The sequence below is a fragment of the Mycobacterium sp. IDUB_24 genome (genome assembly GCF_055419385.1).
Map to the genome: position 1 here is coordinate 393,098 of NZ_JBVAXO010000007.1, position 57,671 is coordinate 450,768.

At 65.5% G+C, this 57,671-nt stretch carries 50 protein-coding genes (2 of these 50 running past the window's edge); 21 read left to right on the forward strand and 29 right to left on the reverse strand.

The genetic code is table 11. From position 1 onward, the window contains the following. Positions 1–843, forward strand: the 3' end of a protein-coding gene (locus ACZYZF_RS24585) for a DUF459 domain-containing protein (RefSeq protein WP_463837063.1). Its footprint begins 1,212 nt before the window's first position; only the last 843 of its 2,055 coding nucleotides appear in the window; its start codon lies beyond the left edge, outside the window; its stop codon occupies positions 841–843. A gap of 3 nt (positions 844–846) precedes the next feature. Here ACZYZF_RS24585 and ACZYZF_RS24590 read toward each other — a convergent pair whose 3' ends face one another. Further along, the gene (locus tag ACZYZF_RS24590) at positions 847–1,119 is read right to left on the reverse strand and encodes a chorismate mutase (RefSeq protein ID WP_029110136.1); all 273 of its coding nucleotides are present in this window, start codon (positions 1,117–1,119) and stop codon (positions 847–849) included. A 40-nt stretch (positions 1,120–1,159) separates the two neighbouring features. On the opposite strand from ACZYZF_RS24590, the gene pcrA reads away from it, so the two are divergent. Continuing rightward, entirely contained in the window at positions 1,160–3,499 is a 2,340-nt protein-coding gene (pcrA, locus tag ACZYZF_RS24595) for a DNA helicase PcrA (protein ID WP_463837064.1), read from the forward strand. On the opposite strand, the gene ACZYZF_RS24600 is transcribed toward pcrA, so the two are convergent. From ACZYZF_RS24600 to ACZYZF_RS24635, 8 genes are all read right to left on the reverse strand, one after another. Then, positions 3,465–3,947, reverse strand: a complete 483-nt coding sequence (locus ACZYZF_RS24600; protein ID WP_463837066.1) for a hypothetical protein — start codon at positions 3,945–3,947, stop codon at positions 3,465–3,467. The two genes, pcrA and ACZYZF_RS24600, sit on opposite strands and share 35 nt — an antisense overlap. A gap of 74 nt (positions 3,948–4,021) precedes the next feature. After that, positions 4,022–4,459, reverse strand: coding sequence for a 4Fe-4S binding protein (locus ACZYZF_RS24605; RefSeq protein ID WP_463837067.1), 438 nt, complete (start codon positions 4,457–4,459; stop codon positions 4,022–4,024). Continuing rightward, positions 4,456–6,045 carry an FAD-binding protein gene (locus ACZYZF_RS24610; protein WP_463837069.1) on the reverse strand — a complete coding sequence of 530 codons (1,590 nt, stop codon included), beginning with the start codon at positions 6,043–6,045 and terminating at the stop codon, positions 4,456–4,458. Before ACZYZF_RS24610 ends, ACZYZF_RS24605 begins: the two co-directional genes overlap by 4 nt. Beyond that, positions 6,029–6,766 (reverse strand): ABC transporter ATP-binding protein, encoded by a 738-nt coding sequence (locus ACZYZF_RS24615; RefSeq protein WP_463837070.1) that lies wholly within the window; start codon positions 6,764–6,766, stop codon positions 6,029–6,031. The genes ACZYZF_RS24610 and ACZYZF_RS24615 overlap by 17 nt, the downstream gene beginning before the upstream one ends. Further along, entirely contained in the window at positions 6,763–7,659 is an 897-nt protein-coding gene (locus ACZYZF_RS24620) for an ABC transporter permease (RefSeq protein WP_463837072.1), read from the reverse strand. Before ACZYZF_RS24620 ends, ACZYZF_RS24615 begins: the two co-directional genes overlap by 4 nt. Continuing rightward, positions 7,638–8,597, reverse strand: coding sequence for an ABC transporter substrate-binding protein (locus ACZYZF_RS24625; protein ID WP_463746057.1), 960 nt, complete (start codon positions 8,595–8,597; stop codon positions 7,638–7,640). The genes ACZYZF_RS24620 and ACZYZF_RS24625 overlap by 22 nt, the downstream gene beginning before the upstream one ends. 125 nt (positions 8,598–8,722) lie before the next feature. Continuing rightward, the gene (locus ACZYZF_RS24630; protein ID WP_463837073.1) at positions 8,723–9,361 is read right to left on the reverse strand and encodes a hypothetical protein; all 639 of its coding nucleotides are present in this window, start codon (positions 9,359–9,361) and stop codon (positions 8,723–8,725) included. Then, complete coding sequence (locus ACZYZF_RS24635; protein ID WP_463746059.1) at positions 9,362–10,450, reverse strand: M23 family metallopeptidase; 1,089 nt, start codon at positions 10,448–10,450, stop codon at positions 9,362–9,364. A gap of 282 nt (positions 10,451–10,732) precedes the next feature. On the opposite strand from ACZYZF_RS24635, the gene sucC reads away from it, so the two are divergent. Both sucC and sucD read left to right on the forward strand, forming a co-directional pair. Then, entirely contained in the window at positions 10,733–11,896 is a 1,164-nt protein-coding gene (gene sucC, locus ACZYZF_RS24640) for an ADP-forming succinate--CoA ligase subunit beta (RefSeq protein ID WP_463746060.1), read from the forward strand. Between the two features lie 17 nt (positions 11,897–11,913). Beyond that, complete coding sequence (gene sucD / locus ACZYZF_RS24645) at positions 11,914–12,816, forward strand: succinate--CoA ligase subunit alpha (RefSeq protein WP_463837074.1); 903 nt, start codon at positions 11,914–11,916, stop codon at positions 12,814–12,816. Positions 12,817–12,905: 89 nt separating this feature from the next. On the opposite strand, the gene ACZYZF_RS24650 is transcribed toward sucD, so the two are convergent. From ACZYZF_RS24650 to ACZYZF_RS24660, 3 genes are all read right to left on the reverse strand, one after another. After that, positions 12,906–14,780: a S9 family peptidase gene (locus ACZYZF_RS24650; RefSeq protein ID WP_463837076.1), complete on the reverse strand. Its 1,875-nt coding sequence runs from the start codon at positions 14,778–14,780 to the stop codon at positions 12,906–12,908. A 42-nt stretch (positions 14,781–14,822) separates the two neighbouring features. Further along, complete coding sequence (locus ACZYZF_RS24655) at positions 14,823–15,437, reverse strand: TetR/AcrR family transcriptional regulator (protein ID WP_463746557.1); 615 nt, start codon at positions 15,435–15,437, stop codon at positions 14,823–14,825. Between the two features lie 283 nt (positions 15,438–15,720). Continuing rightward, positions 15,721–16,305, reverse strand: coding sequence for a hypothetical protein (locus ACZYZF_RS24660; protein ID WP_463837078.1), 585 nt, complete (start codon positions 16,303–16,305; stop codon positions 15,721–15,723). 201 nt (positions 16,306–16,506) lie between these two features. On the opposite strand from ACZYZF_RS24660, the gene ACZYZF_RS24665 reads away from it, so the two are divergent. Continuing rightward, complete coding sequence (locus ACZYZF_RS24665) at positions 16,507–18,033, forward strand: acetyl-CoA acetyltransferase (RefSeq protein ID WP_463837079.1); 1,527 nt, start codon at positions 16,507–16,509, stop codon at positions 18,031–18,033. A gap of 80 nt (positions 18,034–18,113) precedes the next feature. On the opposite strand, the gene ACZYZF_RS24670 is transcribed toward ACZYZF_RS24665, so the two are convergent. Continuing rightward, positions 18,114–18,962 (reverse strand): LLM class F420-dependent oxidoreductase, encoded by an 849-nt coding sequence (locus ACZYZF_RS24670; protein ID WP_463746065.1) that lies wholly within the window; start codon positions 18,960–18,962, stop codon positions 18,114–18,116. 130 nt (positions 18,963–19,092) lie between these two features. On the opposite strand from ACZYZF_RS24670, the gene sfnG reads away from it, so the two are divergent. The 5 genes from sfnG to purH all read left to right on the forward strand — a co-directional run bounded on the left by sfnG (position 19,093) and on the right by purH (position 24,980). Beyond that, positions 19,093–20,226 carry a dimethylsulfone monooxygenase SfnG gene (gene sfnG, locus ACZYZF_RS24675; RefSeq protein ID WP_463746066.1) on the forward strand — a complete coding sequence of 378 codons (1,134 nt, stop codon included), beginning with the start codon at positions 19,093–19,095 and terminating at the stop codon, positions 20,224–20,226. Between the two features lie 134 nt (positions 20,227–20,360). Further along, positions 20,361–21,197 (forward strand): DUF5336 domain-containing protein, encoded by an 837-nt coding sequence (locus ACZYZF_RS24680; protein WP_463746067.1) that lies wholly within the window; start codon positions 20,361–20,363, stop codon positions 21,195–21,197. A 60-nt stretch (positions 21,198–21,257) separates the two neighbouring features. Further along, complete coding sequence (locus ACZYZF_RS24685; protein WP_463837081.1) at positions 21,258–22,781, forward strand: cell division protein PerM; 1,524 nt, start codon at positions 21,258–21,260, stop codon at positions 22,779–22,781. A gap of 10 nt (positions 22,782–22,791) precedes the next feature. Next, entirely contained in the window at positions 22,792–23,421 is a 630-nt protein-coding gene (gene purN / locus ACZYZF_RS24690; RefSeq protein ID WP_463746069.1) for a phosphoribosylglycinamide formyltransferase, read from the forward strand. After that, positions 23,418–24,980: a bifunctional phosphoribosylaminoimidazolecarboxamide formyltransferase/IMP cyclohydrolase gene (gene purH, locus ACZYZF_RS24695; protein WP_463837083.1), complete on the forward strand. Its 1,563-nt coding sequence runs from the start codon at positions 23,418–23,420 to the stop codon at positions 24,978–24,980. The genes purN and purH overlap by 4 nt, the downstream gene beginning before the upstream one ends. Positions 24,981–25,129: 149 nt before the next feature. Here purH and ACZYZF_RS24700 read toward each other — a convergent pair whose 3' ends face one another. The 3 genes from ACZYZF_RS24700 to ACZYZF_RS24710 all read right to left on the reverse strand — a co-directional run bounded on the left by ACZYZF_RS24700 (position 25,130) and on the right by ACZYZF_RS24710 (position 29,223). After that, on the reverse strand, positions 25,130–25,990 hold the full coding sequence (locus ACZYZF_RS24700) for a hypothetical protein (protein ID WP_463837084.1): 861 nt from the start codon (positions 25,988–25,990) through the stop codon (positions 25,130–25,132). Positions 25,991–26,304: 314 nt separating this feature from the next. Further along, positions 26,305–27,318 carry an alpha/beta hydrolase gene (locus tag ACZYZF_RS24705; RefSeq protein ID WP_463837085.1) on the reverse strand — a complete coding sequence of 338 codons (1,014 nt, stop codon included), beginning with the start codon at positions 27,316–27,318 and terminating at the stop codon, positions 26,305–26,307. 36 nt (positions 27,319–27,354) lie between these two features. Further along, on the reverse strand, positions 27,355–29,223 hold the full coding sequence (locus ACZYZF_RS24710) for an LpqN/LpqT family lipoprotein (protein WP_463746073.1): 1,869 nt from the start codon (positions 29,221–29,223) through the stop codon (positions 27,355–27,357). A gap of 125 nt (positions 29,224–29,348) precedes the next feature. Between ACZYZF_RS24710 and ACZYZF_RS24715 the strand changes: the two genes are divergently transcribed. The 7 genes from ACZYZF_RS24715 to ACZYZF_RS24745 all read left to right on the forward strand — a co-directional run bounded on the left by ACZYZF_RS24715 (position 29,349) and on the right by ACZYZF_RS24745 (position 39,140). After that, on the forward strand, positions 29,349–30,731 hold the full coding sequence (locus ACZYZF_RS24715) for a sigma 54-interacting transcriptional regulator (protein ID WP_463746074.1): 1,383 nt from the start codon (positions 29,349–29,351) through the stop codon (positions 30,729–30,731). Beyond that, a complete protein-coding gene (locus ACZYZF_RS24720) occupies positions 30,724–32,712 on the forward strand; it encodes a vWA domain-containing protein (protein ID WP_463837087.1) in 1,989 nt (662 codons plus the stop codon). The genes ACZYZF_RS24715 and ACZYZF_RS24720 overlap by 8 nt, the downstream gene beginning before the upstream one ends. Before the next feature lie 429 nt (positions 32,713–33,141). Then, entirely contained in the window at positions 33,142–33,279 is a 138-nt protein-coding gene (locus ACZYZF_RS24725) for a hypothetical protein (RefSeq protein ID WP_463837088.1), read from the forward strand. An 87-nt stretch (positions 33,280–33,366) separates the two neighbouring features. Next, positions 33,367–34,032, forward strand: coding sequence for a hypothetical protein (locus tag ACZYZF_RS24730; RefSeq protein ID WP_463746077.1), 666 nt, complete (start codon positions 33,367–33,369; stop codon positions 34,030–34,032). A gap of 575 nt (positions 34,033–34,607) precedes the next feature. Continuing rightward, positions 34,608–35,969, forward strand: coding sequence for a hypothetical protein (locus ACZYZF_RS24735; protein WP_463837089.1), 1,362 nt, complete (start codon positions 34,608–34,610; stop codon positions 35,967–35,969). A 737-nt stretch (positions 35,970–36,706) separates the two neighbouring features. After that, entirely contained in the window at positions 36,707–38,314 is a 1,608-nt protein-coding gene (locus ACZYZF_RS24740; protein ID WP_463837090.1) for a hypothetical protein, read from the forward strand. A gap of 247 nt (positions 38,315–38,561) precedes the next feature. After that, positions 38,562–39,140: a hypothetical protein gene (locus ACZYZF_RS24745; RefSeq protein ID WP_463746080.1), complete on the forward strand. Its 579-nt coding sequence runs from the start codon at positions 38,562–38,564 to the stop codon at positions 39,138–39,140. A 52-nt stretch (positions 39,141–39,192) separates the two neighbouring features. Here the strand turns inward: ACZYZF_RS24745 and ACZYZF_RS24750 are convergent, their stop codons facing one another. The 3 genes from ACZYZF_RS24750 to ACZYZF_RS24760 all read right to left on the reverse strand — a co-directional run bounded on the left by ACZYZF_RS24750 (position 39,193) and on the right by ACZYZF_RS24760 (position 42,730). Next, positions 39,193–39,774: a DUF1707 SHOCT-like domain-containing protein gene (locus tag ACZYZF_RS24750; RefSeq protein WP_463746081.1), complete on the reverse strand. Its 582-nt coding sequence runs from the start codon at positions 39,772–39,774 to the stop codon at positions 39,193–39,195. A gap of 97 nt (positions 39,775–39,871) precedes the next feature. Continuing rightward, positions 39,872–40,633: an SDR family oxidoreductase gene (locus ACZYZF_RS24755; RefSeq protein WP_463746082.1), complete on the reverse strand. Its 762-nt coding sequence runs from the start codon at positions 40,631–40,633 to the stop codon at positions 39,872–39,874. Between the two features lie 57 nt (positions 40,634–40,690). Continuing rightward, entirely contained in the window at positions 40,691–42,730 is a 2,040-nt protein-coding gene (locus ACZYZF_RS24760; protein WP_463837091.1) for a PE-PPE domain-containing protein, read from the reverse strand. A 196-nt stretch (positions 42,731–42,926) separates the two neighbouring features. Between ACZYZF_RS24760 and ACZYZF_RS24765 the strand changes: the two genes are divergently transcribed. Together ACZYZF_RS24765 and ACZYZF_RS24770 are read left to right on the forward strand one after the other, a co-directional pair. Next, positions 42,927–44,645, forward strand: coding sequence for a TPR repeat domain-containing protein (locus ACZYZF_RS24765; RefSeq protein WP_463837092.1), 1,719 nt, complete (start codon positions 42,927–42,929; stop codon positions 44,643–44,645). Positions 44,646–44,669: 24 nt separating this feature from the next. Then, on the forward strand, positions 44,670–45,566 hold the full coding sequence (locus tag ACZYZF_RS24770; protein WP_463837094.1) for a hypothetical protein: 897 nt from the start codon (positions 44,670–44,672) through the stop codon (positions 45,564–45,566). Between the two features lie 316 nt (positions 45,567–45,882). Here the strand turns inward: ACZYZF_RS24770 and ACZYZF_RS24775 are convergent, their stop codons facing one another. The 4 genes from ACZYZF_RS24775 to ACZYZF_RS24790 all read right to left on the reverse strand — a co-directional run bounded on the left by ACZYZF_RS24775 (position 45,883) and on the right by ACZYZF_RS24790 (position 48,433). Then, positions 45,883–46,326, reverse strand: a complete 444-nt coding sequence (locus tag ACZYZF_RS24775; RefSeq protein WP_463837095.1) for an ester cyclase — start codon at positions 46,324–46,326, stop codon at positions 45,883–45,885. A gap of 209 nt (positions 46,327–46,535) precedes the next feature. Further along, positions 46,536–47,486, reverse strand: a complete 951-nt coding sequence (locus ACZYZF_RS24780) for an NADP-dependent oxidoreductase (protein ID WP_463837096.1) — start codon at positions 47,484–47,486, stop codon at positions 46,536–46,538. A gap of 13 nt (positions 47,487–47,499) precedes the next feature. Further along, complete coding sequence (locus ACZYZF_RS24785) at positions 47,500–48,312, reverse strand: nuclear transport factor 2 family protein (RefSeq protein WP_463837098.1); 813 nt, start codon at positions 48,310–48,312, stop codon at positions 47,500–47,502. Further along, positions 48,302–48,433 carry a hypothetical protein gene (locus ACZYZF_RS24790; RefSeq protein ID WP_463837099.1) on the reverse strand — a complete coding sequence of 44 codons (132 nt, stop codon included), beginning with the start codon at positions 48,431–48,433 and terminating at the stop codon, positions 48,302–48,304. Before ACZYZF_RS24790 ends, ACZYZF_RS24785 begins: the two co-directional genes overlap by 11 nt. Before the next feature lie 61 nt (positions 48,434–48,494). Here ACZYZF_RS24790 and ACZYZF_RS24795 point away from each other — a divergent pair, with 61 nt between their 5' ends. Together ACZYZF_RS24795 and ACZYZF_RS24800 are read left to right on the forward strand one after the other, a co-directional pair. After that, on the forward strand, positions 48,495–49,097 hold the full coding sequence (locus ACZYZF_RS24795) for a TetR/AcrR family transcriptional regulator (protein ID WP_463837100.1): 603 nt from the start codon (positions 48,495–48,497) through the stop codon (positions 49,095–49,097). A gap of 10 nt (positions 49,098–49,107) precedes the next feature. Then, complete coding sequence (locus ACZYZF_RS24800; RefSeq protein WP_463837101.1) at positions 49,108–49,581, forward strand: hypothetical protein; 474 nt, start codon at positions 49,108–49,110, stop codon at positions 49,579–49,581. A gap of 3 nt (positions 49,582–49,584) precedes the next feature. On the opposite strand, the gene ACZYZF_RS24805 is transcribed toward ACZYZF_RS24800, so the two are convergent. The 6 genes in view from ACZYZF_RS24805 to ACZYZF_RS24830 are tightly spaced (at most 8 nt apart) and all read right to left on the reverse strand, a layout consistent with a single transcriptional unit that may run on beyond the window. Continuing rightward, positions 49,585–50,355 carry an enoyl-CoA hydratase family protein gene (locus ACZYZF_RS24805; protein WP_463837103.1) on the reverse strand — a complete coding sequence of 257 codons (771 nt, stop codon included), beginning with the start codon at positions 50,353–50,355 and terminating at the stop codon, positions 49,585–49,587. Then, the gene (locus tag ACZYZF_RS24810) at positions 50,355–51,512 is read right to left on the reverse strand and encodes an acyl-CoA dehydrogenase family protein (protein ID WP_463837104.1); all 1,158 of its coding nucleotides are present in this window, start codon (positions 51,510–51,512) and stop codon (positions 50,355–50,357) included. Before ACZYZF_RS24810 ends, ACZYZF_RS24805 begins: the two co-directional genes overlap by 1 nt. Continuing rightward, complete coding sequence (locus ACZYZF_RS24815; protein WP_463837106.1) at positions 51,509–53,446, reverse strand: acetyl/propionyl/methylcrotonyl-CoA carboxylase subunit alpha; 1,938 nt, start codon at positions 53,444–53,446, stop codon at positions 51,509–51,511. The genes ACZYZF_RS24810 and ACZYZF_RS24815 overlap by 4 nt, the downstream gene beginning before the upstream one ends. An 8-nt stretch (positions 53,447–53,454) precedes the next feature. After that, entirely contained in the window at positions 53,455–55,050 is a 1,596-nt protein-coding gene (locus tag ACZYZF_RS24820; RefSeq protein WP_463837108.1) for an acyl-CoA carboxylase subunit beta, read from the reverse strand. Continuing rightward, a complete protein-coding gene (locus ACZYZF_RS24825; protein WP_463837110.1) occupies positions 55,047–56,207 on the reverse strand; it encodes an acyl-CoA dehydrogenase family protein in 1,161 nt (386 codons plus the stop codon). Before ACZYZF_RS24825 ends, ACZYZF_RS24820 begins: the two co-directional genes overlap by 4 nt. Further along, positions 56,204–57,671, reverse strand: the 3' portion of a protein-coding gene (locus ACZYZF_RS24830; RefSeq protein ID WP_463837112.1) for an acyclic terpene utilization AtuA family protein. It continues 269 nt past the right edge of the window; only the last 1,468 of its 1,737 coding nucleotides appear in the window; its start codon lies beyond the right edge, outside the window; the stop codon is at positions 56,204–56,206. Before ACZYZF_RS24830 ends, ACZYZF_RS24825 begins: the two co-directional genes overlap by 4 nt.

A 57,671-nucleotide genomic window follows, 5' to 3' on the forward strand; every position in this document is an offset into this window, starting at 1 on the left:
CGGCTGGCGGCGGCCACGGTGGCGACCGCCGCGGTGGTGACGATGACGGTCGTCCCGGTCGGTGTCCCGACCCGCCCGGCGGGCCCGGACGTGATGGCCGCCGCCGCGTCCGAGCAGGACATCGGCGCGGAGCGGGCCGTCCCGGTGGGACCGGCACCGGCGCTGCCACCGGGCACGCGGACCGTCGCGGTGTTCGGCGACTCGGTGGCGTGGACCTTGATGCGGTACCTGCCCGTCACGCCGGGTTTTCATTTCAGCGATTACACGACCATCGGCTGCGGCATCGCCCGCGGTGGCCCGTACCGGTCGGCCGGCGAGACGCTGAACCAGAAGCCGGAATGCGATTCATGGCCGGAGCGCTGGGCCCAGCGGATGGCCCATGACCGGCCGGACACCGTGCTGTTGATGATCGGGCGCTGGGAGGTTGTGGACCGGACCTGGCACGGGCGGTGGATGCACGTCGGCAACGACGCATACGACGCCTATCTCAAAGGTGAGCTGCAGCGCGCGCTGGACATCCTCAGCGCGACCGGGGCTCGCGTCGTGGTGACCACGGCGCCGTACAACCGGCGCGGTGAGCGGTCGGATGGCACGCTTTATCCCGAGGATCAGCCGGGCCGGGTGCAGGCGTGGAACACCATGCTGCGGACCGTGGCCGGGCAACGGCCGAACGTGTCAGTGCTGGATTTCAACGCCAAGCTCAACCCGGACGGCAAGTACACCGCGAAGATCAACGGGGTCCGGATGCGCAGCGACGGCGTGCACCCGACGTCCGAGGCGGTGCAGTGGTTGACGCCGTGGCTGCTCGACTCGCTCAAGAAGCCGGCGCGGCCCGCGGGCTGACCGTCAGTGCCCCAGTCGGCCGCGGCCGAGTTGCAGTATGAGGATGGCCAGGTCTTTGCCCTCGGGGCCCAGCACGCTGTAGCGCTCGATCACCTGCATTTCACGGCTGTGCACCAGGCGGGTGCCACCGGAGGCCATCCGGGCTTTGCCGATCATTTTGGAGACCTCGGCGCGGCGCTGGATTGCGGCGAGGATGGTGGCGTCGAGTTCGTCGATCTCCCGACGCAGGTCATCGATCTCAGGCACACGCTGATAGTCCCAGTCGGCCCGTGCCAGCGCAAAACTGTCCCCGCTCGGCGGTAAGTTTGAACGCAAGATGACCACTTCGCCCGTCGCCTCCCCAGCTGCTGCAGATGTTGATGCACTTCTTGACGGCTTGAACCCGCAGCAGCGCCAAGCGGTGCTGCACCAAGGGTCGCCGTTGCTGATCGTCGCGGGCGCGGGGTCAGGTAAGACAGCCGTGCTGACCAGGCGTATCGCCTATCTGCTGGCCGCCCGTGACGTGGGTGTGGGGCAGATCCTGGCCATCACGTTCACCAACAAGGCCGCTGCGGAGATGCGCGAGCGGGTGGTTCAGCTCGTGGGCCCGCGGGCCCGCAACATGTGGGTGTCGACGTTCCACTCCACGTGCGTGCGGATCCTGCGCAACCAGGCTTCGCTGCTCCCGGGGCTGAATTCCAATTTCTCGATCTACGACTCGGACGATTCCCGGCGCCTGCTGATGATGATCGGCAAGGACATGGGGTTGGACACCAAGCGGTATTCGCCGCGGCTGCTGGCCAACGGCATCTCGAACCTGAAGAACGAGCTGATCGGCCCCGAGCAGGCGGCGGCTGAGGCCTCGGAGGCGGCCGAGGAGATGGCCGGCATCGTGGCCCAGGTCTATGGCGAGTATCAGCGCAGGCTGCGCGCGGCCAATGCCCTGGACTTCGACGATCTGATCGGCGAGACGGTCGGGATCCTGCAGGCCTTCCCGCAGATCGCCCAGTACTACCGGCGCCGATTCCGCCACATTCTGGTCGACGAGTACCAGGACACCAACCACGCGCAGTACGTGTTGGTGCGCGAGTTGGTGGGGCATCACCTCGACGAGAACGACGGGGTGGCGGCGTCGGAGCTGTGCGTGGTGGGTGACGCCGATCAGTCCATCTACGCGTTCCGCGGCGCGACGATCCGCAACATCGAGGACTTCGAGCGCGACTACCCGGACGCGACGACCATCCTGCTGGAACAGAATTACCGCTCCACCCAGACCATCCTGAACGCGGCCAACTCGGTGATCGCCCGCAACACGGGCCGCCGGGAGAAGCGGCTGTGGACCGAAGAAGGCGAGGGCGAGCTGATCGTCGGCTATGTGGCCGACAACGAACATGACGAGGCCCGGTTCGTCGCCTCGGAGATCGACTCGCTCAGTGACAGCGAAGGCCTGAAATATTCAGATGTCGCGGTGTTCTACCGCACCAACAACTCGTCGCGCGCGCTGGAGGAAGTGTTCATCCGCGCCGGCATCCCGTACAAGGTCGTCGGCGGGGTGCGGTTCTACGAGCGCCGCGAGATCCGCGACATCGTCGCCTACCTGAGGGTCCTGGACAATCCAGGAGATGCGGTCAGCATGCGTCGCATCCTCAACACCCCGCGCCGCGGCATCGGTGACCGGGCCGAGGCCTGCGTCGCGGTGTACGCCGAGAACACCGGGGGCAGCTTCAACGATGCGTTGCAGGCCGCCGCCGAGGGTCGGGTGCCGATGCTCAACTCCCGCTCGGAGAAGGCCATCGCCTCGTTTGTCCTGATGCTCGACCAGCTGCGCGGCAAGCTCGATGACGAGCTGGGAGACCTGGTCGAGGCGGTGCTGGAACGGACCGGCTACCGCCGGGAGCTGGAAGCCTCCAGCGATCCGCAGGATCTGGCCCGGCTGGACAACCTCAACGAATTGGTCAGTGTCGCACACGAATTCAGCATCGACCTGGCCAATGCCCGAGCCTTGGCCGAACAGGGCGAGGGTGAGCCGGTCGACGAGGACATCCCCGACACCGGGGTGCTGGCCCAGTTCTTGGAGCGGGTGTCGCTGGTGGCCGACGCCGACGAGATCCCCGAAGACGGTGCGGGCGTGGTGACGATGATGACCCTGCACACCGCCAAGGGGCTGGAGTTCCCGGCGGTGTTCGTCACCGGCTGGGAGGACGGCATGTTCCCGCACATGCGGGCGCTGGGTGATCCCAACGAGCTGTCCGAGGAGCGACGCCTGGCGTATGTCGGCATCACCCGGGCACGCAAGCGGTTGTACCTGAGCCGGGCCAAGGTGCGGTCCTCGTGGGGGCAGCCCATGCTCAACCCGGAATCGCGGTTCCTGCGCGAGATTCCGGAGGACCTGATCAATTGGCGGCGCGTCGAGCAGCCGTCGTCGTCGCTGAGTGCGCCGGTAGGAAACGCCGGTCGCTACGGGAGTCCCCGTCCGTCGCCGTCACGGCCGGCGCCCGCCCGCAACCGTCCGGTGATCACGCTTGAACCGGGCGACCGGGTCACCCACGACAAGTACGGGCTGGGTCGCGTCGAGGAAGTGTCGGGAATGGGCGAAACGGCGATGTCACTGATCGACTTCGGCAGTGCTGGCCGCGTCAAGCTCATGCACAATCACGCGCCGGTGCAGAAGCTCTGATTCGCAGGGCGTGGCTGCTGTCAGGGGCCAGCCCGAGCAGCAGGGCAGCCGTGGCGGCGGTGAAGACCGATGCACTGAACGGTGTTTCGAATCCGGCGAACACGAACATCGAGACGCCGAAGACGATCAGTGTCGCCGCGCTGGCAAATGACGCCCACCGCAAGGCAACTCCCAACAGGAGCGCTACGCCGAGGAGGATCTCGACGATCGTCGCTCCCCACGCGACGATGTGGAGCAACGCGCCGGAAAGGTAGGGCGCCAGCACGTGGACGTAGGCGGTGAAGGCTTCGAAGTTTCCCCAGCCGACATTCGGCGTGCCAGGCGATCCCCACAGGCCGAATCGATCGGCGACGGCGGACAGGAATGCGGAGGCCAGCGCGATCCGGGCGAAAAAGGTTGCGGCGTAGAGCAATCGCTGGTTGCCGGGTTCGTGGTGCTCGTCAGACATGCGTCAAGGATGTCTGACGGCCCGCGGCGCTGCAACACCGCGAGATCTACCTGAGGGTCGTGAAACCTGACGAATTACGACCCTGACGTCGATCTCGGCGTCGCCTCGCGCCCGGGATGATTCCAGGGCCCATCAGCCAGCGCCGCAGGGGCACCCAGCCGTGACTCGGCCAGGGGCGGAATCGATGTCAGCACCGGGTTCTGGTCCAGGCGGGATCCCGGGGTACGGCCCTGGCCCCAGCCGACCATCTCCCGGTAGCCGCCGAGCAGTCCGGCCCGGCTGACCGCGGATTCGGACGCGTGCGGGCTGTCGGCCTCGACGGGGGTGGACACAGGGGAGACGTAGAGCGCATCGGTGGGGCAGTACGCCTCGCACATGAAGCAGGTCTGGCAGTCGGACTGGCGCGCGATGACGGGTACCCCGTCGCTTCCACGGTCGAAGACGTCGGTGGGGCACACCTTGACGCAGACGTCGCACTTGATGCACGCGGTGGCACTGACTATCTCGATCACGCCACGGCCTCCGAAGAGATGAGTTGCGGGGCAATGGGATCGGGGGCGGTCCAGATGTCGTCGAGGCCGCCGACCAGTATGCGATGCTCGAAGCGGTGGTCCGATTCGGGCTGATCCTCGCGGCGGTGCAGGCCGCGGGTCTCGGGCCGGGCCAGGGATGCTGCTGTGATCCAGCGCGCCGCAGCCACCATGGCGACTGCCTGACGCTGTTTGTAGACATCGCGCGCCGCCACGGGGGCCAGGCCGTCGGCGATGTCGCGCCACACGGTGTCCAGCACATCGGCTGACTCATGAAGCCGATCGGCTGACTTCACATAGCTACGCTGCGGCGGCAGGACATGCGACTGAGCCACGGCCACCACCTCTTCGACAGTGGGCGCGCCCGAGCGTGACGGCCGGGTGGGCGGTGCCGGCGCCGTGTGCATCCGTCGGGTGCGGCTGAACTCCGCGGCACCCCGGCCGGCGAACGTACCCGAGGCGATGGCCCAGGAGCCATTGCGGCTGCCGCCGCCGGAGAGCGAGCCGGTGATGAGCTCGCGGGTCGCGGCATCTCCTGCCGCATACAGTCCGGGAACCGTCGTCGCACAATCCGGCCCGACCAGTCGCAGGCCGCCGGTGCCGCGCACCGATCCCTCGTAGACCATCCGGACCGGGTAGGCCGTGGTGAACGGGTCGACTCCGGCCTTGTCCAGCGGCAGGAAGTAGTTCGGCTGAGCGTCGCGCATGGTCTGGCGGAGGTGTTCGGGCGCGCGGTCCAGTCGGGTGAACACCCGCTCGCCGCGGGCCAGTGCCCGTTGGGCATCCTGGCGGCCGCTCAGCCCACGTTGCGTGGTGAAAGGCCGGCCGTGCTCGTCATAGAAGCTGCCCCACTGCAGCATTCGGCCCTTCGTGTGTACGCCCCACTCGGGGGCCAGTGCATAGGCGGTGCAGAACTCCATGCCGGAAAGGTGCGCGCCGTGTTCGGCCGCCATCAGCAGGCCCTCGCCCGTGTCGACGTTGGTGCCGAAGGTTCCGGACAGGAAAGCGGTTCCGCCGGTGGCCAACACGACGGCACCCGAAGTGATCTGCCAGGGCCGGCCGCCGTCCTGGCGGGCGATGCCGGTGGCGCCCGTGACGACGCCGTCTCGGTCGGCGGTCAGGTGCAGCGCCGGGTGGTGGTCGAGGATCAGTACTCCACTGCGATGAGCCTTGCGGCGCATCCGGCGCATGTACTCCGGGCCCTGCAGACTGCTGCGCATCTCCCGGCCGTCGGCACCCACCGGGAACGGGTAGCCCCACTCGGAGAGCTGCCCGAGCCGGTCCCACGAGGTGGCGAGCACCCGGAACATCCACTCGGAGTCGGTGATTCGCCCAGCGGCCAGCTCACGTTCGCGCACCGAATCCTCGCGCCGCGGCCCCGGACCGATCGCCCACAGGTTGTTGCCGCCGGCGGCGGTCGCCCCGCTGGTACCGCAATAGCCCTTGTCCACCAGGACGACCCGGGCACCGGATTCGGTGGCCGAGATGGCGGCCCAGGTGGCTGCGGGGCCGCCGCCGATCACCAGGACATCGGTGGTCAGTACACCGGGATCAGCGGGAGCGGTCATGTCCTACCTCCTCTCGGACGCCGAGTTCGGCCAGCAGCGCGCGGCGCAAATCATCGAAGCCGTCGTCGCTGCGGGTGCGTGGGAAGGGCAGTTCGACACGACGGTCCAGGGATATCCGGCTACCGGAGAGCACCACGACCCGGTCGGCCAGCAGGATCGCCTCGTCGACGTCATGGGTGACGTGCAGGACTGCCATGTGCCTGCGGGACCACAGATCGTGCAACAGTCCGTACATCTTGAGCCTGGTGAGCGCGTCGAGTGCGCCGAACGGCTCGTCGAGCAGCAACAGGTCGGGTTCGCGGACCAGGGCGCGCGCCAGGGAAACCCGTTGCGCTTCACCGCCGGACAGCGACAACGGCCATGCCCTCGCCTTCTCGGTAAGGCCGACTTCCTCAAGGGCGGCCCGTCCGCGAGCGGCCCGGCTGGGTGCGTCGGGTCCGGCGTCGGGAAGTGCGAAGGTGACGTTGGACAGGGCACGCCGCCACGGCAGGAGCCGAGGGTTCTGGAACACCACCGCCCGCGAGCGCGGCACCTTCACCGAGCCGGTGACCTGGTTGTCGAGCCCGGCCAGCACGCGCAGCAGGGTGCTCTTCCCGGAGCCGGACCGGCCCAGCATCGCGACGAATTCGCCGTCACCGATCTGCAATTCGAGATCTTCGAGCACCTGCTGATCGCCGAACGCCCGCTGCAGGCCGCGTACCTCGACCACCGCCGAGCTCATGCCGGCGCTCCGAGACCCTCGAAACCGTTGCGCCAGGACAGCAATAGCCGTTCCAGCACCCGTACCAGCGTGTAGGACAGCAGGCCAGCGACCGCGTAGATGACGATCACCAGCAGTGACACGTCGAACTGCAGGTTGGTCTGGGCGCGTGACATCAGGTAGCCGATGCCCTGAGTGGTGTTGATCATCTCTGCGAAGATCAGGCTCAGCCACGCAGTGGAGAGCCCCAACCGCAGGCCGACCAGGAAATTGGGCATCGCCCCGGGCAGGATCACCTGGGTGATCAAGGTGTGGCGTGGCGCTTCGAGGGTTTGCGCCATCTCCACGAGTTGCCGGTCCACACCGCGGATTCCGGAATAGGTGTTGATGTAGATCGCGATCGCCACGCCCGTGGTGATCAATACGATCTTGGGGCCTTCGCCGATGCCCATCCAGATGATCAGCAGTGGGGTCAATGCGAAATTCGGTACCGCCTTGAGGATCTGCATCGTCCAGTCGAGCAGGTCTTCACCGGTGCGTGTGAGCCCGGCGAGTACCGCGAGCACGACCCCGATGATGATGCCCAGCACCGTGCCGGTCAGCACCCGGACGCCCGATGCGCCGACGTGGGTGGCGAGTTGCCCGTCACCGAGCAGGCGCCACGCGGTGGCAGCCACCTGGGCCGGCGGTGGAAAGAGATCGGTGTTGAGCAGCGCGGTGGCAGATCCGACGCTCCAGATCGCCAGGATCAGCGCGGGGCTCACCAGACGGCGCACGGGCCGAGGGAGCCGTGCCCACAGGCCGTTTCGCCGGCCTCGGCCGCCGACGATCTCGATGAGTTCGGGATGCAAGGCCGGGGGCCGGACGGCGGACGCGGCACTCACTGCGGTGGTCACGACTTCGCCCCGGCCCATTCGCGAACCGAGTACTCGTGGTCGAACGACCCGTCGGCGTTGAGGAACTCGTAGGCGGCCTCGAGCTGTTCCACACCGACCTGGGGGAACGGTTCGGTGTTGAACTCATCAGCCTGCGTGGACTTCTGGACGAACTTCAGGTCGGTGTCGTCGGTTTTCGCGACCCAGGCCAGGTAGTCGTCGAAGTTCTCGGTGATGTCGCGGTTGACGGTGGTGACCGCCTGCTGCCAGGCGCCGATGAACTCGGGGTGGGCGTCGGTGAACGAACGCAACGCGATGTTGGTACCGGTGCTGCCGAAGCCGTGCCGCGACAGGCTGTCGATGATCGGGAAGCCCTTGGATTCCAGCTCGGCCGCGCTGGCGCCGGTCAGGATGGCCGCATCGATCTTGCCCGAACTCAGCCCGGCGATGGACTCGGGCGTCGGCACGTCGCGCACGTGGATCTGACCGTTGAGGCCCGCGGCGTCGATGAGCTGGCGGGCGGCGCGGTCTCGGATGGTGCCCTGCGGGGCAGTGACGTCCTTGCCCACCAGGCCCTTGATGTCGGTGGGCCCACCCTTGGCGCCCACCAGCCACGCGTCGCCGTTGATCGAATCAAGCGACAACAGAACTACTTTCGGGTCACGGCTGCGCGCCCGCAACCCGGGGTTGTCGCCGATGGCGGCGACGTCGATGGCGCCGGCGAACAGGGCTGAGGCGACATCGCTTCCGGACTGGAAGAACGAATACTCGATCTTGCCGACCCCGGCGGATTTCAGCTGCTCGGTGAGGATGCCCTCGCGGTCGCCCCAGCCCAGGGAGCCCGCCGGAGTTCCCGTCACCGAGGTCGCCCCGACACGCAGGGTGTAGCCGTCGGCGTTGTTGTCGTCGGCGCTGCAGGAGATTGCGGTGGTGATGACGGTGAGCGCAAAGGCGGTGCGCAGCAGGCGGTTCAACATGGGAGCGGTCCTCCGAAGGTGTCAATGCGTGAGCACACACGCGAATCCGCCCCAGTAGACTCCCGGCCCCGATTTGGGGTCGACGGTTTGGCTCAGGCTGATCTGGAAGAACGCTGTGAGTGCACCTATCGGCGGGCGCTCCAGCGCGCGGTCGAGGGCAACACGGTGAGCACGATGGTGGCCAAGGGTAGGGCCGGCATCGCGTAGACGACGGGGTGAAGTCTGGCCCCGGCGATGAACAGGCTGCCGAAGATCAGCAGGCCGATGACCGCGCCGACGACGACCAGGAGCCGGCCCATCCGGCGCCGCAGCAACAATGCGACGAGTCCGCCGATGGTTGCTGCGGCCGAGATCGCCGCCAGGAAACCGATGGCCACACAGAACAATCGGTCGGTGCGCCACCAGCCGGCGATCAGATCGGTCGCGATGACACCGGTGGCCCAGCCGCTGAGGATGGCCGATGTGGCCGCCACGATGGCCGTACGCGGGTTCGCACCCGCCGGGGTGTGCGGGACGATCATCGGCCGGGCGCGGGGCACATAGCTCGTACCGGCGTCGTCGTCCGCACGGCCGATCAGGCTCGTCTGAGGCTCCGCGCTACTCGCGGTGGGAATGGCGCCGGTGGGATGACGCCGGATGATGCTCGTATGCGGTTCGTCGGGCACCGGGACGGGCCTGGAAATCGGGGCCTGAGGCTGGCGCCGGATGATGCGGGTGTGGTCGTCGTCTTCGTCGGGGTGATCGGCTGGTCCGTCGTCGCTCACTCAGCCAACATAGCTGCCGAGGCTGAGGCCTCGCTTGGACAGCCACGGCACCGGATCGATGCGGCTGGTCCCGTTCTGTAAAACCTCGAAGTGCAGGTGGGGGCCGGTGGAGTAGCCCCGATTTCCGACGGTGGCGATCTGATCTCCGGCCATCACCCGGTCGCCCACGCTGACGAGCCACGTGTTGATGTGACCGTAGAGCGTGACGGTGCCGTCGGCGTGACGCAGCTTGACCCATGCGCCGTAGCCCGCCGTCGGGCCCGAGGCGATGACAACGCCGTCGGATACCGCCACGATCGGGGTACCGATCGGGCTCGCGAGGTCGATGCCTGCGTGCAGAACGCCCCAGCGGTAGCCGAAGTTCGAGGTCCAGACGTAACCCTTGGTGGGCATGACGAACAGCGGGCGTGACAGCCGAGCCTCGCGTTCGGCGCGTTCCTGGGCGAAGGCGGCGGCCTTGGTGATCTCTTCGGCGTGGACCGAGGTGTCGGCGGTCGAGGAGACCGAGACGATCTGCATGCCGTCGACCGAGCCGGTGACGGAGGCACCTTCGATGTGGTTGCCCTCGGAGGCCAGGATCGTGTCGTCAGCGTTGGTCTCGGTGGGGTTACTCAACGAATAGGCGCCCGCAGCGGTGGCACCCGCGGCCATGGCGGCGATCATCAGGCGGCTCTTGACGGCCCCGGCGTGCTCCTTGCGGTGGGCACCGCGCCGGCCGGACAGGTTGATCACGTCGGTGGCGGCGATGCCGTCGCTCACGTCGGTGTGGCTGTCCCGGTATGCGTAACGGGAGCCGCGCTCACCGCTGGTCTCGGGGCGGAAGCGTGAAGGGACGGCAAGACGGACGGGCACCAGATCGTCGGTGTCGTCCATGTCGTCGAGTTCGGGGGCGAAGATCAAGTCGGATTCGTGGTCGTGCGATCCGCGATCATCCAGGTCCGAGTGGTCATCGAACGCTTCGAAGGCGCTGAACGGGATGACGTCGGTGATCTCCGCAGCGTCCAGTTCTTCGGGAGAAACCCGGCGCCTGTGGCGGCGCGCGTCCGTCGGCACTCCACGGGGAGCTGCGGACGAACGATGCTGCGGCAAGACTCGGGAATCCTTCTTCGTCGTGACCTGAACGTTATCTGGACCAGAGGCACGTTAACCAAATCCCAATGATGGTGGCAACTTATGGGTCTATTCCGCGCCGGAATGTGATCCGTATCACCTCTCACGGGCGGTGAGATCTACCACATGAGCCGGAGGCGATGCTAACCCATCACTCGGTGATGGATAAAGTGCCAGCGGGCCCGTCAGAGGTATGCGGACCGGGCAGCTTCGAAGCGCAATAGAAGCCAAGCAGACAGACAACGCCTATCTAGGAAGCACATGGATCTCTTCGAATATCAGGCAAAAGAGCTGTTCGCCAAGCACAACGTCCCCACGACCCCGGGCCGCGTGACCGACTCGGCCGAGGACGCCAAGGCGATCGCCACCGAAATCGGCAAGCCCGTGATGATCAAGGCGCAGGTGAAGGTCGGCGGCCGCGGTAAGGCCGGCGGCGTGAAGTACGCAGCCACCCCCGACGACGCCCTGACCCACGCGACCAACATCCTGGGTCTCGACATCAAGGGTCACGTCGTCAAAAAGTTGCTGGTGGCCGAGGCGAGCGACATCGCCGAGGAGTACTACATCTCGTTCCTGCTCGACCGTTCCAACCGCACTTACCTGGCCATGTGCTCGGTTGAGGGTGGCATGGAGATCGAGGAAGTCGCCGCCACCAAGCCCGAGCGGCTCGCCAAGGTGCCCGTCGACGCGGTCAAGGGTGTCGACCTGGCCTTCGCCCGGTCGATCGCCGAGCAGGGTCACCTGCCCGCCGAGGTGCTCGACGCCGCCGCAGTGACCATCCAGAAACTGTGGGAGGTGTTCGTCGGTGAGGACGCCACCCTGGTTGAGGTCAACCCGTTGGTGCGCACGCCCGACGATCAGATCCTGGCCCTGGACGGCAAGGTCACCCTGGACGCCAACGCCGACTTCCGGCAGCCCGGCCACGCTGAGTTCGAGGACAAGGACGCCACCGATCCCCTCGAGCTCAAGGCCAAGGAGAACGACCTCAACTACGTCAAGCTCGACGGCGAGGTGGGCATCATCGGCAACGGTGCCGGCCTGGTCATGTCGACGCTGGACGTGGTCGCCTACGCGGGGGAGAAGCACGGCGGCGTGAAGCCGGCCAACTTCCTCGACATCGGCGGTGGCGCTTCGGCTGAGGTCATGGCCAACGGCCTCGACGTCATCCTGAACGACAGCCAGGTCAAGAGCGTGTTCGTCAACGTGTTCGGCGGAATCACCGCCTGTGACGCGGTGGCCAACGGCATCGTGCAGGCACTGAAGATCCTCGGTGACGAGGCCAACAAGCCGCTCGTCGTCCGCCTGGACGGCAACAACGTCGAAGAGGGCCGGCGGATTCTCGCCGAGGCCAACCATCCCCTCGTTGTCCAGGCCGAGACCATGGACGCCGGTGCCGACAAGGCCGCCGAGCTGGCGAACAAGTAATTAAGGATTCATGACCCATGTCTATCTTCCTGAACAAAAACTCCAAGGTCATCGTCCAGGGCATCACCGGTGGTGAGGGCACCAAGCACACCGCGCTGATGCTCAAGGCCGGCACCCAGGTCGTCGGTGGCGTGAATGCGCGCAAGGCCGGCACCAAGGTGTCGCACGTTGATAAAGACGGCAACGACGTCGAGCTGCCCGTGTTCGGCTCGGTCGCCGAGGCCATGAAGGAGACCGGCGCTGACGTGTCGATCGCCTTCGTGCCGCCGGCGTTCTCCAAGGACGCCATCATCGAGGCCATCGACGCCGAGATCCCGCTGCTGGTTGTCATCACCGAGGGAATCCCGGTGCAGGACAGCGCTTACGCGTGGGCCTATAACGTCGACAAGGGTGAGAAGACCCGCATCATCGGGCCGAACTGCCCCGGCATCATCACCCCTGGCGAGTCGCTGGTCGGCATCACGCCGAACAACATCACCGGCAAGGGCCCGATCGGACTGGTCTCCAAGTCCGGCACCCTGACCTACCAGATGATGTACGAGCTGCGCGATCTCGGCTTCTCCACCGCCATCGGCATCGGCGGCGACCCGGTCATCGGTACCACCCACATCGACGCCATCGAGGCGTTCGAGAAGGATCCGGAGACCAAGCTGATCGTGATGATCGGTGAGATCGGTGGCGACGCCGAAGAGAAGGCCGCGGCCTACATCAAGGCCAACGTCACCAAGCCGGTCGTCGGCTACGTGGCGGGCTTCACCGCTCCCGAGGGCAAGACGATGGGCCACGCCGGCGCCATCGTGTCCGACGGCGCGGGTACTGCGGCCGGTAAGCAGGAGGCCCTGGAGGCCGCCGGCGTGAAGGTCGGCAAGACGCCGTCCGAGACCGCCGCGAAGGCACGCGAACTTCTCGCGAACCTGTAGCTCTCTCTGCGCGAGCTCTTTTCTGCGCGAGCAGACGCAAATGTCCCCGCACGCACGGCGTGTCGGGGACATTTGCGTCTGCTGGGCAGTTAGGCGCGACCGCCCAGATGCTGGGCCAGGAACCGCTCGACAGCGTGGTACATGTCGATCTGGTTGTCCGGGTTGAGAAATCCGTGTCCCTCGTCGGCCTTGACCATGTACTCGACCTCGACCTCGACGCCGCGGCCGCGTAACGCTTCGACGAGGTTGTCGGATTCGGCCTGCACCACGCGAGAATCGTTGGCGCCCTGGATTACCAGCAGCGGTGTGCGGATCTGATCCACTCGCGTGATGGGGGAGCGGGCCAGCATGTCGGCTTCCTGCGCCGGATCGTTGTGGTTCCCTACATATAGATGCCAGTTCGTGGCCAGGAACGGACGCGCCACATTCGGCAGCGTGCGCATGAAGTTGGCCAGGCTGGAGATGCCGACATAATCGATGGCCGCCGCGAACACGTCCGGGGTGAACGTGACGCCGACGAGCGCGGCGTATCCACCGTACGAACCGCCGAAGATCGCCACCTTGTCCCGGTCGGCGTAGCCCTGCTTGACCGCCCAGTCCACCGCATCGATCAGGTCATCGTGCATCTTGCCGGCGAACTCACCGATCGCCGCTTTGGTGAAAGCCTTGCCGTAGCCCGTTGAGCCACGAAAGTTGACCTGCAACACCGCATATCCGCGGTTGGCCAGCATCTGCGCATCGGGTTGAAAGCTCCAGCAGTCCCGTGACCACGGGCCGCCGTGCACCAGTAACACCATCGGCAGGTCGGTGGCCTCGATTCCGACCGGCAGGGTCAGGTACGAGTGCAGTTCCAACCCGTCGCGCGAAGGGATGGTCACCGGGGTCATCGGTGCGAGTGAATCTGAATTCAGATTCGGATATGGCCGGAACAGCATCCGGCTTTCCCCGGTGGCGTGGTCGTAGAAGTAGGTGACGCCCGGTTCGCGGTCGTGGGTGAAGTTGACGACCCACCGCTGACCGGAATCGTCCGACGAGATGCCGGCGAGGTCCCCATCGGAGAGCTTCGTGAGAGTCTCCAGCACCGCGCCGAAATTCGGGTCCAGGGCATGGATCACCTGGCGCTCACCGTAATACCTGGCGCCGATCAGTTCTCCCGTGCGCTCGCTTAGGATGAAAGGCGAAGGCAACACCATCTGATTGCCGAGATCGAATGTCGGGTGGCTGTCCACCTCGGTCTCGGTGCCGGTGACCACATCGAGGCGGGCCAGCCGGGCGCGGTCACTGCCCTCGTTCGATCCGAGCCAGATGCCCGTACCGTCCGGAGAGATGACGACCGGGTAGATGCCCAACGGGTAATCGGTGCCGTCGTACACCTTGATGGAGCGCAATGATGCTGTGGCCGAGTCCCATTGAGATATCTCGACATCGCCGTCCACGGTCAGCGTATTGGTGAACAGATCACCGTTGGGGGCGCACAGCCAGGTGATCACGTTGCCGGGGTTTTCCGCCAACAGGGTCAGTTCTCCAGTGGCGATGTCGAGTTCGTACGCATCGACCAGCTGAGGATTGCGGTTGTTGGTCTGCGCGATCGCTTTTCCGGGCCGGCCCTTGGGCAGGTCGAAACTCGCTCTGGCGCCTGGAAACGGTGTGAGATCCACTGCGGCAGCGTCGGGGTTGTCCAGGTCGATGCGATACACGTGGAAGTTCTCGTCCCCGCCGGTGTCCTGCATATAGAGCAGCCACCGGGGATCGTCGGTCCAGGAGTAGATGTACACGCTGCGGGTCTCGTCTGCGGTCACGCACCGAGGCGGGGAATCGCCGTCGAGGTCCTGAACCCACACGTTGAGTCGGTTCTTCCACGGCGCCAGGTAGGCGATCTTGGTTCCGTCGGGCGAGATCTTGGCTCCTGCGCGCTCGGGCGGGCTGAAGAAATCCTCTACCGAGATGAGTTCAGGCAACGCCATGACGCTCCTTTGTTGTTTGTGGACAAGCTCTTTCGGGGTTGTTCAGGGAACGACGGGTCCGCCGAGACGCCCGTTGGTCGCGTCGCGGATTGCTCGATCGATGAGCGACAGCGCCTGCTCTTCGGTGACTTTCTTGCCTTCGACGATCACTGCGATGCTGACGTCTTCGTCGACGACGCGGAACGCACCGGTGACGGCCGCGGCGCACAACCGGACGGTGAGATCTGTTTCCGGCAGACCCAGGCGCTCGGCGATCACCGGGATGAAGCCCTGCTCCATCCGGTCGTGAACCATCAGATAGGCCGTCCGAAGGGCGGGTTCAGACGAGGTCATGGTCGCGATTCGCATCGCGCTGATCTCATCCTCGACGTCCTGCGGCGTCATTGGATGCGAAATTCCGTCGGCGGCAAGATGTTCGGCCAACGAGAGATCGTGTGGCCAGCGGTTGAGAATGTCGATGAACCGGTCCGCGGATTTGGCCAGCACCGGTTCGACACAACTTTCCTTCGCGCGGAAGTAGCGCCAGATCGTGCGCGTCGAAAGCCCTGCCGCCGCGGCGATCTCGTCACCGCTGGTGCCGGTGACGCCGCGTTCCCAGAACAACTTGCAGGCATGTCGCGACACGGCGAGACGCGCCTGATCCTGCTTCTCGCCGATTGCTCTCACCTCCAGAACTTGTCACTTAGTGACAGCTCCACTTTGTCACTAAGTGACAGAGACGTCAAGGTGTGCTGGTGAGCGCCGGTTTGGCTGGTTGGCTGGTCTCCCGCCGGCTCCGGTTTCCACACCAGGGTTGTTCCGCACGCCTTCAACGACCCAGGTGTGGAAAGCGGTGGCGGCTTCCCGGTGAAGACGGGTTTCGGGCGCGCGGTTTTCCACACCAGGGTCGCTCTACCTCGCGGCCAACGACCCAGGTGCAGAAAGCGGTGACGCGAGACGGCTAGAAAGCCCAGCTCCCGCGCGGTGAGATCACGAAGCCATGGCGGTAGGCCGTGTAACAGGCCACGAAGTCGTCGCCGGCCGCGCAGCCGGAATCGTTGACCACGAGCTTGTGTCCTGTGGGCAGTTCTCGGAGTTGGTGGTCCGTGCTCCACTGTCCGCCGCCCGCATACGTGAACTCGAAGCGACCATCCGAGGTTTGGCCCACGGATTGCATGACGGTCTCCCAGGCCGGCGCCTGTCCGGGAAGGCCTTGCCTGCCGGCATCCTTCGGGAAACCAGGCAGGCGTGAGGCGCGGCAGTCGATCATCCCCAGCCCGTCGGCCCCTGTCGTCTGGCCGTACACGTTGGCCAGGCAAGTCACGTCTTTTGCTGTGAACGAGACGAGGGTGTCGCGGTGCCAGTTGGTGCTTGTGTATGCGGCGAGGTCGGCCACTTTGAACACCGCGAGATCGGGAAAGGTGCCGGGCGGGGGAGACGGATACGCAGCTGGGCCCGAAACCGCCTGGCCCTCAAGTGTTGACGTGCATCCGCAGAGTGACGTGGCCATCAGCGCCGCAGCGGCGATCGCCGAGGCAACGCGCATCAGAACGTCCACCTGCCAGAGGGCTGCACGCTGAACGCGGCCGGCTCTCGGGCAGCCCCTTTCGGCGCTGCGGCATCGACCCTCAACGGCGGCGTCACCCGTCCACCCTAATGCCCCTGATAAGGGCAGATGGGCACCGATTTCACTCTCCAAACATGAATCGGTTAGCCTCGCGAATTAACACCCGTCAAGGAGATTGTCATGGTCGATCCGCGCACCCCCGTCATCGTCGGCGTCGGACAGTTCACCGAGCGCATCGATCTGGATGGCTACCGCGGTATGTCCTCGGTCGAGCTGGCCACCGAGGCTGCCAAGGCGGCCTTGCACGATTGCGGGGCTGACGCTGCTGCCGTGGCGCAGTCAATCGACACCGTGGCGGGTACTCGGCAGTTCGAGATCTCCGGCCCGCAGACGCCATCCCTGGGCATCTCCAACAACTATCCGCGCTCGGTGGCACGCAACGTCGGTGCTGAGCCGGCCCGCGCCATCCTCGAGGTGATCGGCGGCCAGAGCCCGCAGCATCTGGTCACCGAGTTCTCTGCTGCCATCGCCGCAGGCGAGGCAGACGTGGTGATGCTGTTCGGCTCGGAGAACACCTCCACGCTGCGTCACTTCTCCAAGCGCGACGACAAGCCGGACCACTCCGAGACCGTCGGCGGCCAGCTGGAGGACCGCGGCTTCGGTTACGACGGCATCTTCGACGAGTACACGGTCAAGCATGGGCTGATCGGCGCCCCGGTGCAGTACGGCCTCCTGGAGAATGCGCGACGGGCCCGGCTCGGACTGTCGGTGGCCGACTATCGGCAGGCGATGGCCGAGCTGTTCGCCCCCTTCTCGAAAGTGGCTGCCAAGAACCCATATTCGTCGTCTCCGGTGGAGCGCTCGGTGGAGGAGCTGGCCACCGTCACCGAGAGCAACCGGATGATCTGTGACCCGTACCCGCGCATGATGGTGGCTCGCGATCAGGTCAACCAGGGCGCTGCGGTGTTGCTGATGTCAGTGGAGGCCGCACGGAAACTCGGTGTGCCCGAGGAGAAGTGGGTGTACCTGCGCGGGCACGCCGACATGAAGGAAATCAAGCTGCTCGAGCGCACCGAACTCGGTTACAGCGATGCTGCGGTGATCGCGGTGAACGAGGCGCTGCGGATCGCCGGCATCAGCCTTGACGACATCGCGGCCTTTGATCTGTACAGCTGCTTCCCGTTCCCGGTGTTCAACATCTGCGACGGCACCGGTTTGGCGCCCGACGACGAGCGGGGCCTGACGCTCACGGGCGGCCTACCCTTCTTCGGTGGCCCGGGCAACAACTACTCCATGCACGGCATTGCCGAGGCTGTCAGTGAAATGCGTGACAAGCCAGGGCGATTCGCCCTCGTCGGCGGCAACGGCGGGATCGCGAGCAAGTACTCGGTCGGCATCTATTCCACTGAGCCTGCCGATTGGGTGGCCGACGGCTGTGCCGCTCTGCAGGAGGAGTTCAACACGCAGGAGCGTGTCGCCATCACCGAAAAGGCCGACGGCTCAGCGTCAATAGAGACTTACACGGTGCGCTATGACTGGACACCGCGCACCGGCATCATCATCGGGCGCCTGGACTCCGACGGCAGTCGCTTCCTGGCGACGACGACGGACGAGGCTCTGGTGGCGTTGCTGACCGACGGTGAGCCACTGGGCGCGTCGATCGTCGTGAAATCAAGCGAGAAGCGGAACACCGCCACGCTGGCGTAGCCCAGGCTCCTGCCGAGCAGACGCAAAACTGCCCAATTTCCATGGAAAAAGGGCAGTTTTGCGTCTGCTCGCGCGAAGAACTAGACGAGCGAAGCCAGCTTGCCCGCGAGCCGCTCCACATAGGCCGACACCTCGGCCTCGGACTTGTCGGGCAGCCCGAACAGCACCTCGGTGACGCCCAGTTCGCGCCAGTGCGCGAGCTTCTCAGGGTCCGGCTTGAAGTCCAGCGCCACGATCTGCGGGGCACCGTCGCGCCCCGCGGCGGCCCAGGTGTCCTGCAACAGCTTGACCGGCTCGTCGATGTTGAAGTCGCGAGGCGTGGTGATCCAGCCGTCGGCCGACTTGGCGATCCACTTGAAGTTCTTCTCGTTGCCGGCCGCGCCCACCAGAATCGGGATGTGCGGCTGCACGGGCTTGGGCCAGGCCCAGGACGGCCCGAAATTCACGAATTCGCCGTCGTACGAGGCTTCTTCCTCGGTCCACAGCGCCCGCATGGCTTCCAGGTACTCGCGCAGCATGGTGCGACGGCGGCCTGGGGGAACCTTGTGATCGGCGAGTTCGTCGGTGTTCCAACCAAATCCGACGCCGAGGCTCACCCGCCCGCCGGACAGGTGATCCAGGGTGGCGATGGATTTGGCCAGGGTGATCGGGTCATGCTCGACGGGCAGGGCGACGGCCGTCGACAGCCGCACCCGCGAGGTCACTGCGCACGCGGTGCCCAGCGACACCCACGGATCGAGGGTGCGCATATAGCGGTCGTCGGGCAGAGACTCGTCACCCGTGGTGGGGTGGGCGGCCTCGCGCTTGATCGGGATGTGGGTGTGCTCGGGGACGTAGAACGTCGTGAAGCCGTGATCGTCGGCGAGTTTGGCGGCCTTGGCCGGGGCGATGCCGCGGTCACTGGTGAAGAGAACAAGCCCGTAGTCCATGACCAGAATTAGAACGTGTTTCAGTCCCAGTAGCAAGACGGTCCGTCTCGTTAGGTGGGTCGGACCGAAGAAAACTTCATCGCGAGCGATACCCGCGACGCCCGCCTCTGGGTTTGCTGGGATCACCCGCATGACGACTGAACGCATCGCCGACCACGTCAAATTCGCCTACTGGGTGCCTAATGTCAGCGGCGGCCTGGTCACCAGCGATATCGAGCAGCGCACCGACTGGAACTTCGAATACAACAAGAAGCTCGCGCAGACCGCGGAGAACAATGGCTTCGAGTACGCCCTGTCGCAGGTTCGCTATGAGGCCAGCTACGGCGCGGAGTACCAGCACGAGTCCACCAGCTTCAGTCTCGCCCTGTTGCTGGCGACGCAGAGGCTCAAAGTGATCGCCGCTGTCCATCCGGGGCTGTGGCAACCGGCGGTGCTGGCCAAGCTGGGCGCCACCGCCGACCATCTCAGCAATGGCCGCTTCGCCGTCAACGTCGTCTCGGGCTGGTTCAAAGACGAGTTCACCCATCTGGGCGAGCCGTGGCTCGAGCACGACGAGCGCTATCGGCGAAGCGCAGAATTTCTCCAGGTACTCCGCGCTATTTGGACGAACGACGACCCTGTGGAATTCCGCGGCGACTTCTACCGCATCCACGATTTCACGCTCAAACCCAAGCCGCTCAACACTCCCGAGCGTCCCAACCCCGAGTTGTTCCAGGGCGGCAACTCCACCGCGGCCCGGCGCAACGGCGGCCTCTACGCGGACTGGTACTTCTCCAACGGCAAAGACTTCGACGGCCTCACCGAACAGCTTGTCGAGGTACGCGACCATGCTCGTGGCGCAGGCCGTGAGGTGAAGGTCGGGCTGAACGGCTTCATCATCGCCCGGGACACAGAAAAAGAGGCAAAGGACACACTCAGGGAGATCGTCGCGAAGGCCAACAAGCCGGCCGTCGAAGGCTTCCGTAGCGCGGTGCAGCAGGCCGGCAACTCCACCGGGGACAAGAAGGGCATGTGGGCCGATTCCAGTTTCGAGGATCTGGTCCAGTACAACGACGGCTTCCGCACCGGGTTGATCGGCACACCCGAGCAGATCGCCGAACGCATCGCCGACTACCGCAAACGTGGCGTGGATCTGATCCTCGGCGGATTCCTGCATTTCCAAGAGGAAATCGAGTATTTCGGCGCCAACGTGCTGCCGCTGGTCCGCGAAATCGAGGCAGCCGAAACAGATTCCGCCGACACACCGGTCCTGGTATCGGCTTGAGACCGCTCTGACACCACGCACGCGCGCCCGGCTCCCGGCCGGGTGCGCTAGCGTGGAAGCTCGAATCGCTCACGTGGTCGGTATTCATGCCTGCGTGAACACACGTCGCGAAGCTCGATAGCACAGGAGAGGTCATGACCTACCCGCCCAGTAATCCCGGATACCCGCCGGCCCCGCAATCGGGTTCGCAGTTCGATGCGACCCAGCAGTTCGCCAAGGCGGTTCCCGCTCCGGCTCCGTCAGCCCCGTCGGCCGGCTCGGCCGCTGCGGCGCCCGGCGAGAACAAGCTGCCCGAGATCCTGCTGGCCGTGGTGGCCGTTGCCGGTCTGCTCACCTACTTCGTCAGCTTTGCCCTCGACATCACGATCGTGGTCGGCACCTGGGTCGTACCGCTGGCGTTGGCCGGCGCGCTCGTGGCCGGAGTGAGCGTGCTGCCCAAGCAGAAGACCCGCGTCACCGCGGCTGTTGTGCTGTCCACCGTCGCGTTCCTGCTCTCGATCCCGGTCGTGCTGGCCGCGCCTGGTGGCGAATCGGATTGGGCGCTGTACGCCATGCTGGTCCTCACCCTGATCCAGGCCGGCGCCGCGATCGCAGCGCTGCTGTTCGAAGCGGGAATCATCACGCCTCCGGCCCCCAAGCCGCAGTTCGATCAGCAGCCGCAGTACGGCCAGTACGGTGGCCCGTCGCAGTACTACGGTCAGCAGCACCAGCCGCAGCACGGTGGCCAGTCCTACCAGCAGGCTCAGCCGCAGCAGCCCGGCTACCCGTCGCAGTACGGCGGCTACTCCGGTGGGCAGAACACCGGTGGTTTCCCGGTTCAGCCCCCGCAGGGTCAGCAGCCGAGCGGCCCGCCGACGCCTCCGACCGGCTACCCCACCTATGGCCAGCCGCAGCAGTCGGGCTCTTCGGCGCCCTCTGCCGGCCCGGCACAGCAGCCGCCTTCACAGCAATCTGGCCCTGCGCCGTCGTAAGCTGATCGGCGCGTGCGCTTCCCGCGCACGCGCCGATCATTGCGAGGAGCAGCCCACCAAGTGAGTAACCGGCCAGTCGGCACCCGCCAGGCACGTGAGTTGCTCCGGGTCGCGTTCGGGCCGTCCGCCGTCGCACTGGTGATCATCGCGGCGGTTGTGTTGTTGCAACTGCTGATCGCCAACAGCGACATGACGGGCGCGTTCGGTGCGATCGCCAGCATGTGGCTGGGCGTGCACCAGGTGCCGGTATCGATCGGCGGCCGCGAGCTGGGCGTGATGCCGCTGCTGCCGGTGATGGCGATGATCTGGGGCACCGCCCGCACGACAGCCGCGGCCACCGCCCCGAATTCTTCCTGGTTCGTCACGCGCTGGGTCGTCGCCTCGGCGCTCGGCGGACCCATCCTGATCGCAGCCGTCCTGTTGGCCGTCATTCACGACGCAGCCTCGGTGATCAGCGAACTGCAGACCCCCAGTGCACTGCGTGCGTTCTGCAGCGTGCTGGTCGTGCATGTGATCGGGGCACTGATCGGCGTCGGTTCCAAGGTGGGCCGGCGAATGCTGACCACGTCACGGGCCGCCACGCCATTGCCGGATTGGCTGCCAGACGCTTTTCGGGCCGCCACCGCCGGTGTGCTCGCGCTGTTCGGGCTTTCCGGTGCGGTGACGGCCGTGTCCCTGGTGGTGCATTGGGGCACGATGCACGATCTGTTCGCGATAACCGACAGTCTGTTCGGCCAGCTCAGCTTGACTCTGTTGTCGATCCTCTATATCCCCAACGTGATCGTGGGGGCCTCGGCCATCGCGGTCGGATCCAGTGCCCATGTCGGGTTGGCCGCGTTCAGTTCGTTCACCGTGTTCGGCGGCGACATCCCCGCCGTGCCGGTTCTCGCCGCAGTACCCACTCCGCCGCTGGGCCCGATCTGGGTGGCACTCCTGATCGTGGGGGCGGCCTCGGCAGTGGCGGTGGGTCAGCAGTGTGCACGACGCCCGCTTCCGATCGGGCCGGCCACCGGGAAGTTGCTGGTGGCCTCGACGCTGGCCGCGGTGACGATGGCACTGGCCGGGTTCGCCGGTGGCGGACGGCTGGGCAATTTCGGTTCCGTCGGGGTGGACCAGGCGACGTTTGCGCCCGCGGTGTTCCTGTGGTTCGTCGGGATCGGCGGGCTGACGGTGGCGATGTCGGGCGGCCTGACGCGCAAGCCACGGCCGGTGGCCCCGCGGCCCGAGCCCGTACCTGTACCCGAGCCCGAGGTTGACGACGTGCCCGTCGACGAGGGCGACATCGAGTACGACGAACCAGACGCCGAGCCCGAGCTCGAACCCGACGAACCTCTGGTGTCCTGGTCGGCCGAGGAGCCCGCAGCCGAGGAGCCCGCAGCCGAGGAGCCGGCGGTCGACGAGCCCGTCGAGCCCGTCGAGTACGTCGACAGGTACGTCGAATACGAAGAAGTGCAGGAAACCGTCTACGAACCTCGCCCCCGGCACCATGAAGACCTCGATGACGATCCCGAGGACCACTTCATCGTCGACGACATCCCCGGCGACCCAGCGACCGGCGATCAGCCGCGCCGCGCGGGCGACTAGGCTGCTGCGCGTGCAGCAACCGCTACAAGTGCCTCCGAGTGCACCGGCACGGCTGGTAGTGCTGGCTTCGGGGACCGGGTCGTTGCTCGCCTCGCTACTGGCCGCCGCCGCCGACGACTACCCGGCGCGAGTTGTCGCGGTCGGAACCGACCGGAAGTGTGCCGCGATGGACATCGCGGCAGGGGCAGGATTGCCGTCCTACACCGTCCGGCTGGGCGACTACCCGGACCGCGACGCCTGGGATGCCGCGCTCACCGCGGCAACTGCCGAACACCAACCCGACCTGGTGGTCTCGGCCGGGTTCATGAAAATTCTCGGCGGCCAGTTCCTTTCCTGTTTCCCCGGTCGCGTCGTCAACACGCATCCGGCGTTACTGCCCGCTTTTCCCGGCGCGCATGCGGTGCCCGAGGCGCTGGCGTACGGGGTGCGGGTGACGGGCTGCACGGTGCATCTCGTGGACTCCGGGATGGATACCGGGCCGATTCTGGCCCAGCAGGCCGTCGAGGTGCTCGATGATGACACTGAAGAGACTTTGCATGAGCGCATCAAGGTGGTCGAACGTCGACTGCTCGTGGATGTGTTGGCCGCGCTGGCAATCCGCGGCGTGACCTGGACTGGACGAAAGGCGACCATAGGGTGAGCGAGAAGAAACCGATCCGGCGAGCGCTGATCAGTGTCTATGACAAGACCGGCCTGGCTGATCTGGCCCGCGGTCTGCACGAGGCGGGCGTGGCCATCGTCTCCACTGGGTCGACCGCCAAAACCATTGCTGCCGCCGATGTTCCGGTTACGCCGGTGGAAGAGGTGACGGGTTTCCCCGAGGTGCTCGACGGTCGGGTGAAGACCTTGCACCCGCGCGTCCATGCCGGCCTGCTGGCCGATACCCGCAAGCCCGAACATGTTGCGGCGCTGCAGGAACTCAACGTCGAGGCGTTCGAACTCGTGGTGGTGAACCTCTACCCGTTCTCCGAGACTGTGGAGTCCGGCGCATCGGTGGACGAGTGTGTCGAGCAGATCGATATCGGCGGGCCGTCGATGGTGCGTGCGGCCGCCAAGAACCATCCGAGTGTGGCCGTGGTGGTGGATCCGCTGGGCTATGACGGTGTGCTGGCCGCGGTCCGGGCCGGTGGATTCACCCTCGATGAGCGGAAGAAGCTGGCGTCGTTGGCGTTCCGGCATACGGCCGAGTACGACGTCGCGGTCGCGAGCTGGATGGGTTCCACCCTGGCGCCCGAAGAGCCCAAGCAGCCGCTGCCGGCCTGGTTCGCCGGCACCTGGCAGCGCAATGCGGTGCTGCGCTACGGCGAGAACCCGCATCAGCAGGCCGCGGTGTACCGCGACGACTCCGCGTGGCCGGGGCTGGCCCAAGCGGAGCAGTTGCACGGCAAGGAGATGTCCTACAACAACTACACCGACGCCGACGCGGCGTGGCGGGCGGCATTCGACCACGAAGAGATCTGCGTGGCGATCATCAAGCACGCCAACCCGTGTGGCATCGCGATCTCCTCGGAGTCGGTGGCCGATGCGCACCGCAAGGCGCACGAGTGCGATCCGCTGAGCGCGTTCGGTGGCGTGATCGCCTCCAACACCGAGGTCAGTGTCGAGATGGCCGAGACGGTCGCCGACATCTTCACTGAGGTCATCATCGCCCCGGCATACGAGGCCGGAGCGGTGGAAATCCTGGCGCGCAAGAAGAACATCCGGATCCTGGTGGCGTCCGAGCCGTTGATCGGTGGTATCGAGCTGCGCCAGATCAGTGGCGGGGTGCTGCTGCAGCAGCGCGATGCGCTCGACGCCGAGGGCGACGATCCGGCCAACTGGACGCTGGCCACCGGTGAGCCGGCCGACCCGCAGACCCTGAGCGATCTGGTGTTCGCCTGGCGGGCCTGCCGCGCGGTGAAGTCCAACGCGATCGTGGTCGCCAAGGACGGCGCCACCGTGGGTGTCGGTATGGGACAGGTGAATCGCGTCGATGCGGCGGGGCTGGCCGTGCAGCGTGCCGGCGACCGCGTGCCCGGTTCGGTCGGTGCCTCCGATGCGTTCTTCCCGTTCCCCGACGGCTTGGAGACGCTGACGAACGCCGGCGTCAAGGCCATCGTGCACCCGGGCGGGTCGGTGCGTGACGCCGAGGTGACCGCAGCCGCCGAGGCCGCGGGCATCACGCTGTACCTCACCGGCGCAAGGCATTTCGCGCACTAGTCGGCGGTGCCGTTTCTTCGCTTTGGTTCGCCGTTTTCTACACCTGGGCTGTGCATCGCGTGGGTTGGCGACCCCCAGGTAGAAAACGGCGCACCATTGCCGAGTGTGCCCGCGTCGCTTTCCACGCCTGGGTTGTGGCGAGTTCACGATCACGACCCAGAGGTGGAAAACGGTGAAGCACCACGCCGGGCAAATGCCTCACGGACCCGGTGCAGGATGAATGCCCTGCTGTGTTCGGCGACGACGCGGATGTCAATCCAGCCCTCGCGTTCGATGAGCTCGTTGCGGCCGATGTCGTGCACATAGCGCGGCCGATCCGTGGCGTGGTGTTTCCCTTCGTAGTCCAGGCCCACCTTGACGTCGTCGTAACCCATGTCGATGAACGCCTCGTTGAAACCGTCGCTCACCCGGATCTGCGTGCGCGGGCGTCGGAAACCTGCATCGATGAGAAGCAGCCGCAGCCACGTCTCCTTCGGAGATTGCCCGCCCGGATCCATCAGGTCGAGTGCTGTTCGAGCACTCCGGATTCCACGGAGCCCGCGATACCGAGCAGCCAGTTCGAGCACCTGTCCGGCTTCGATACCCGTCGCGATGGCCAGCGCATCCAGATGTGCCACCGCCTCGTCGCGGGGAAGGAAACGCGCCAGATCGAGTGCTGTCCGCAGCGGCGAGGTGACAGCGAAATCGCCGATCCGGCAAATCTCGTCGGGCCTGATGCGTTCCTCGCGCACGATGATGCCGGGCCGACGACGCCCGTGCTCGGTGATCAATTCCACCGGGGCATCGTCGTCGATCCACTGTGCGCCGTGCAGAGCTGCGGCGGCCCGGCCGGCGATGATCCCGCGACGACCAGTCCACAGCCACGCGGCCATGGTGTTGGCCTGCATGGTTCGGACGGCCTCCCTCACGAGGTAGACGCGTGGATGCGCCGAGGCGTATCGCCATCGCAATTGGCCCCGGGTGAGGCTTCCCGCTGCGAGCGCTTCTGAACCGATGATTGGGATGCTCATGGACCCCGACGATCGGCATCGCGACTGACGGATTGACGGCGCTCACGTGTACCCCTGCTGGGATTGGGGATGAACCATGCGCTGTGGATCAAGCGGCGCAACGCCGTTTTCTACCCCAGGGTCGTTACGGTGCGGCCGTCACAGCCCCCACGTGGAAAGCGGCGAGCATGCCGGCCGCGGCGGCTCACCGTTTTCCACCCAGGGGTCGCTAAACCACGCGATCGACAGCCCAGGGGTAGAAAACGGCGCAGAGGCGCAGGCGAGCCCACCGCAGAGGTGCAGGCGCGCACGCCCGCCAAGGGCACGCAGAGCCCCTAAGCGCTCACCTCATCCTCGGCCTCGGCGGTCGCGTACGTGATGAACGACGTGATCTCCTCGACCGCGTGACGGGCATCGGGGTTGATGTCGAAGCTGAGCTGGAACATGTGCATTGCCCTGTCCCACACCTGAACCCATACCGGAACACCGCTGGCCTGAAGCTTGTCGGCCAGCACGAACGTGTCGTTGAGCAGCATCTCGTGGGTGCCGACCTGCAGCAGGAACGGGCCGAGCCCGTGCAGGTCTGCTTCGGGTGGCATCACCGGTGTAGGGCGGGTGCCGTTGACCGTGGCGAAGACGTCGTAGATGAACTTCACCGTCATGAACGGGAACATCACATCGCGATGTTCTTGCAGTGCACGGTATTTCAGATCCATGTCGGACGAGGTGAGCGGTGAGAGCAACACCTGTCCGGCGGGCACCGGCAGCCCGGCATCGCGTGCGGCGATCGCGGTGTCTGCGGCGAACAGCCCGCCGGCCGAATCACCGGCCAGGACAATCCGATCGGGCGTGAACCCGAGCGACAGCGCCAGGCGGTAGCCGTCAAGCCCGTCGGTCACCGCGGCCTCGAAGTCGGCCTGTGGGGCCAGCCGGTAGCCGACGTTGAGGACACGTGCCCCGGTAGCGGCGGACAGCTTCGACACGAAGCGGCGGTGCGAGTTCAGGCCGAGGGTCACCAGTGCCGAGCCGTGCAGATAGACGATCACCCGATCGGAGTCGCGGGCTTCGGGGGCGGTCACCCATTCGGCCGGGCAGTTCGGCAGCGCCACTGGTGTCACCTCGGTGCCGGGCAGCGGCTTGATGAACCGCAGGGGCCGGTCGATGACGTCGAGATGTGCGCGCTGCAGCAGTGCAGGGGCGACGCGGTTGATGCCCATTCCGATCAGGGTCAGCAGACCCAGCAATGGACGGACGAAGATCGCGGTGGTCCAGCCTAGTGCTCTGGACTGCAGGGATGCGGGGCCGAAGTGCACGGTGGCCGGCCGGCTACGCCAATCGAGCGAATTCACGATACCCAGGGTACCGGGTACCTGAAAGCGCTCGGCTCAGGGCAGGGCGACGGTGGCCTGGGCCTCGATCGCCTTGTTGATGTCGGTCAGCGCCCCCTTGTCGCGATCCAGCGCGTCGGCGTTGATCTGCAGCACGTACACGGCGCCGGGTCCCTGGATCACGATGGTGGTCTGGGTGATTGCGCGGCGCTGTTCGCCCTTGGCATAGGAGCCGGCCAGGTGGACCGAGGGGAACCCGCTGATCTCCCCGCGGGTCACGTCACCGTTCGGCTGGTAGTCCGCCAGGTTCTGCAATTCGTTGGGAGCGTACTCAAGCAGCTTGTTGGGATCGACGTCACCGGTCAGCTTGGAGATCAACGAGATGACCGACGGAGGATCCGGCGGGTTGGTCGGGTCGTTGACCATCGCCGAGTAGGCCCACGCCGGGGTGCGGGTGCCGGCGTCGATCCATCCGGGCGGAATCGGCCAATTGAACACCGGCGCGCCCGGATCGCCGCGATGAACCGGCGTTTCGACGATGCCGCTCTTCTTGATGTAGTCGGCGATGGTGAAGGCGTGTCCGGCTGGCTTGGGTGAGGTCGTGGTCGTCTCGCCGGATGTATCGGTGGCGACCGCCGACGTGGTCTCGCCGCCGGCGTTGTTGTTTTCGTCGCCTCCCGAGCCGACTGCGAAGGCGATGCCGCCGACGAGCAGGATCACCCCGGCGATCGCGGCCGCCGCCAGGATGAGGTTGCGCCGGTTGTTCTGCTTCTTCGGAATCGGGGTGTGCGGCAGCGGGGGTGGCCCGAAGTTGGTCTGCGGCGGCCCAACCGGTCCGGGGGGCCCCGACGGCCCGGCGAGGCCCTGCATGCCGACCGGCGTGTTGCCCGCCACGGGTTTGCGGGAGGAGGTCTCGTTACCTGCCCACGACGAGGTGAACACCGGTGGTTCCGACGGGGGTGCCTGCCGCGGGTTCGACGGCGAGAGCGGCGTCGGCGGCGGGTTCACCGGTTTCGGGATGATCAGCGGGGTGGTGGGCGGCGCGGGCTCGTGGGCCCGGACCGGGGTGCGCACCTCGGGAGTGGTTCCGGTGGCCGCCTCGGCCAGCGCGACCGCGAAGTCGTGGCACGTGTCGTAGCGGTCCTTGGCGTCCTTGGACAGCGCCTTGGCCATCACCGAATCGAACACGGCCAGTTCAGGTTTCGTGTCGGCGAGCTTGGGCGGCGGCGAGTTGAGGTGGTGGCTGATCACCACCGCCGGGTTGCTGTGGGCGAACGGCGGGGTGCCGGTGAACAGACGGTAGGCGGTGGCGGCCAACGAGTACTGGTCGGCCCGGCCGTCGAGCGGCTGCCCCATCAGCTGCTCGGGTGCGGTGTAGGACATCGAGCCCACGGTGATGTTGGTCGAGGTGAGCCCGTTGACCTCGTCGGCGCGGCGGGCGATGCCGAAGTCGGTCAGCATGATGCGACGCTTGGAACCCTGTTTGCTGGTGAGCAGGATGTTGGCGGGTTTGACATCGCGGTGCAGCAGCTTGCGCTGGTGCGCATAGTCCAGTGCGTCGCCGACGGCGGTGACGACCTCGATGACGTCTTCGGCCGGCATGCCCTTCGGGTACTGGTCGTGCAGAAGCCGGGCGGCATCGTGCCCGTCGACGAAGTCCATCGAGATCCACAACCGGTCCTCGAACTCGCCGCGGTCATGCACGCCGACGATGTGTGGGTGCCACAGCGTGGCCGCCATGTCAGCCTCGCGGATGAACCGCTGCCGGAATTCGTTGTCCGAGCTGACGCTGATGGGCAGCACTTTGAGAGCGTCCTCGCGGGGTAACCGCGGGTGGGACGCCAAATAGACCTCGCCCATGCCTCCAGTGCCCACCAACCGAACGATGGTGAACCCTGCGAATTCCTGACCGCTAGCCAACGGCATGGAGCGCAGACTACCGGTAGCGACGCTCGGGCAACGACTATGCCGGGGGAGTGGCTCGCGCGTGCCGGGCGCCAGTTCTGCCGGGTGGCGATGTGCGCGGGCGGGTTCAGTCGTAGCGTGGAGTGGTGAGCCAACCCAAGGATCTGCCTCGTACTGTCGGTGAGCTGCGCGCTTCCGGCCATCGCGAGCGGGGCGTAAAAGCCGAAATTCGGGAGAATCTGCTGTCCGCACTCGCCGACCGCCGCGATGCCTGGGCTGGGATTCTCGGTTTCCAGGACACCGTGATCCCGCAGCTGGAGCGGGCTTTGATCGCGGGCCACGACGTGGTGCTGCTCGGGGAACGCGGCCAGGGCAAGACGCGGCTGCTGCGTGCGTTGACGGGGCTGCTCGACGAGTGGACGCCGGTGATCGCCGGGTCTGAGCTGGGTGAGCATCCATACAGCCCGATCACGCCGGAGTCGATCCGCCGGGCCTCCGATTCCGGCGACGATCTGCCGATCGAGTGGCGCCACCGCAGTGAGCGGTATACGGAGAAGCTGGCCACCCCGGACACCAGCGTGGCCGATCTCGTCGGCGACATCGATCCGATCAAGGTGGCCGAGGGCCGCAGCCTGGGTGACCCGGAAACGATCGCCTACGGGCTGATTCCGCGGGCCCATCGCGGCATCGTGGCTGTCAACGAGCTGCCGGACCTGGCCGAGCGGATTCAGGTGTCGATGCTCAACGTGATGGAGGAGCGCGACATTCAGGTCCGCGGCTACACGTTGCGGCTGCCGCTCGACGTTCTCGTCGTCGCGAGCGCGAATCCCGAGGACTACACGAACCGCGGCCGGATCATCACCCCGCTCAAGGACCGGTTCGGTGCCGAGATCCGCACGCACTACCCGTTGGAGATCGACGACGAGGTCGGGGTGATCCGCCAGGAGGCTCAGTTGGCCGCCGAGGTCCCGGAGTACCTGATCGCTGTGCTGGCCCGGTTCGCCCGCAATCTGCGCGAATCGAGCTCGATCGACCAGCGGTCCGGTGTGTCGGCCCGGTTCGCGATCGCTGCCGCCGAGACGGTGGCGGCCTCGGCGCGGCACCGTTCCGCCATTCTCGGCGAGGACGATCCGGTGGCCCGGGTGGTCGATCTGGCGACCGTGATCGATGTCCTGCGCGGCAAGTTGGAGTTCGAGAGCGGTGAGGAGGGGCGTGAGCAGGCGGTGCTGGAGCATCTGCTGCGCCGCGCCACCGCCGACACTGCTCAGCGGCTGCTGGGCGGAATCGACGTCGCCCCGTTGGTGGCCGCGGTCGAGGAGGGCTCGCCGGTGACCACGGGTGAGCGGGTGTCGGCCAAGGATGTCCTGGCCGCGCTACCCGATCTGGCTGTCGTCGACGCACTGGCATCCCGGGTGGGTGCGGTATCGATCGGTGAGCGGGCCGCTGCGGTCGAATTGGCGTTGGAGGCGCTGTATCTGGCCAAGCGTGTGGACAAGGTGTCCGGGGAGGGCGAGACGGTATATGGCTGATCCTGGCCGCGTTCACGGCCACACCTCGCGGTATTCGCGATACACCGGTGGCCCTGACCCGTTGGCACCGCCGATCGATCTGCGCGACGCTCTGGAGCAGATCGGTCAGAGCGTCATGGAGGGCAGCTCACCCCGCCGCGCCCTCTCGGAGCTGATGCGGCGCGGCACCGAGGGCATGCGTGGCACCGACCGGCTGGCAGCCGAGGCCAACCGCAAACGGCGGGAGTTGTTGCAGCGGCACAACCTTGACGGCACGTTGCAGGAGATCAAGAAGCTGCTCGACGAGGCCGTGCTCGCCGAGCGCAAGGAGCTGGCCCGCGCCCTCGACGACGACGCGCGGTTCGGCGAACTGCAGATGGAGGCGCTCTCGCCGTCACCGGCCAAGGCCGTGCAGGAGCTCGCCGATTACGACTGGCGCAGCCCCGAGGCGCGGGAGAAGTACGAGCAGATCAAGGATCTGCTGGGGCGCGAGATGCTGGATCAGCGTTTCGCCGGCATGAAGGAGGCGTTGGAGAACGCCACCGACGAGGACCGGCAGCGGGTCAACGACATGCTCGATGACCTCAACGCTCTGCTGGACAAGCACGCCCAGGGGAATGACTCGCCCGAGGACTTCCAAGAATTCATGGACAAGCACGGGGAGTTCTTCCCGGAAGACCCGCAGAACATCGACGAGCTGCTGGACTCGTTGGCCAAGCGGGCCGCGGCCGCGCAGCGGTTCCGCAACAGCCTGTCGGCCGAGCAGCGGGCCGAGCTGGACTCCCTGGCGCAGCAGGCTTTTGGTTCGCCGTCGTTGATGGACGCGCTGAACCGGCTCGACGGGCACCTGCAGGCCGCCCGGCCGGGCGAGGACTGGAGCGGTTCTGAGCGGTTCTCGGGCGGCGACCCGCTGGGCATGGGCGAGGGCGCCCAGGCGCTGTCGGACATCGGCGAGTTGGAGCAGCTGGCCGACGCGTTGTCGCAGAGCTATTCCGGGGCGTCGATGGACGACGTCGATCTTGAGGCGCTGGCGCGTCAGCTCGGAGAGGACGCGGCAGTCGATGCCCGCACCCTGTCCGAGTTGGAGAAGGCCCTGGTGAATCAGGGCTTCATCGACCGGGGCTCCGACGGACAGTGGCGGCTTTCGCCCAAAGCCATGCGTCAGCTCGGCCAGACCGCGTTGCGTGATGTGGCGCAACAGCTTTCGGGTCGGCACGGCGAGCGGGACACGCGTCGGGCCGGTGCGGCGGGGGAGTTGACCGGGGCGACCCGGCCCTGGCAGTTCGGCGACACCGAGCCGTGGAACGTCACCCGCACGGTGACCAACGCGGTGCTGCGTCAGGCCGGTACCGGCACCGCCGAGCGGCCCATCCGGTTCGCCGTCGAGGACGTGGAGATCTCCGAGACCGAGACCCGCACCCAGGCTTGCGTGGCGCTCTTGGTGGACACCAGCTTCTCCATGGTGATGGAGAACCGCTGGCTGCCGATGAAGCGCACGGCGCTGGCGCTGAACCACCTCGTGAGCACCCGGTTCCGCTCAGATGAGTTGCAGATCATCGCCTTTGGCCGCTACGCGCGCACCGTGACCGCCGGCGAGTTGACTGGCTTGGAGGGCGTGTACGAGCAGGGCACCAACCTGCACCATGCGCTGGCGCTGGCGTCGCGGCATCTGCGTCGTCATCCCAATGCCCAACCGGTCGTGCTCGTGGTGACCGATGGCGAGCCCACCGCGCACCTCGAGGATTTCGGGGACGGGGCCGGATCTGAAGTGTTTTTCGACTACCCGCCACACCCGCGCACCATCGCCCACACGGTTCGGGGGTTTGACGAGGTGGCCAGGCTCGGCGCCCAGGTGACGATCTTCCGGCTCGGCTCTGATCCCGGCCTGGCCCGGTTCATCGACCAGGTGGCCCGCCGCGTGCAGGGCCGCGTGGTGGTGCCCGATCTCGACGGACTGGGTGCCGCCGTCGTCGGCGACTACCTGCACTCGCGTCGGCGCTAGCTGTCTAGCGCCGAGTGCGACGCAAACGTCGTTCGGCGATGCTGTTGACGACATTTGCGTCACTTTCGACGCCGTGGGGAGCCACACCGACTGCGGCTGCGTCCAAGTACACATGCAGATTCCGTTCGTTGGTGCCGATGTCGTCGCGGCGGGCCATCTGACCAAAGGCCAGCTGCGCTCGCGGTATCGGCAGATCTACAGCGGAATTTACGTTCCGCGGCGTCATGAGCCATCGCTTCGAGATCGCATTCTCGGTGCACACCTCGCGGCACCCAATGCGGTGGTCACCGGAGTGGCCGCTTCGGCGGTGTACGGGGCGAAATGGGTCGGTGACGACGCTCCGATCGAGCTCATCACGGCAACACGGCGACAACCCGGGCTGGTCGTACGACGGGAAACCTTGCACGCCTCAAGAACCGCAGGCAGTACGTGCTCGACGTGGTGGTCAACCGGACGCTGCGAAGGCTCGGCTGGCACGTTCTTCACGTCATCAAGGAAGACCGCGCTGCCGAGATTGTGGGCGAGGCCCGCACCGCGCTGCTCGCCCGGGGCTGGCAACCACGTTGAAAGTGACGCAAACGTCGCTGACGACGCAGCTAACCGACCCCTGCGTCGCGCTCGGCGTGCAGAGGGCTCGCGTAGTCTCTGGGAGCGATGGGGGTCGAGAAGCGCGTTGCGGGTGTGGTCGTGTTGGCGGCCGGGCTGGCTCTCAGCGGCTGCACGCAGCTGACCGACGGCACCGCGACCGCCGGGTTCGAACCACCTGGAGGGGCGTCGTCGGGAGCGCCCGGTTACAAGGCCCAAACCTGCGAGCAGTTGCACTCGGATGCCTGGATCGAAGTTCCGGGGACCGGACCCGACGAGCCGCGGGTACGAGTCGCGCAACCGCCGGGCTGGGTGCCGGTGCCTGAGTTCGCCAAGGGCCCAGTCAAATTGGTGCTGCGCAATGAATCCCTCACCGACGGTGTGACGAATCCGGCCATCTCGGTGTCGATCGGAGATGCGACGGACGGGAACCGGTCGCCCGAGGACCTGCTGAATGAGACCATCAAGGGCTTTCAATCCATCGGTGCGGAGAACATCACCCAGGTGCCGTCCGAGATCTGTGGTTTCCCGGCGTTGATGGTCAACTACACGACCCCGCCCGATGACAAGATCAGCAAGACGAGCTACGTGACCTCCGTGTCGGTGATGGTGCCGCTCGGGGCGAAGGTCTGGAACATCGTGGCGTTGGCGCAGAGCACGGCGCCCAACAATCCCACCTTCATGGCCGACGCGCAGGTGATGCTGGCGGGTTTGCGGATCGCGATGCCGCGCTGAATCGCGGCGACGGCTCTTCAACGCGGCCGAGGAAATACCCTGCCCGGAACAATGCCGTAACACCGACGCAAATTACCCGGAATCTGACTGCGGCACTGCTTTCATTGCATTGGCAATAAGCCGGGCCGCCCGCGAGGCATGGCCATGCTTCGGCCATGCAACTGTTGCGTACCGCAACAATTACCTCTTCTGTTCTGAAGTGGCGAATTTAATTCATTGCATTGGCAATCAAATGGGCTGCCGGTGGTCGACCGTCTACGTGTCCTCAGGGTGAGGATGTTGCTCTGAACTGCGGAATGAGTGGTTGGCGGAGAGGTGCGGCGCCGTGCCGGACGGCGGACGTCCGGCTAGATATATGCGTCAACCCACTGGGTGGCGGTATCACCCAATTAGATGACAATCTGTCGATCTTGATTGGGGATCGCGGTAGCAGGATTGTTAAATGAATTTCCTGCGTTATCGGTTGCAGGAGGGTGGGCCGACCCTTAGCATTCTCAGCAGTTTCTAAGTTGCCGCTGGCACAGGTGCGGATTCTGGGAACGGCCGTTTCGTCCTCTAGTCAAGGGGTCCACCGCATGGCTGTACGTCCGCTCATCACCACTGGTGCCGCACTGCTCAGCGCCGGCGCCATCGTCGCCGCGACTCCGGCGTTGTTCGTTCCTCGTGACCAGATCACCGTCGCCGCGCCGACCTCGGCCCTGACCCCGACCCGGCTGACGCAGGAGCAGGTCGATCTGCTTGCGCTGTCGCTGCAGGGCGTGTGGCAGTCGTTCACCCAGGGCTACGGCGGTATCTACACCCCGGGCCAGGTTCCCGAGATCGATCCGGTCACCGGCGAAATCGTAACCGACGCGGATGGGAACCCGGTGATGGTCGATGCACCCGGGGACTGCACCGCTGATGGAGCGGTGTGCCAGAAGGGCTTCACCGGGCTCGCGTATTACCTCAGTGACAACATCCTGCCGTTGGGCGACGTGGACAACATCTTCTTCGAGGGTGGCTTCACCGAACTCGCACACGTGGCCATCCGTACGGTCGCTTCGGCCATCGACTCGGTCGATCCGACCGGCCGGCTCGATCTGACCAAGCGGGTCGACGACTTCTTCGAAGGCGGCGCAACGCAACTCGTCGGCAATCTGCTGCTCGACAACCTGCCCCAGGACGGCTACGCCTACGGTCTGACCAACTCGTTCTTCTTCGGGTATGGCGACAATTCCGGAATCTACGCAGCGTTCACCTACGTGGTCGATGCCATCGCTCAGGGCACTTCGACTCCCACGCCGAATCTGATCAACCCGCTCGACTCCGGCCCTTCCTTGTTCTCGACGGAGGAAGAGAGCAACAGCGACACCATGCTGCTGGCCAAGAAGGACACCAGCCTGAGCTCCACCACGGTGCCCGGACCGGGATCGCTGTTGAACTTGTCGACGAAGAAGTTCGAGTCGCCGCTGAAGAACCTGATGCAATTGCCGTTGAAGGCTCCCGCCGCAGATGAGACCAAAGTCGTCGCAGATCTTGACGCCACCGAACAGGACGTGGTGAAGGGGCCGGACAGCCCGGTCGAGGGCGGCATCGGAGCCATCCCGCTGGGCGGTGAGATTCCGATGCCGGAAGCTCCGAAGTTCGAACCCCCCAAGGGCCCCGAGTTCAAGGTGCCTGATCTGAAGATTCCCGAGTTCAAGATGCCGGAGCTGAAGGCGCCCGACATCACGCCCAAGAGCACGGTCAAGGACAAAGAACCCGCGACGGAAGACGATACGAAGGCGGGCGTCGACACCAGGACCGGCAACAAGGTCACGCCACCCATCCTCTTCGGCGACGGCAAGCCGAAGGGCGAGTCCAACGGCAGCAAGTTCCTGAAGAAACTGGACGAGGCCGTCAAGAACGCCACCGGCGCCGACAAGGACAACGGAAGCGACAGCGGCGGCGACAAGTAGCCGCGCGGCAGGGGAAACTGAGTGCACTCTCAGTTGTTTCTCAGGTTCTGACGACAGTCAGAATGTTCGCTCGCGCCTGTGACCTGGGCTTATTGACTTTTGCGTAAGTCCGACCCTGGCCGGCGTTTTCCGGCGCTGTTGCCAATCATGGAAATACCGACCTAATCATTGGCGGCCGCTGCTGCTTTTTACGACGGGAGGCCGCCGGCGTTCGGCGGCGATTTTCGGACCGCCGACGGCCGTGGCCCGTGCCGCCCGGGAATGAGCCGTGACGGCGGGTTGGCCCGGCGCCGACGCGCGGCGGATCGGGGACGGCCGTAACCGGCATCATGCGCACTGACCTAGGAATATGGGTGGTCCTGCCACGGGGGCCGTGCCGTGCTGACCGGACGGGTGGACGAGTGTGCCGGACTGGGACCTCCGGTGGTCGCGCCACGGATTCCATAGCTGCCAACCCGCACTTATATGCCGGGCGGGTGCAGCGGCAACGATATTCGAAATTAGCTGGCAGTGAATCGGTCGGGAATTTCGCGTTCGGCATCGAAATATTTGTCGGAGTAGTCCCGCAAAAGCCGCACCCTGGCGGCGCCTCAGACGGCTCCTGTCCCGCGTCGAGAGAGGTTGCGGGAGGTGGTGACGGGAATTACCCTTCTCAAGGACTTCTAAGGTAGTACGCACATACCGGGACGGATTCTCAGGAATCCGTCCCCGCGCTTGAGATAAGGGGCCACACCCACATGGCAGTCCGTCCACTCGTCACCACTGGTGTGGCCCTGCTCAGCGCAGGCGCGCTGGTCGCCGGCACTCCTGCGCTGTTCGTTCCCCGCGACGAGATCACGGTTGCCGCCTCGACCGCGGAAGCCCCTGCGCACCGGACCATGACTGCCGCGCAGATCAGCCTGGTGGCGCTTTCGCTGGAAGGAGCCTTGGGTTCCTTCCTCGATGGTTACGGCGGGTACTACTACCAGGGCTATGTTCCTGCCCCCACCCCCGGCTACGTCCTCAGCGAGGACGGGGTTCATCTCCTAGATCCGGATGAGGACACTCCGCCAGACACCGCACTGGTCGGGCCGGATGGAAAGCCTCTCTATCGCGATGTCGACGGGCATCTTGTCGCGGCAACCGTCGGCGACATGGGTAACGTCCAGTTCTACGACGCGGCCGGCAACAAGGTCAACGAGAACTTCTACGACCCGGGCAACTGCTCGGCCACCGGCGCGATGTGCCATGACGGTTTCACCGGCCTGGCTTATTACCTCAGCGACAACGTCCTGCCGCTCGACGTCTTCGACAACATCTTCTTCGAGGCCGGCGCCACCGAGTTCGCCTATCTCGGTTCAGTGGTCGCCGCCTCGATCGTCGATGCATTCGACCCGACCCAACGTCTCCAGCTGTCGAAGCGGGTGGACGAATTCTTCGGGGGCGGGGCCGCGACGGTCGTCGGCAGCATTCTGAACGACAACCTGCCCGATGGCAGTTTCGCGCAGGACCTCAGCAACTCGTTCTTCTTCGGGTACGGCGATGCCACGGGTATCACCGCCGCCGTCACCTACATCGTCGACACCGTGAGGGCGGTGCTCACTCCCGAGGCGCCATCTGAAGGGGGCGACACCTTCAGCCTCCTGTCGGCGCAGGAGGAGACCGCGGCCAAGACGGAAGCCGAGCCGGATTCGGTGACGTCCACGAAACTGCCGAACCTCAGCAAGCTGCTCAGCCTGCCGACGAACGCCGAGTCGCCTCTCAAGAAGCTTGTGGACAAGCTCGAAGCGCCCGCCGAGTCCAAGCTCGTCAAGACGCTCGACCTCAAGGCCGAGGACACCACGGTCGACGAGACCGCCGAGGGAGGCACCGAGACAGTCACGCCCGTCGTCGAGGTTTCGAACCCTGCGACCCCAGAAGTCAAGGCGCCCAAGCTTCCTGAGCTCAAGCTGCCCGAGGTCAAGCTCCCGGAGATCAAGCTGCCGCAACGCGAGATCGAGGCCGTGGACGCCGATGAGGCAGCGGCTTCGACGGAGACCGCCACGACCACGGCCACCGGCACCGGCACTGGCACCGAGACCAAGGGCACATCCGGAACCGGCGCCGAGACCAAGTCCGGCACCGGCAGCTCGCTGGTCCGCGACAGCTTGGTGGCCAAGCCCGAGCGCAAGTCCACCGAGCGCAAGAAGTCGGCCGGCGAGAAGTTCGTCGAGAACGCGACGAAGAATCTGGAGAAGGCGTTCAAGGCCACGCCCAAGACCAAGGCTGGTGCGGACTCGCACGAGAAGGCCAAGGACGGCAACGCCAACGCCCACGCCAACGCCAATGGTGACTCCGGCGACAAAGACAAGAAGAGCGACAAGTAGCAGCTGGCTCGACACAACGGCCCCCTCCAAAACGGAGGGGGCCGTTGCGTTTTCACGTTCTTCGGCCAGCCCTGTGTACGCGCTGTGAATTCTCATGATCGTGTGCCGAACAGCAAATGAACAACGTCGCCAGTACCTATCCCGCCTGCTCGCGGTGCCTTAGGTTCGCTGGCGGGCCAGTGGCAATGTTCAGCTGCGTGGCTCCAATTCAGCTGTGGCGCAACGCCAATCACGAGAGGTTACAGGCATGGCAAAACATCGGAAGATCTCCGAGCGGTCGGTACGGGGCCGGACTTTGGTAGGTGGGATCCTCGCGGGCGGTGCGCTGGCGATGACTGGGCCGGCCGGGATGGCGCTCGCCGTGCCCACCAACACCGGTAACCCGTCTGCCGACGCCGTGGGGCGTCCCGATCTGGGTAACCCGGCCCCGGGCGTCCGCGTCACGCAGGCGGTCGGCGATCAGGTCTTCAACCAGAAGACCCCGGTCAACAAGGCCCTCGATGACAGCGATCTGGGCAAGGTTTACCACCTGAATTACGGGACCACGAGCACGGGCGCCGTCGACCCCAAGACGGGCAAGGTTGACCCCGGCACCAACGGCGTCGTCAAGGGCGAGCTGAACGTCAACGCCGGCAAGTACTACTACGACGATCTTCAGGCGCGGGGCCTCGCGCTTCCCGACGAGAAGAACCTGCCGGGTGTCCTGCCCAAGCTGGCCAGCGGCAACACCTCGACCGTCTCGGCCAAGTCGGGTTCCACCGCCAAGCCGTCCAACTGTGTGGCGGCGGGCGGCATGAAGGTGAGCGCACAGGCAGCCAGCTGCTGACAGTCACCGGATAACACGACGGGCGGGCCTTCGGGCCCGCCCGTTCTGTCTGTCAATCGGTCTGGTTGCGGCGCTTCTTGCGTTTGACGCTGACGCTGCCCCACAGGGAGAAACCGCGGATGTGGACGCGCGGTGCCCCGGACGTGCCGACTCCGTCGACGCTGTGATCGAAGTTCCCCATCACGCCCACACCATCGACATCCACATTCACCTCGGGTGGCACCAGGATGGTCTGCCCGCCGAAGATCGAATAGGTGCGGACATCGACGTCGGGTGCGGTGAAATCGGCGTAGCGCAGATCGACCACTCCGCCACCGAAGAGGGCGAACGTCGTCAGCTTCTTCGGCACGTTCCACCGGCCGCGGCGCTCGAACCCGCTCATGATCGCCAACAGCAGCGTCGAGGGGGCGGGGCGACACTGGCTGGCCGAACAGTTCACCGCGCCGGGAAGGTCGCGGCTGAGGCGGGCCAGATCGTCATAGGTCTGCGCCGCGTAAGCCTTTGCTAGCCGGTCCTCGTATTCGGCCATCGGCAGCCGGCCCGCAGCGGCAGCATCAGTGAGCAGCTGCGCCACCTGGATGCGGTCGGTGTCGGCAGCCCGCATCGACCTGTCCTGCGGCGCTGAAGTGCTCATCGCTGTCGAGCCTACGACGATCGCTGTCACATGCAAGACCAGTAGCCAAACTGTGTCGCCAGGGTGGCGACAGTGGACCATGCCCAGAGCCGGTGATCTAACCGCCGATACCCAGATAGTCCCGGAACGAGACGCCGTCGACTGCATTTTCCGGGGTCAGATTGGCCCCGGACCTGTAACCGGCGACGATCCGGCCGGGGATGGTGAATCTGGCCACCCGGCGCACGCTGTTGTGTGCTGACAGATACATCTGTCCCAATTCTGGGTGACTGTGGACGCCGGGGCCGCCGATGTCGGGCACCCGCCCGGCTGGCTCGGAATCGATCAATGCAACCAGTCGGGCGGCCACATCCCGGGTGTCGATCGGCTGAAACCGGACGTCGCGCAACGCCCACAGAACGGGCGAAAATCGCTGTGCCGAGAACGTCTTTTCAATTAGCTCGTGGAACTGCGTCGCGCGCAGGATCGTGTGCCCCACCCCGGACGTCTCGAGCGCCTGCTCGACCCGCAACTTGGTCTTGTAATAAGGAAGCGGTATGTCGTCGATCCCGACGATCGAGATATAGATGAGGTGCCCGACGCCCTTGCGTCGGACGGCCTCGATCAGGTTCCGGGCTGCCCGTGCGTCCTTGCTTCCGGTGGCTTGCGTGGCGCAATGGACGACGACGTCCACCCCGTCGAGTGCGGCATCCAGACCGCCGGGGGACAGCAGATCGGCCTGGTGCCAATGCACGCCCGTGTAACCGATCCGCTCCCGGCGGCTCAACGCGCGGACCTGATGACCGGCATCGGTCGCCTCGGGCACGACGTGGTGACCGAGAGTGCCGCTCGCCCCGGTGACGAGCACAGTGCGTGGCATGTTGGCCACGCTACCGACGCGTCACCGGAGCTGTCAGCGGTTACGGGCGGCTGGGTCTTACGCAGCGGCGTGTTTCGGAGCCTTCTTGGCCTGCTTCTTCGACTCCTTGACCTTCGCCTTGGCGCCGTCGGCCGCCTTGTCGAGATTCTTCACGGTGTCCTTGCCTGCCTTCTCCACCTTGTCGACGGTGTTCTCGGCGGCCTCACGCACCTTGGCGACTGTCTCCTTCACCGACTTCTTGAGCGGATTGTTCGCGTCGGTGGCGTGACGGGCCTTGGCCGTGGTCTTCAGGGAGTCCGAGGGCTTCGCGATTTTCTTGGAGACGTCGGCGTTCTTCGGCGAACCCTGGCCCAGACCAAGCTCGTTGAGCGCGTCCTTGAGCGGGGTGGGCTTGGCATCGGTGCTCGTGTCGGGCGCCTCGGTGCTCAACGTCTTCAACTGCGCGCCCGCGGACGGGAGCGAGTTGACCGACTGGGTGCCCGCCTTCTTGTTGGCCGTGGAACCGTTGACCTTCAGCATGTTGTCGATGGCGGTTTCCATCTGAGCACTCGCGTCGTCGAGCACATGGGTGACCGGGGCCAGACCCTTCTCGACGGCATCGAAGACCGGGTCGGCCCCCTTCTGCACAGCCTCCAGGGCGTCAGACAGCGCCTTGGCGACTGCCACCGATACAGCGTTCTTCACGATCGGCTTGAAGTCCGTCGTCCCCGGCAGTGCCGGGACCCAGGCGTCCGGATTCAGAGCATTGGCCTGAATGCCGTCGATCAGCGCGTCGAACACAACCTCGTTGGCGGCCAGCTGCTGTGTCGGGGTGAGCGGGGAGTGCCACAGATACGCCTGATCTCCGGCCTCGTTGAACGTGCGCTCCAGGGTGTTGGGGTCCACGTCCTGGTAACCCATGTTCACGAGCTTGCGCAGGGCCGGCTCGATGCTGTCGGTCAACGGAGTCGGGATATGGACGCCCGGAACGAGGTTGAGCAGATGCGGGGCCATCCGGAACGGTTCAAGCAGCGGGAGATTGCCGGAGTCGTAGGTGATGTACGTGGCCTTGCCGGGGTAGTTGAGGAAGTTCACGTTGATGAGCTTCAGTAGATCGCCGAGGAGCGGGATCATTTGGGCGCCTTGGCCGCCTGTCGGATCCAGCATTACTTTGAGACCGTCAAATATGCCCGTGCCCAACTTCGGCAGCACGTGGTTGCCGATGTTGTTGCCCTCGTCAGGCAGGAGGTAGGTGAGGAACACCCCGGCTGCGGCCGAGTTCGCCCAGGCCAGCGGACTCAGCGTGGTGGGCACATCAGACAGCGGGTTGTAGGCCCAGGTGATGTCGAGGATCGAGGTGTTGAGGACCTTGGTCTTGTCGGCATTGGTGTAGCTGCCGGCATCAGGTGTGGTGAGGTCCAATCCGAACAGGTTGGTGAAAGGAGTTGCCAGTGCGAACAATCCGCCGCCGGGGCGGCTGATGTTGTTGACGAAGATCAACCACTGCCCCGTGACGCCAACCTTCCAGTCGTCTCTGTCGGATGTGACCGCATTGATCATGTCGCGGTACGCCAGCGATGTGGTGAGACCGCCCATGCTCTCGGACAGGATGATGGAGCGGCGCTGGTTCAGGATTGGCGCAGATTTGACGATCAGATCTACGAGCCAACCGCCCACGCCGAGCATGTCGGCGAGTCCGGTGGCGGTGTAGTCCAGGTCCTTCACCGCGTTGTAGACGTCATCCGGCATCGGGCCCTTGATGCCGGCGTCGATCGGCGAGATCTTGGCTAGAACGTCCAGCAACGTGATGGCGACGTTCGCCAGCTCGGTGTTGCCGGTCAATCCTCCGGCGGCCTTGATCACGTTCTCGGGTGTGATGCCGAGGGCTTGAGCAGTCCAGAAGATCGGTCCCACCCCGTAGATTCCGACGATGTCAGGGATCTGGCCGGCATCAGCGGTCAGCTCGACATCCGCTTGCACACTGCGGTTGTGGGCCGCGAGCGCCTCCGGCGCGGAGGACGCGACGCCTGCGGTCAATGCCGCTGTCGTCGCGACGATCGCCGCCGCGGTGGCTGCTGCCTTGGTTTTGTGCAGACGGAGAGGGATGGGCTGTGACATCAAGCGCGCCGCCTTCGGAGTGTGATGTGGCCGACAAAGTGCTTGCACACTGTAACAACAGTTATTTGCCGCGTGGAAAATTTGCCCAAAACATGATCATGCGCGTCATTCCGAGAGACTTGACCACGGGCCTGGCCGCCGGTCGGCCCGTAAGACGGGCGAGGTCAGGGTATTTCAATTCATTTTGCCCTGGCGTTTGCCGGGATCTGAGCTCGACCTCGCACGTCGATTTAGTTGCGGCGATCGCATCTGGGGTTGGATCTCCGGCACCCGGCCCGAAGAGTTGGCCCGGCTGAAAGAAAACGCCACATTGACTCCCGAGCAGTTGCACGCGCTGGCACGGGGCGATCTGGTGCTGCCGGCCAGTCAGCTGGAGTATCTGAATTCGTTGGCCCGTTCGATGGACGGCATGAATATTCAGCAGACCCGGGCGATGATGGACAACCTGGACAAGACCAATCCCGGGGCAAGCCGCGATCTGATGAACGCGATGCAAATGCTGTCCGATCCGAAAGTCAAAGCCGCGGGCGCTGACTGGAAGGGCGGGCTGGATCGGTTGCCCGACGGGGTCAAGAACGTAGCGCAAGGTCTGCCCGCAGATCGAGGCGACATTCACGTTCAAGACCGTCAAGACCTCGCGGCGATCATGATGAAGGGCAGCCCGGAATTCATGCACGGCACCGATCTGGACCGGTCGGTGTTGAAACAAACCGAGCAGCTACTCCAGGGCGCGCCCGCCGGGACATACAAGCAAGGGTGGGAGCATTCAGCCGATCTGGCGCTCAAGGACATGTTGACTGCGGCCGGGCGGGATCACTGGGCCGTACATGACCTGGTTGCCGGGGCCGACGGCAAGTCACCCAACAACGAGTTCATCAGTAACGCCCTTCGCCATCACTGGGATGACGGTGGCGCGGCAGCGGCCACCTTGGCGCATGGACTGGCACCTGTCGCAACCGACGCCACGCAGGTCGACGCCGCCACCCGGGCTGGTGAAACCGTGTATGCCTTCGACAAATACATCGTCGACCACCCCGGAGAATTCAAGAATATGCAGGATCTGGTGCCGACAGATCCCGGGCACATGGGGACACCGGTCGTTCAAGACCAACAAACATTTGGGAAGGCTCATCCCCAGCTTGTTCAAGCTCTCGCCGAGGCTAATGCACCGTTCCTGGATGACATGATGAAACACGATGTCAACAACACCCACGGTTTCGGCAAGTTGGAGAACACAGGTGATGCGAACATGCCTCAAACGCGCGACCTGCTGAGCACGCTCAATTCCGATCCGGTCGCTGCTTCGACGCTGAAGGGTGCGGTAGAAGGTCATCATCTCGGATTCCAGCAGGACTACGTCAACTCTCTGGCTAATCACGACACCCCCGATGTCGATGCCCTCAGGGCAGACGGGCGGCTTCAAGGATTAAACGATGTGGCAGTGAGCCAGAGCACCGCACAACAAGCAGCCAACGACTATGCCCAAGCCATGCAAGAACATGAACAAAAGGCCGCCAGATACGAGGCGTTCACCACGGTCGGCGACTCTATCCCTGGTGTCAGCAATGTGCTCGACGGTATCGGTAAAGTGCCCGGGGCGGACGGCCTTTTAGAAGACATGTTCGGAGCAGGTGACGCACAGACAGCCCCCGATACTCCGCACATCCCTCTCCAAGAGTCAGGACCAAACCAGTACCATATTGCACAACAGCTGTACGCAGAAGACTACGGCGACAAAAGCATATTCCCGAACGGCTTCCCAAGCTATGACGAATACGCAGCCGAGTACGGTGGCGATGATGTACGAAACAACGTGGAGAAGTACCTTGGCGACAGGGTTACGGGAGACCTCACCAAATCGGAAGTTACCTACCAGGGGACCCTTCCGCATGATCCTCCCAAAGCTGGTCAGTAGTTGAGCACACGCATGATGATAAGAATGGCCAGGAAAACATTTGCCGTCGCCGCCGCTGCGGTATGCGTACTCGCAGGATGCTCCGACCACCAGGAATCGCCTTCTGCCCCTGGGGCAGCGAAAACAATGTACCCGAACTGGCCGAACAGCCTGAACGGCTTCCGATTCCGATGGACAGCACAACCAGGCGTCGATCTGCTCACCGGCCCCGCGATTCCGGTGCGCGCCTACCTTGAATCCTTTTGGATTGGGATTATGACGAAGTCCTCGGCGAACACCTACCCAGGCTTTCAGCTGGCCGTGCCAAAACTCCCCGATCGCCGGGCTGGCTATCCCGAGAATATGGATTGGAGCAAATTGCCGTTCGAGTTGAAATGGATGATACCCGGGAGTGACAAATACCTCAATTTCGGTGACGGACCATTCTTCGGCAACCAATACTTCCACGTTTTAGAACTCTCCCCGCTCGCAGACGGCTACCTCGCCTACGTGTGCGACGGCAAATACAACATATTCCGCCCGGATGTTGAGCATCCTGGAAAGTATTCTTCGATCGCCGATTCTCCGAAAATAACCCTTCAGGAGCGCGAAGAGAGTGCAGTAAAGCTGTGGCGGATCGAGTTGAAAAATAACAGCGATGGCGTCGGAAGCGGGCAACCGCAGGCCGGTAAGAATCCCGCACCGATCGGTGATGTGTTCGGGCACTGGAAGATCACCGGCGCCTCACAGGACAACTACTGGGGCGACCTGGAAAACACTACCCACACACCGCGTGATCCAGACTATGTCCAACTGCGACAGCAGTGCCGCGACACCATGGCCCACAACGTCGATGAGCGAGCGAAAATCCTCATGAGTGTGCTCGACACGCCGCCCCAAGTGCAGCCAGCAGTACCCGGGTGGCCGGAGGGTGCGGCATAGTCTACGAGATGTAGCCGATGCCACCGGTTTCAGCTGAATGGCACAGATGGGCGCGATTGAACACGTTGCGTTCTTCACCGCTGGCCCTGATCACTGGATTCGGCGTTGTAGGATTTGACCACTGCTGCATAGCGATTTGTTGCGCAAAGATGGCCGCACTGAATGGATTCCGCCCGCGATGCTTGATTCCGGTCAGCGTGGCATCAACGAGTAGCACCATCCGGAGCGTTGGATCACCGGGCGTGCGGCGACCTCCCACCCGCCCGCATGCGGGTCCAGGGCCGCGGCCGGCCCTGGACCCTTTTCTGCAACCAGCTCAGGCGGGCGCTTTTTGTTGCGCGCCTGCGGGGATCAGGCCGAGCTGCTGCAGCATGCCGAGGGTGTCCCACGTGACCCAGTTCTCGGCGATCTTGCCGTCTTCGATCCGCGTGGTGTCGGTCAGGTTGATCCGGGTGTGCTTGCCGGTGGCCGGCTGTCCCATGATCTCACCGGTGTTGTCGCCCTGCGCCTCCAGGAGCGTGCACACGTAGTCGCCCTCCGCGATTTGCATCTTGATGTCGAATCTCATGTTGGAGAACGACTTCCGATACATCTCGATAAGGCTCCTCATGTGCTCGGGGCCGCGCTGATCCCCGAACGGATCCTGAGTGTCGTGGTATGCGGCACTTGGAGCGACGAGATCGTCCAGCTCGCTGAGGTCGCCGGAGGCAAATACCTCCCACACGCGTCGGGAAATCGCCTTGTTCTGGTCATTGGCCATGATTCAGGCCTTTCGGGGGGTCACCGCACGGCAGATAACGTCCGCACAGGAAACGGTAGAGCTGCGGCCGCTGATCCGACAGACGCGCTGGGGTGTGTGGTGGCGCTGGCAATTACCGACGGTGCCGTGTGTACCGGCTGACCTGCGCCATTACCGACTCCGCCATCGCCCGATGGCGTCGCTTCGGCCCAGTGCGGCTGCCTTCGGATTCAGTAGTTCTCCTGCTCGAGGGTGAGCACGATCTTGCCGCTGGTACGGCCCTCGCCGATCACCTTCAGCGCCTGTGCGGCTTCCGATAACGAGTACTGGGCGGCGAGGTGTACCCGAAGTCGTCCGTCTGCCACGAGCTCGGCTATTGACTGCAGGCCGGCGGCATCGGGCTCGACGAGGTAGTCGTACGCATGGACCTTCAACTGGCGGGCCCGGTCGAAAAGGCCGGGCGTCCAAGCGGCTTGAGCACTTACCAGGGAGCCGCCCGGTCGGAGACAGTTCAAGGCTTCACATCCAGCGGCGCCGCCGAACATCTGGATCACGACGTCCGCGTCGCTGACGACATCGTGGACCGGAACCGTGGTGTAGTCCACCACTTCGTCGGCGCCCAGACTGCGGACGAAGCCGTGCTTGGCGGCGCGTGCGGTGCCGATGACATATGCGCCGCGCGCCTTGGCGATCTGCACGGCGAGATGGCCCACACCGCCGGCAGCTGCCGAGACCAGCACGCGCTGGCCGGATGTCAGGCGGGCAACGTCGATGAGCATCTGCCACGCGGTCAGCCCGGCCAGCGGCAGTGCCGCTGCCGCGGCGAAGCTGAGTCCGGTTGGGATGTAGGCGAAGTGGCGGGACGGTGCGGTGACGAATTCGGCGTACCCACCGGCCTGCCGGGGAAACCACGGCATGCCGAAGACACGATCGCCCACTTGGAATCGACTGACGCCGTAGCCGACCTCTTCGACCACCCCGGCCACGTCCCAACCGTGGATGAAGGGCAGATCAAGCACGCGGTTGTAGGCCTGGCCTCCGCTTGTGTAGTAGTCGACGGGGTTGACTCCCGCGGCGTGGACCCGGACCTTCACCTCGGTGGGGGCGGGATGAGGTTCGGGTATCTCGGCCAGGCGTACGGAGTCCGGGCCGTCCCATTGGTGTTGGATGATGGCGCGCATGAATGCCCCTCGGTCAGTGACGGGTTGAGGTTCCAGCGGGCAGGACGGCCCGGCTATCGAACACGACAGTGGTTTCGGCGGCTCGGTTTCCGCGTAGCCGGAACCGGTCGACTCCCGGCCAGCGGCGCAGCTCGCCGTCGATCGTCCCGTGGCCCTCCCACGCGAGCATGAGAAGTCCGTCGCGATAGGCAAAGTCGACCACCGACAGCGTCAGATCCGGGATGAGCTGCACTGCGGCGGCCAGTTGGCCGGCATACGCGCCACGTCCGCGGAGCGGTTCGGTAGCTCCCGGCCAGCGCAGGACCACGTCATCGGTGACGAGATCGTGAACCGCACTGGCATCTCCGGGCGCCGCCCAGAACCGCGCCCAACCCGCGACGAACGTCTCGATCTCTGACTTCGCGGCGGGAACACCGGCTTGCCGCTGCAGGACCCGGGTGTCGAAATATCCGGTGTCACTGGTTAATTGACCGTCGCGGAACGTGCAGACGAAGGTGACCGGGACGTCGATGCGGCTACCCGCCGTGGTGGGTAGACCGAGAAGTTCGTCGCCGACCGTCCCGATCATCCTGCCCCACATCACCGCGGTGTCCTCGGCGAAAGCCGCGCCGTCGAATTGCCCCCGATAATCGGGGACAGACCGGAACACCGCCTCGTAGAACGTCCTCAACTGGGCGTGACCGGAAATCGGTTGGCGAATAGCGGAATCCCGATACCAGCCATCAGTGGCGTACGCGGAGACGATGGCGTCCACGTCATGTCGGTTCTTGGCCTCGGTGTAAGTGCGCAGGGAAGCGCGCAGTACATCGACCTGATCAGTGCTCATCGAATTGTCCTCTCACTGGTGCCGTACAGATCTGGACCGGGATGCCGTTGAGCGCCGCCGTGCCCGACAGCGGATAGCTCCGTGCCGTCGGCAGCGGGCAGACGTGCCGTTGAACTTGCATACCTCGAGTATTAACATACGCCAAGTATGTACTTCAAGTATGAATCGTGTAGATTGACGGCATGCCCGGACCGCGCACGCAGGCCGAACGCACGCGCGCGACCATCGACCAGATTCTGGTGGTGGCGCGCGATCGATTCGCTGCCGATGGTTACGACAACACGTTCGTCGACAATGTGGCCGAACGTGCCGGCATGACCAAAGGCGCGCTCTACCACCATTTCGAGGGCAAGCGCGGGCTCTTCGCTGCAGTGTTCGAGAGCGAGCAGCGGGCTATCGGTGAAGCGGTGAACCGCGCAGCAAGGGGCACCAAGGACAGCTGGCAGCGGTTCCTCTGCGGCTGTCGCGGGTTCTTCGACGCGGTGCTCGATCCCGGGGTTCAGCGCATCACATTGATCGACGCGCCCGCGGTTCTCGGGTGGGAGGCGATGCGGGACCTCGAGGATGAGCACGTCACGTCGCTGTTACGGCTGGGCCTGGCGCAGGTGATCGCCGACGGTCACGTACCCGAGCAGCGTGTGGAGCCCCTCGCACATCTCCTGCACGGCGCGATGTGCGAGGCGGCGATGACAGTTGCCCGCTCCGCGGATCCCGAACGGGAGAGCCGGGATTCGATTGCCGCCCTTGAGAGATTGCTCAACGGCATCGCCGCACGGGACAGTTGACCCGCCGAGAATGACCGAGAATTCTGCTCCACCGGCCTATCTGCGGCTGCTGGTCAGGGCTGTCACCCCACTGGTCAAGACTGTGTTGCGGACTCCGGCACATGGCTGGATCAGTGACACGATGATGATCCTCACCGTGACGGGTCTTCGGACCGGCCGAAGTTACGAGATCCCGATCAGCTACGTCGCTGACGGCGCCGTCGTCACGTGTATCACGGGCATCGGCAACACCTGGTGGAAAAACCTCCGCGGTGGTGCCGACGTCACGGTGTTGTTGCAGCGGCAGCGATTTCGCGGCTATGCGGAGGCATCGACCGGTGGGGCCAACATTCCGGTGATCGAGAGTTTTCTGGCAGTCAGGCCACGCGATGCGCGGTTTCACCGCGTGCGACGAAGCGTGAACGGACAGTTCGACGCAGATGACCTCACGCGAGCGGCACAAACGCGCGCGGTCATCCGCGTCCAGCTGTGGCCGGAGAGCTGAATCTCAGCCGGTCACCCAACTCGGCGGGCGCTTCTGCAGGAACGCCATCATGCCCTCGCGTGCCTCATCGGAGACGAACAACTGCGCCGACTGCCGGGTCAGCGATTCGGCGTCCGCATCGAACCCGCGCAGGATCGCCGTAGTCGTCAGGGCCTTTGACGTCGCCAGCCCCTGCGGTGAACCCTTCGCAATCTCGGCCGCCAGCGCAGCGACCGCATCGGCGACATCGTCGGCCGCCGTCGTGATCAGCCCGATCTCGGCTGCCTCGGCGGCGCCGAATTTCTCCCCGGTGACGAAGTAGCGACCGGCTGCCCGTGGTGACATCTTCGGCAGCAGCGTCAACGAAATAATCGACGGCGCAACGCCGATCCGCGCCTCGGTCAGCGCGAACGTACTCTGCGGACCGGCGACGACAAGATCGCACGCGCCGACGAGTCCCATCCCGCCGGCCCTCACATGCCCGTCGATCGCGCCGATCACCGGAACCGGCAACTCCAGGATGGCCCGCAGCAGCTTGGTCATCTCCCGGGCCCGGTCGACAGCGATGTCGCCGGGGTCCTGACCGGCGGCCTCGCTGAGATCAGCACCGGCGCAGAAGGTCCCGCCGGTGTGCCCCAGAACCACCACGCGAACTCCCGGTTCGGCGGTGGCATCGGAGAAGCCCTGGAGCAACTGCTCGACCAGCGCCGTGGACAACGCGTTGCGGTTGTGCGGGGAGTCCAGCGTCAACCGGGCGACGTTGCCGTCGACCGTGTAGTGAACGAGCGTGGTCATCAGTAGGACCGAGGCAGGCCCAGCGAGGTCTGCGCGACGAAGTTCAGGATCATCTCCCGGCTCACCGGCGCGATGCGGGCCAGTTTGGACGCCGTGACCGCAGCGGCGATGCCGTACTCCTTGGTCAGGCCGTTGCCGCCGAGGGACTGCACGGCCTGATCGACCGCTCGCACCGACGCCTCACCCGCGGCGTACTTGGCCATGTTGGCTGCCTCGGCCGCGCCGAAGTCGTCGCCTGCGTCATATAACGTCGCAGCCTTCTGCATCATCAGCTTGGCCAGTTCCACCTCGATGTGGTTCTGCGCCAGGGGGTGCGAGATACCTTGATGTGCACCTACTGGGACTTTCCATACCTGGCGGGTCTTCACATAGTCGACCGCCTTGTCGATGGCGAAGCGACCCACGCCCACCGCGCTGGCCGCACCCATGATGCGTTCGGGGTTCAGCCCGGCGAACAGCTGCGCGATCGCGGCATCCTCGGAACCCACCAGCGCATCGGCGGGCAGCCGGACGTCGTCGAGGAACACCTGGAACTGGCTTTCCGGGCTGATGATCTCCATCTCGATCTTGGTCCAGCTCAGGCCCGGGGTGTCCGTCGGGATGACGAACAGCGCCGGCTTGAGGTTTCCGGTCTTGTGGTCCTCGGTGCGGCCGACGACGAGCACAGCCTGCGCCTGGTCGATACCGGAGATGAACGTCTTCTGGCCCTTGAGGATCCAGTCGCTGCCGTCTTTGCGGGCCGTCGTGGTGATGCGGTGGCTGTTGGACCCCGCGTCAGGCTCGGTGATGGCGAAGGCCATGGTGATCGACCCGTCGGCGATACCGGGGATCCAGCGCTTCTTTTGTTCCTCGGTACCGAACTTGGAGATGATCGTGCCGTTGATCGCGGGGGAGACGACCATCATCAGCAGCGCCGACCCGGCCGCCGACATCTCTTCCATCACCATGGACAGCTCGTACATGCCGGCGCCGCCGCCACCGTACTCTTCGGGCAGGTTCACCCCGATGAAGCCGAGTTTTCCTGCCTCGTTCCACAATTCGGTGGTGTGCTGGCCGGAGCGAGCCTTCTCCAGGTAGTAGTCCTGCCCGTAGTTGGCCGCCATCGCGGCCACCGCCTGGCGCAGGGCCTTCTGTTCCTCGTTCTCGATGAAACTCATGACTGTTCTCCTTCACCTGTCTCTACTCGGGCAAGTACGGCGCCGACCTCGACCTGTTGGCCTGCGGCGACATTGAGTTCGGCCAACACCCCGGCTTCGGGTGCGGCGATGGTGTGCTCCATCTTCATGGCTTCCAGCCAGATCAGTGGTTGCCCGGCCGTGACGGTGTCGCCGACGACAGCACCGACCCGCACCACCGAACCGGGCATCGGTGCCAGCAGTGAGCCGTGTGCAACCGCGTCGTCCGGATCGGGGAAGCGGGGCTGCGCGGTGAGGTGCACGGGGCCGAGCGGGGAGTCGACGAAAATCTGATCGCCGTACCGGGCCACCTCGAACGAGCGGTCCACACCGTTGACGGCGAGCACCACGCGATCCGGTGTCGCGGACAGCAGGGAAACCCCGTCATCGTCGGGTAGCTCGACACCGGTGCGGGTGAACCGGTAGCGCACGGGGACGTCGTCACCCGCGGCATCGCGGTAGGTCCGGGACTGGTAGCCCGAGGTCAGATTCCGCCAGCCGCTGGGCGCGGCGGCGAAAACCTTTGCGCTGCGGCGATTGTGCGTGGCGTCAGACAATGCGGCTGCGATTGCCGAGAGCGTCACCACCCCCGCATCGGCCAGCGGTGCCGCCAACGCGTCGAGCCCGTGCGTGTCGAAGAACGCCGTGTCGGTAGCGCCGTCCAGGAACGCCGGATGCCGCAACACGTTCACCAGCAGATCGCGGTTGGTGCGCAGTCCGTGGATCCGGGTGCGGGCCAACGCGTCGGCGAGCACGGTCGCGGCCTGACGGCGCGTCGGTGCATAGGAGATGACCTTGGCGAGCATGGGGTCGTAGAAGATCGATACCACCGAGCCGTCCTCGATGCCGGTGTCGACGCGGACCTGCCCTGGAACGGCGAACCGGTGCACCGTGCCGGCCTGCGGCTGCCAGCCCTTGGCCGGATCCTCGGCGTAGAGCCGGGCCTCGATGGCCGAACCTTTTGCCGACGGGGGGTTGCTGTCCAGCCGGCCGCCGTCGGCGACGAGGATCTGCAGCTCGACCAGATCGAGGCCGGTGGTGGCCTCGGTGACCGGATGCTCCACCTGCAAACGGGTGTTCATCTCCAGGAAGAAGAAGTCACCTCGCTCGGACGCCATGAACTCGACCGTCCCCGCGCCTGCGTAGCCGATCGCTCCGGCGGCCAGCCGGGCTGCGTCGAACAACTTCTCCCGCATGCCCGGGGTGCGCTCCACGAGCGGAGAGGGCGCCTCCTCGATGACCTTCTGATGACGACGCTGGATCGAGCATTCACGCTCGCCGACCGCCCACACGGTGCCGTGCTGATCGGCCATGACCTGTACCTCGACGTGGTGACCTGCGGCCAGGTAGCGCTCACAGAACACCGTCGGATCGCCGAACGCCGACTGTGCCTCACGCTGGGCCGCGGCCACTTCGCTTGGCAGCTCTGCCAGTTCGCGTACGACGCGCATGCCGCGGCCACCGCCACCGGCGGATGCCTTCACCAGCACGGGCAGTTGGTCGGCCGTCACGGTGGACGGGTCGAGCTCGGTCAGTACCGGAACGCCGGCCGCGGCCATCATCTTCTTGGCCTCGATCTTGGAGCCCATGGCCTGAACGGCATTCACCGGTGGACCGATCCAGGTCAGCCCGGCATCGATCACCGCTGCGGCGAAATCGGCGTTCTCCGAGAGGAACCCGTAGCCAGGATGAATCGCATCGGCGCCGGAAGCCCGGGCCGCGGCGATGATCTGCGTCGAATCGAGGTATCCGTTGTTGCCGTCGAGCCGCACGCGGGCGTCGGCCTCGGCGACGTGTGGGGACGCAGCGTCAGGATCGGTATAGACCGCGACGGTACCGATACCCAGGCGGCGGCAGGTCTCGAAGACCCTCCGGGCGATCTCGCCGCGATTGGCGACGAGGACTCTCGTAATCATTGTCGCGCTCACATCCTGAAGACGCCGAAGTTCGACGTCCCCTCGATCGGGCCATTGGCGATGGCGGACAGGCACATTCCCAGTACGGTGCGGGTATCACGGGGGTCGATCACCCCGTCGTCGTACAACCGGCCGGACAGGAACATCGGCAGCGACTCGGCCTCGATCTGGGCCTCGACCGCGGCGCGCAGTGCAGCGTCGGCGGCCTCGTCGACCGCCTGGCCCCGGGCCTCGGCGGCCGCCCGGCTGACGATCGACAGCACGCCTGCCAGCTGGGCACCGCCCATCACCGCGGACTTCGACGACGGCCAGGCGAACAGGAACCGCGGGTCATACGCCCGCCCGCACATTCCGTAATGGCCTGCGCCGTAGGAGGCGCCGAGCAGCAGCGAGATGTGCGGCACCGTGGAGTTCGACACCGCGTTGATCATCATCGATCCGTGCTTGATCATGCCGCCCTCTTCGTACTGCTTACCCACCATGTAGCCGGTGGTGTTGTGCAGGAACAGAAGTGGGGTGTCCGACCGGTTGGCCAGCTGGATGAACTGCGTGGCCTTCTGTGACTCCTCGCTGAACAGCACGCCGCGGGCATTGGCCAGGATCCCGATCGGGTAGCCGTACAGCGTGGCCCATCCCGTCACCAACGACGACCCGTACAGCGGCTTGAACTCGTCGAAATCCGAGCCGTCGACGATGCGGGCGATCACATCGCGCGGGTCGAACGGGATCCGCAGATCGGCGGGCACGATGCCGATGAGCTCCTCGGGGTCGAACTTCGGCTCGACCACCGGCGCGGGTGCGGGTCCCTTCTTGCGCCAGTTCAGCCGGGCCACGATGCGCCGCCCGATCCGGATCGCGTCGAGCTCGTCATTGGCCAGGTAGTCACCGAGACCCGAAGTGCGGGCATGCATCTCGGCCCCGCCCAGCGACTCGTCGTCGGACTCCTCGCCGGTGGCCATCTTGACCAGCGGCGGTCCGGCCAGGAAAACCTTGGAGCGTTCCTTGATCATCACCACGTGATCGGACATGCCAGGCACGTACGCGCCACCGGCGGTCGAGTTGCCGAACACCAGCGCGATGGTCGGGATGCCTGCCGCCGACAGCCGGGTCAGATCGCGGAACATCTGCCCGCCCGGGATGAAGATCTCCTTCTGCGTCGGCAGATCGGCGCCACCGGACTCCACGAGTGAGATCACCGGTAGCCGGTTCTCCATGGCGATCTGATTGGCGCGCAGGATCTTCTTGAGCGTCCACGGGTTGCTGGTGCCGCCCTTGACCGTCGGATCATTGGCGACGATCAGGCACTCGACCCCTTCGACGGCGCCGATCCCACAGACGACGCTGGCGCCCACGGTGAAATCGCTGCCCCAGGCGGCCAGTGGGCTCAACTCGAGGAACGGTGCGTCCGGATCCAGCAGCAGCTCGACACGCTCGCGGGCGGTGAGCTTGCCGCGGCCGTGATGGCGGTCCACATACTTGGACCCGCCGCCGGCAAGTGCCTTGGCGTGCTCGGCGTCGAGCTCGGCCAGCTTGGTGGCCATCACCTCGGCGGCCTCGGTGAAACCCGGTGAGGCCGGGTCGACCGTCGATTTCAGGGTCGTCATGACTGGAATCCCAACGTCTTTGCGGCCAAGGAGGTCAGGATCTCGGTGGTACCGCCGCCGATCCCGAGGATGCGCATGTCACGGTACTGGCGCTCGACCTCGGATTCGGCCATATAGCCCATCCCGCCGAACAACTGCACGGCTTGATTGGCCACCCATTCGCCGGTCTCCACCGCGGTGTTCTTGGCGAAGCACACCTCCGTGATCAGGCCCTGTTCCCCGGCCAACTGCCGCTCCACCACATGCCGCGTGTACACGCGGGCCACATCGATTCGCCGGGCCATCTCGGCGAGCGTGTTCTGTACCGATTGCCGGGCAATCAGCGGCTTTCCGAAGGTCTCGCGATCGCGGCACCACTGCACGGTCAGGTCCAGGCAGCGTTGCGCGCTGGCATAGGCCTGCACGGCCAGGCCGACCCGCTCGGACACGAACGCGGCCGCGATCTGGAAGAAGCCCGAGTTCTCCGCACCGATCAGGTTGGCCACCGGGACCCGCACATCGGTGTAGGACAGCTCGGCGGTATCGCTTGAGCGCCAACCCATCTTGTCGAGCTTGCGGGTCACTTGCAATCCAGGCGAGCAGCCCGGTCCGTTCTTCTCCACCACTATCAGGGAGACGCCCGCCGCACCGGGTCCGCCGGTGCGAGATGCGGTCACCACATAGTCGGCACGCACACCCGAAGTGATGTAGGTCTTGGCGCCGTTGAGGATGTAGTCATCCCCGTCGCGGGTGGCTTTTGTGGTCAGGTGCCCGACGTCGGAGCCGCCGCCGGGTTCGGTGATGGCCAACGATCCGATGAGATCGCCACGCAGCGTGGGCTTCACATACGTCTCGATGAGCCGCTCGTCGCCCGAGGCGATCATGTGCGGCACCGCGATACCGCAGGTGAACAGCGAGGCGAACACTCCGCCGGGGGAACCCGCGTAATGCATTTCCTCGCAGATGATCACGGCGTCGGCACCGTCGCCGCCGCCACCGCCGGCCGACTCGGGGAAGTTGGCGCCGAGTAGCCCGGCCTCGCCGGCTTTGCGATGCAGTTCGCGCGGCAACTCGCCGGTGCGTTCCCACTCGTCGGCGTGCGGCAGCACCTCGCGCTCGGCAAAACTGCGCACGGTCTTGCGCAATGCCTCACGCTCGGGTGAAGTCCAGATGCTCACTTGATGAGTTCCTCCGGGATATCGAGATGACGGCTGCGCAACCATTCGCCCAGCCCCTTGGCCTGCGGATCGAACCGGGCTTGATACGCGACGCCCTGGCCGAGAATGCCTTCGATCACAAAGTTCACGGCCCGCAGATTCGGCAGCACGTGCCGGGTGACCGGCAGATCGGCTGTCTCGGGCAGTAATTCACGCAGCTTGTCGACGGTCAGCGTATGTGCCAACCAGCGCCACGCTTCGTCGGTGCGTACCCACACCCCGACATTGGCCGACCCGCCTTTGTCGCCACTACGGGCGCCGGCGATGGTGCCGAGCGCGACGCGCCGAGTTGCGCCGGCCGGGAATGCGTCGGGCATCGCCGGGTCGGGAACCGGGGCCAGCTCGAGGGTGTCCATCGCCGGCGCGATACCGACCCGGGTGCCATCGGCGTGCGCGGCGATGTGCGGGACCTCGGACGCGTCGACGTAGCCGGGTACGAACACGCCGTAGACCTGGCCGTCTCCCGGCGGTGCGGTGGTGGTGAAGCCCGGATAGCTGGCCAGGGCGAGTTCCACGCCCGCCGAGGAGAACTGGCGTCCGACGACGTTGGGATCGGGATCGCGGACCACGCAGTGCAGCAGGGCGCTGGCGGTCTCCTCGGTATCGGCATCGGGATGATCGGTGCGGGCAAGCGTCCAATCCAGTTCGGCCGGACGGACTTTCAGACCGGCCTCCAACTGGCTGCGTACCAGCTCTGCCTTGGCCTCGATGTCCAGGCCCGTCAACACGAACGTGGCGGCGTTGCGGAATCCGCCGATGCTGTTGCACGACACCTTCAGCGTCGGTGGCGGGGCCTCGCCGGTCACCCCGGAGATCCGGACGCGGTCAGTCCCGTCCTGGCTCAACTGCAGTGAGTCCACGCGCAGCGTCGCATCGGGATTGGCGTAACGCGCGCCTGTGATCTCGTAGAGCAGCTGCGCGGTGACCGTGCCGACGCTGACCTGCCCGCCGGTGCCCGCATGTTTGGTGATCACCGAGGAGCCGTCTGCGGAGATCTCGGCGATCGGGAAGCCGGGGCGGGACAGATCCGGAATCTCTGCGAAGAACGAGTAATTGCCGCCGGTGGCTTGAGTGCCGCACTCGATCACATGACCGGCGGCGACCGCCCCGGCCAGCGCGTCGTAATCGGTGGTCTTCCAGCCGAAGTGCGCGGCCGCCGGGCCGACGATCACCGAGGCGTCCGTCACCCGGCCCGTCACCACGACGTCGGCGCCCGAATTCAGGCAGTCGACGATGCCCCATGCGCCCAGGTAGGCATTGGCCGCAAGGGGTGTGCCCAAGCCGGATGTCGCCGCCGGGGCGGCTCCGAGGCCGAGCTCGGAGGCCCGCCCTACCAGGTCGTCACCCTCGACATGGGCGACGTTGACGTCGAGGCCCAGCCGCTCGGCCAGCGCGCGAACCGCGGCGGCCAGCCCCGCGGGGTTC

Bases quoted from the DNA above. Each gene is read 5' to 3' on its own strand.
- ACZYZF_RS24820 (WP_463837108.1), bottom strand. From the start codon at position 55,050: ATGACGACCCTGAAATCGACGGTCGACCCGGCCTCACCGGGTTTCACC.
- ACZYZF_RS24800 (WP_463837101.1), top strand. From the start codon at position 49,108: ATGACCGAGAATTCTGCTCCACCGGCCTATCTGCGGCTGCTGGTCAGG.
- ACZYZF_RS24610 (WP_463837069.1), bottom strand. From the start codon at position 6,045: ATGACCGCTCCCGCTGATCCCGGTGTACTGACCACCGATGTCCTGGTG.
- sucD (WP_463837074.1), top strand. From the start codon at position 11,914: ATGTCTATCTTCCTGAACAAAAACTCCAAGGTCATCGTCCAGGGCATC.
- ACZYZF_RS24795 (WP_463837100.1), top strand. From the start codon at position 48,495: ATGCCCGGACCGCGCACGCAGGCCGAACGCACGCGCGCGACCATCGAC.
- ACZYZF_RS24750 (WP_463746081.1), bottom strand. From the start codon at position 39,774: ATGAGCACTTCAGCGCCGCAGGACAGGTCGATGCGGGCTGCCGACACC.
- ACZYZF_RS24650 (WP_463837076.1), bottom strand. From the start codon at position 14,780: ATGGCGTTGCCTGAACTCATCTCGGTAGAGGATTTCTTCAGCCCGCCC.
- ACZYZF_RS24625 (WP_463746057.1), bottom strand. From the start codon at position 8,597: ATGTTGAACCGCCTGCTGCGCACCGCCTTTGCGCTCACCGTCATCACC.
- pcrA (WP_463837064.1), top strand. From the start codon at position 1,160: ATGACCACTTCGCCCGTCGCCTCCCCAGCTGCTGCAGATGTTGATGCA.
- ACZYZF_RS24730 (WP_463746077.1), top strand. From the start codon at position 33,367: ATGGGGGTCGAGAAGCGCGTTGCGGGTGTGGTCGTGTTGGCGGCCGGG.
- ACZYZF_RS24780 (WP_463837096.1), bottom strand. From the start codon at position 47,486: ATGCGCGCCATCATCCAACACCAATGGGACGGCCCGGACTCCGTACGC.
- sfnG (WP_463746066.1), top strand. From the start codon at position 19,093: ATGACGACTGAACGCATCGCCGACCACGTCAAATTCGCCTACTGGGTG.
- ACZYZF_RS24760 (WP_463837091.1), bottom strand. From the start codon at position 42,730: ATGTCACAGCCCATCCCTCTCCGTCTGCACAAAACCAAGGCAGCAGCC.
- ACZYZF_RS24770 (WP_463837094.1), top strand. From the start codon at position 44,670: ATGGCCAGGAAAACATTTGCCGTCGCCGCCGCTGCGGTATGCGTACTC.
- sucC (WP_463746060.1), top strand. From the start codon at position 10,733: ATGGATCTCTTCGAATATCAGGCAAAAGAGCTGTTCGCCAAGCACAAC.
- ACZYZF_RS24815 (WP_463837106.1), bottom strand. From the start codon at position 53,446: ATGATTACGAGAGTCCTCGTCGCCAATCGCGGCGAGATCGCCCGGAGG.
- ACZYZF_RS24660 (WP_463837078.1), bottom strand. From the start codon at position 16,305: ATGCGCGTTGCCTCGGCGATCGCCGCTGCGGCGCTGATGGCCACGTCA.
- ACZYZF_RS24600 (WP_463837066.1), bottom strand. From the start codon at position 3,947: ATGTCTGACGAGCACCACGAACCCGGCAACCAGCGATTGCTCTACGCC.
- ACZYZF_RS24775 (WP_463837095.1), bottom strand. From the start codon at position 46,326: ATGGCCAATGACCAGAACAAGGCGATTTCCCGACGCGTGTGGGAGGTA.
- ACZYZF_RS24710 (WP_463746073.1), bottom strand. From the start codon at position 29,223: ATGCCGTTGGCTAGCGGTCAGGAATTCGCAGGGTTCACCATCGTTCGG.
- ACZYZF_RS24665 (WP_463837079.1), top strand. From the start codon at position 16,507: ATGGTCGATCCGCGCACCCCCGTCATCGTCGGCGTCGGACAGTTCACC.
- ACZYZF_RS24735 (WP_463837089.1), top strand. From the start codon at position 34,608: ATGGCTGTACGTCCGCTCATCACCACTGGTGCCGCACTGCTCAGCGCC.
- ACZYZF_RS24785 (WP_463837098.1), bottom strand. From the start codon at position 48,312: ATGAGCACTGATCAGGTCGATGTACTGCGCGCTTCCCTGCGCACTTAC.
- ACZYZF_RS24700 (WP_463837084.1), bottom strand. From the start codon at position 25,990: ATGAGCATCCCAATCATCGGTTCAGAAGCGCTCGCAGCGGGAAGCCTC.
- ACZYZF_RS24740 (WP_463837090.1), top strand. From the start codon at position 36,707: ATGGCAGTCCGTCCACTCGTCACCACTGGTGTGGCCCTGCTCAGCGCA.
- ACZYZF_RS24755 (WP_463746082.1), bottom strand. From the start codon at position 40,633: ATGCCACGCACTGTGCTCGTCACCGGGGCGAGCGGCACTCTCGGTCAC.
- ACZYZF_RS24805 (WP_463837103.1), bottom strand. From the start codon at position 50,355: ATGACCACGCTCGTTCACTACACGGTCGACGGCAACGTCGCCCGGTTG.
- ACZYZF_RS24790 (WP_463837099.1), bottom strand. From the start codon at position 48,433: ATGCAAGTTCAACGGCACGTCTGCCCGCTGCCGACGGCACGGAGCTAT.
- ACZYZF_RS24680 (WP_463746067.1), top strand. From the start codon at position 20,361: ATGACCTACCCGCCCAGTAATCCCGGATACCCGCCGGCCCCGCAATCG.
- ACZYZF_RS24745 (WP_463746080.1), top strand. From the start codon at position 38,562: ATGGCAAAACATCGGAAGATCTCCGAGCGGTCGGTACGGGGCCGGACT.
- ACZYZF_RS24720 (WP_463837087.1), top strand. From the start codon at position 30,724: ATGGCTGATCCTGGCCGCGTTCACGGCCACACCTCGCGGTATTCGCGA.
- ACZYZF_RS24615 (WP_463837070.1), bottom strand. From the start codon at position 6,766: ATGAGCTCGGCGGTGGTCGAGGTACGCGGCCTGCAGCGGGCGTTCGGC.
- ACZYZF_RS24670 (WP_463746065.1), bottom strand. From the start codon at position 18,962: ATGGACTACGGGCTTGTTCTCTTCACCAGTGACCGCGGCATCGCCCCG.
- ACZYZF_RS24620 (WP_463837072.1), bottom strand. From the start codon at position 7,659: ATGGGCCGGGGCGAAGTCGTGACCACCGCAGTGAGTGCCGCGTCCGCC.
- ACZYZF_RS24810 (WP_463837104.1), bottom strand. From the start codon at position 51,512: ATGAGTTTCATCGAGAACGAGGAACAGAAGGCCCTGCGCCAGGCGGTG.